Here is a 53,603-nt window from a genome sequence, read left to right as displayed (position 1 = left end):
CGGGGCGGCGCTCCGGCTATGAGCTGATCTCCTGCCCCGGCTCGCGCCGGATGGCGCCGCTGCTCACCACCCCGCCGAAGCTGTTCGGGGAGGAGGAGCCGCCGACGCCGGGGCAGCAGACGCTGTTCTAGCAGCGGACGGCTGTCGTTCCGCTGGGCGGGTCGCCGGTCCGCTGGGTGGCTGTCGTTCCGCTGGACGGCCGCCGGGCCGCTGCCCGGGGGAGCGGTTCGAAGGCTCGCTAGAGGATCCCGAGCCGGGTGGTGAGCATCGCGAGGACGACGACGAGCGCCCAGCCGAGCAGGTGCTCCATCAGACGGTCCCAGTCGTCGGAGGGGCCTCCGGTGCGGGAGCGGAGGCGGGTGCGGCGCGCCGCGGCGTCGGTCATGCGGGTGTCCTCTGTGCTCAGCGATGATCGTGATGAACGTGGTGAAAATGGTGAAAGTCGAGGAAACGGGTCATCACCGTTGCCCAGGGTGCGAGGAGAAGCCGCCTGGGGTAAAGGGGAAGTGGCCGAACTCACCCGAGGAGGTCCACGGTGACCAGCGTCATTCCCACGGGTCTCGGCGAGCGGGCCCGCGCCCTGGCCGGCGGCGAGGTGACCTCCCGTGCGCTGGTCGAGCGGGCGCTCGAGCGTATCGCCGAGACCCAGCCCACCCTGAACGCCTTCCGCCGGGTCCGGGCCGAGGCCGCCCTGCGCGAGGCCGCCGAGGCCGACCGGCGGCTGGCGGCGGGGGAGCGGCTGCCGCTGCTCGGGGTGCCGATCGCGGTCAAGGACGACACGGACGTGGCGGGTGAACCCACCGCCTTCGGCTGCTGCGGAGACTTCCCGGTCAAGGTGGCGGACGGCGAGGCGGTCCGGCGGCTGAGGGCGGCCGGGGCCGTGATCGTCGGCAAGACCAACACCCCCGAACTCGGCCAGTGGCCGTTCACCGAGGGGCCCGCCTTCGGCGACACCCGTAACCCCTGGAACCCGGAGCACACTCCCGGCGGCTCCTCCGGCGGCGCCGCGGCCGCCGTCGCCGCCGGTCTGGTCCCCGCCGCGCTCGGCTCCGACGGCGCGGGCTCGATCCGTATCCCCGCCGCCTGGACCCACCTCGTCGGCATCAAGCCACAGCGCGGCCGGATCTCCACCTGGCCGGACGTCGAGTCCTTCAACGGCATCACCTGCATCGGGCCGCTGGCCCGTACGGTCGCCGACGCGGCGCTGCTGCTGCACGTCGCGAGCGGCAACTGCGAGGGGGACCTGCACTGCCCGGAGCCGGTTGACGTGCTGTCCGCCGTGGAACGCGACCCGGGGCGGCTGCGGATCGCCCTCTCGTTCAAGACGGCCTTCACGGGGACGCCGAAGCGGCTGGACCCGGTCGTGCGGGACTCGGTCGTCCGGCTCGCCGAGCGGCTGGCGGCCCTCGGCCATGAGGTCGTGGCGGCCGAGCCGCGCTATGGGCTGGTGGGGCTCTCCTTTCTGCCGCGCGCCACGGCCGGGCTCATGGAATGGTCCGGCCGGGTCCCCGACCCGCTCCTGCTGGACGTCCGCACCCGTTCGGCCGCCCGCAACGGCCGCCTGCTGTGCGGCGCCGCGCTGCGGTGGGCGCGGGCGCACGAGGAGGCGCTGCAGCGCCGGGTCGGGGCGATCTTCGAGCGGTTCGATGTGGTCCTCTCCCCGACGACGGCCACGCCGCCGCCGCGGATCGGGGCCATGGCCCACCTCTCCAGCTGGCAGACCGACCGCGCGATGATCGCGGCCTGCCCGTACGCCTGGCCGTGGAACGTCCTGGGCTGGCCCGCGATGAGCGTGCCCGCCGGGTTCGCCGATCCCGAGCGCACCCTGCCGCTGGGTGCCCAGCTCCTCGGCCCGGCGGGCAGCGAGCCCGTGCTGATCTCGCTGGCGGCCCAGCTCGAGGCCGACCAGCGGTGGTACGAACACTGGCCCCAGGTGTCCCTCCCCGGCACACCGTGAGCCCGCCCGCACACGGTTCAGACATCCCGTTCGGAGGGAGCAGGGTGACCCTGTTCCCGGACGTCTTCCGTCCCGAACAGCGCCTGGAAGTGGATCGAGACCGGCCCGCGCCCGGCCGACAGCCGGAGCGGGCCGCGGCCGGCCGGCGGGCTCGGGGCCGTCAGCCGGGGCCGCCTCACGGGGCCAGGATGTCCAGCTCCCGCAGGGCCCCCACGGTGATCTCCCGCGTGTAGCGCTCCGCCGCCTCCGCGTCGCCCGCGCGGACCGCTTCGGCCACGCGGACGTGGAGGGTGACCGCCTCCGGGTCGGGGTCGCTGAACATGACGCGGTGCTGGGTGCGGCCGGTCAGGACCTCGGCGACGACGTCGCCGAGGCGGGCGAACATCTCGTTGCCCGACGCGCGCAGGATCACGCGGTGGAAGGCCACGTCGTGGACCAGGTACGCGGGCAGCTGCTGGCCGCGTGAGGTGGCGACCATGTTGAGCGCGTGCTCGGTGAGTTCGGCGCACTGCTCGGGGGTGGCGTGCTCGGCGGCCAGCGCGGCCGCGGCCGGTTCGATGGCGGAGCGCAGGGCGGTCAGGGAGCGCAGCTGGCGGGGGCGGTCGGGACCGGCCAGGCGCCAGCGGATGACCTGGGGGTCGAAGACGTCCCACTCCTCGGTGGGGCGCACCGTCACCCCGACCCGGCGACGGGACTCGACCAGGTGCATGGACTCCAGGACCCGCACCGCCTCCCGGACGACCGTGCGGGAGACGTCGTAGCGCCGCTCCAGTTCGTCCGTGCGGAGCACCGTGCCGGGCGGGTAGTCGCCCGCGGTGATCGCGGGGCCGAGCGATTCCAGGACGCGGTCGTGCAGCCCCCGGCCCCTGGGCCTCTGACCACGGCCCTCGGGCCCCTGTTCGTCCATGCGCTCAGCCTACGTGGCCACCCACCTCCCAAATAAGTATGACTTTTAAGTCACAGGCTCTTGAATACGTCGTATCTGTGGGGTTGAGTGTGCCCGGCGCCGAGGTCGAAGAAGACAGCGAGGTTTCAACGATGCACGCCCCCCAGGTTGTCGTGGTCATGGGAGTGTCCGGTACGGGCAAGACCACGGTCGGCCCCCTGCTGGCGGCGGAACTCGGCGTTCCGTACGCCGAGGCGGACGACTTCCACCCGCCGGCCAACATCGCCAAGATGTCGGCCGGGACCCCGCTGGACGACGACGACCGGCGCCCCTGGCTGGACGCCATCGGTGCCTGGGCGCACCACCACGCCGAGGGCGGCGGGGTGGTGAGCTGCTCCGCGCTCAAGCGGGCCTACCGCGACCGGCTGCGGTCCGCCGCGCCGGGCATCGTCTTCCTCCATCTGACCGGTGACCGCTCGCTGATCGCCGAGCGGATGAGGGAACGCAAGGGCCACTTCTTCTCCGAGAAGCTGCTCGACTCACAGATCGCCACGCTCGAACCCCTTCAGGAGGACGAGCGCGGCGTGGCCGTCGACGTCGCTCCCGAGCCGAAGATCATCACCGAGCGGGCCGCCCACGCGCTGCGGCGGCTCGAACACCAGTAACGCACGTTAGGAACCCGCCCGTGAGCAGACTCAGCGTCGAGATGCTGGCAGCGGACACCGCCGACCCGATCACGTCGGCCGGTCACGCACAGCTGGGCATAGCCGTCCTCGTCGGCATAGCCGTCCTCGTCCTCCTCATCACCAAGACCAAGCTGCACGCGTTCCTGTCGCTGACGATCGGCTCACTGGTGCTCGGCGCCGTCGCGGGAGCCCCGCTGGACAAGGTCATCACCAGCTTCTCCAGCGGGCTGGGGTCGACCGTCGCGGGCGTCGGTGTGCTGATCGCCCTCGGTGCGATCCTCGGCAAGCTGCTCGCCGACTCCGGGGGCGCCGACCAGATCGTCGACACGATCCTCGCCAAGGCGAGCGACCGGACGATGCCGTGGGCGATGGTGCTGATCGCGGGCATCATCGGGCTGCCGCTCTTCTTCGAGGTCGGCATGGTGCTGATGATCCCGGTGGTGCTGCTGGTCGCCAAGCGCGGCAACTATTCGCTGATGCGGATCGGCATCCCGGCACTCGCGGGCCTGTCCGTGATGCACGGACTGGTGCCGCCGCACCCCGGCCCGCTCGCCGCGATCGACGCGGTCCACGCCGACCTGGGGATCACCCTGGCGCTCGGCGTCCTCATCGCCGTGCCCACCGCCATCATCGCGGGCCCGGTCTTCTCCCGCGTCGCCGACCGCTGGGTGCGGGTCACCCCGCCGGACGGGCTGGTCCCCACGCGCCCGTCGGAGGAGCTGGAACGGCGCCCCGGATTCGGCGTCACCGTGGCCACCGTGCTGCTCCCGGTCGTGCTGATGCTCATCAAGGCGCTCGTCGACATCGTGGTGGACGACCCGGAGAACCACGTCCAGCGGGTCGCCGACGTCATCGGCGCCCCCCTGATCGCGCTGCTGGCGGCGGTGATCGTGGGCATGTTCACGCTGGGCCGCGCGGCGGGCTTCACCCGGGACCGCATCTCCTCCACCGTCGAGCACTCGCTCGCGCCGATCGCCGGGATGCTGCTGATCGTCGCCGCGGGCGGCGGGTTCAAGCAGACGCTGATCGACATCGGCGTGGGCAAGATGATCATGGACATCTCGGAGAGCTGGAACGTCTCCGCGCTGCTGCTCGCCTGGCTGATCGCGGTCGCCATCCGGCTCGCCACCGGCTCGGCGACCGTGGCCACCATCTCCGCCGCCGGGCTGATGACGCCGCTGGCCGCGGACATGTCCAGCACGCATGTGGCGCTGCTGGTGCTGGCCATCGGCGCCGGATCGCTCTTCTTCAGCCATGTCAACGACGCGGGGTTCTGGCTGGTCAAGGAGTACTTCGGGATGAGCGTGGGGCAGACGGTGCGGACCTGGTCCGTGATGGAGACGGTCATCTCCGTCGTCGCGCTCGCCTTCGTCCTGCTGCTGTCACTGGTGATCTAGCACCTTGTCGCATGCGAGGCGAGTAGAGGTGGAAGAGGTAGGGGTACGCACGCGATGACCACACATCCGCTCTTCGACATCGCGGGCCGCACCGCGCTGGTCACCGGCTCCAGCCGGGGCATCGGCCACGCCCTCGCCCGCGGGCTGGCGGAGGCCGGCTGCACGGTGGTGCTCAACGGCCGCGATCCGCGGGCCCTCGAGGAGGCCGCGAAGGCCGTCGCCGACTCCGGCGGCGCCGGAGCGGCGGTGCACACCGCCGCGTTCGACGTCACCGACGGCCCGGCCGTGGCCGCCGGGATCGCCGAGGTGGAGGAGCGGGTGGGGCCGCTCGACATCCTGGTCAACAACGCCGGGATGCAGAACCGGGCGCCGCTGCTGGAGTTCACCGACACCGCCTGGCAGCAGATCGTGGACACCAACCTCACCAGCGCCTTCCTGGTGGGCCGGGAGGCCGCCCGGCGGATGACCACCCGCGGCCACGGCAAGATCATCAACATCTGCTCGCTGCAGAGCGAGGTGGTCCGCCCCGGAATCGCCCCGTACGCGGCGACCAAGGGCGCGCTGAAGATGCTCACCAAGGGCATGTGCGCGGACTGGGGCCGGTACGGCATCCAGGTCAACGGGCTCGGCCCCGGCTACATCGAGACCGAGCTGACCCGGCCGCTGGTCGAGGACGAGGAGTTCAGCGCCTGGGTACGCGGACGGACCCCGGCCGGCCGCTGGGGCCGCACCGAGGACCTGGTCGGCGCGCTGCTCTATCTCGCGTCCCCCGCCTCGGACTTCGTCAGCGGACAGGTGCTGTACGTCGACGGCGGCATGACGAGCGTGCTGTGAGCCTTGCTGGGCTCCCTGCGCTGGCCCCTGCCGGGCCGCCTGCGTTGGCTCCTGCTGGGCTTTCTGCGTTGGCCCCTGCCGGGCTGCCTGCTTTGGCCCCTGCCGGGCCGCGGCTCTCTGCTGGGCCCTGGCCCGTTGCCGGGTTCCGGCCCTCTGCTGGGGTCCTTGCTGGGCCCACTGCTGGGTTCCGGCCCCCTGCTGGGGCCCTTGCGGGGTCCTGGCCCGTTGCCGGGGCCCTTGCCGGGCTCCCTGCGGGGACACCCCTGCTGGCCCCGGCCTTCTGCTGGGCCCTGACCCCCTACCGGGGTCCTTGCCGGGCCGCCCGCTGGCGGCCCCCTGCCGGGACCCCCGCTGTGAACCCTGTTGGGAATCTGTGGAAGTGATTGAGGAGGCTGGCCGGATGGTGCTGGGTTGTGTGATCCACGGGCAGGGCGACCTGCGGGTCGAGGAACTCCCCGAGCCCGAGCCGGGACCGGGCCGGGCCGTGGTCGCGGTCCGCTACGGCGGGATCTGCGGCTCGGACCTCCACTACCACCGCCACGGCGGGGTGGGTGACTTCCGGCTGCGGGAGCCCATGCTGCTGGGCCATGAGGTCGTCGGCACGGTCGTGGCCTACGGCGACGGCGCGACCGGGCCCGCGCTTGGCACCCCGGTCGCCGTCCACCCGGCCACCCCGTGCGGGGTGTGCCCCGAATGCGCCGACGGCCGCGCCAACGTCTGCCGGGACACCCGCTACCTGGGCAGCGCCGCACGCTTCCCGCATGTGCAGGGCGGGTTCGCCTCCCGTATCGCCGTCCCGGCGGTGCAGCTGCGGGCCCTGCCCGAGGGGCTGGAGCCGCGCCGGGCGGCGCTCGCCGAACCGCTGTCCGTGGCGCTGCACGCGGTGCGCCGGGCGGGCGATCTGGCGGGCCGTGACGTGCTGGTCACCGGCGCCGGCCCGATCGGCTGCCTGACCGTCGCGGCGGCCCGCGCGGCGGGCGCCGCGTCCATCACGGTCACCGATCTGCTGCCCCGGGCCCTGGAGTTCGCGGCGGCGGCCGGTGCGACGGCGTGCGTACGGGCCGACGACCCGGACGACCCGAACTGGCCCTCGGACGAGGTGGACGTCGCGATCGAGGCGTCGGGTGTGGCCGCCGGGCTCGACACCTGTCTGCGCCGGGTGCGGCGCGGCGGGGCGGTCGTCCAGCTTGGCATGTTGCCGCCGGGGCAGAGCCCGTTCGCCGGAAACCTGCTGGTCGCCCGGGAGATCGACCTGCGCGGCGCGTTCCGCTTCCACGCGGAGTTCGACGACGCGCTGCGGCTGCTGGCGGCCGAGCCGTCGTTCGACGCGCTGATCAGCGCGGTACGGCCGGTGCGGGAGGCGGCGGAGGCGTTCGGCCAGGCCGCCGACCGCAGCCAGTCGTGCAAGGTCCTGCTGGACTTCGCGTAGGCCCCGCCGGACTGTGCGCACGGTGCTGCCGGGTTCCGCCTGACGTCCCGCCGGGTTCCGCTCACGGTCCTGGCGGATTCCGCCTGACGTCTCGCCGGGCGTCGCCTGACGTTCCGCCGGACGCCGCTCAGCGGTGCCGTCCCGCCCCGCCCGCGCTCGGGGCGCTTCTGGGGCTGGGCGCCGGGCCGGGCGGGGCGTGCGCGTCGTCGCGGTGTGTACGGGGTGCATCGGGTCCGGGGCGGGGCGCGCCGGGTCCGCGTCGTGGCGGGTGTCGCTGGGCTGTGCCCCCGGGGCTGGGGCGGACGTCGCTCAGCCGGGTCGTCCCGCCCCGCCTGCGCCCGGGGTGCCCTTCAGTCTGGACGAACCGGCGGGCGGGGCGTGCGCGTCGTCGCGGTGTGTACGAGGTGCATCGGAGCCGGACCAGGGCGCGCCGGGCCCGGGTCAGGGCGCGCCCGGGTCAAGGTGCGCCGGGCCTGGTCCACGGCGGACGCCGCTCAGCCGCGCCAACCCGCCCCGCCCGCATCCGGGGCGCGCCTCGGCGGAGACGGGCGGGACCCGGCGCCCCCGCGATGTGCCCGGCACACGGCGGACCGTGGTGGCCGGGCGGCCGGAGACGGACAGCGCTCAGTGGGCGAGCGCGGAGGGCGTCCGCGTCCGTGCGGTGTCCGCGTCCGCCGCCCAGCAGACGTGGCCGTCCGGGCGGATCAGGAAGAGCGCGGGGCCGGGGCCGTAGCCGGTGGCCACGTGGCCGTCCGGGTCGAGGAGGTCGGGGTCCGGGCCGCCGACCCTGACGGTGCGCAGGCATCCGGCCGTGCCCAGCGCCGTGGCGAGGCCGCCGAAGTCGGCGTCCGGCGTGGGCGGTTCCGCGTCACCGATCACCAGCAGGGTGAACTGCGGCCCGCGCAGGACGTCGAAGAGCCGGACGGGCGTCCCGTCGGGCAGGGCGCACGGTGCGTCCGGGGCCCGGTCGCCGGCTCCCACCGGGCCCGGCCGGCCGCGGTCGTCCACGGCGAGCGGCCCGTCCCGGTAGGAGAGTTCCAGCTGGTGGACCTCCTCCGCGCGCCGTCCCCCCTTGACATCGCCCGCCCGGTGCGCCTGGTGGATGCGGGTGCTGATGCCGAGTACCCCCGCCGCGACCGGCAGCCGCTCGGCCTCGTAGCTGTCGAGCAGCGCCGGGTCCGCGCCGTGCCGCAGCACCTGCCCGAGCTTCCAGCCGAGGTTGTACGCGTCCTGCACGCTGGTGTTCAGGCCCTGGCCGCCCGCCGGGGAATGGATGTGCGCGGCGTCGCCGACCAGGAACACCCGGCCCGCGCGGAAGTGGTCCGCCATCGCGGCGCGCGGGGTGAACACCGAGGCCCACCGCACCTCGCGCACATCGGCGGCGGCGAGCGGGGTGCGGTCGGCGATCAGCTGCCGCACCCCCTCGGGGGAGGCGTCGGGAACGGCGTCCGGGTCGTCGTACTGCGCGAGGACCTGGAACTGGTCGGTCCCGGCGAGCGGGCACAGCGCGATGCCGCCGCCCGGCGCCTGCCACCACACGTGCCAGTGGTCGCGGTCCAGGCCCCGCTCCGCGCCGTCGATCACCACGTCCGCGACCACCGTTGGCGCCGGGTCGACCGTTTCGCCGGTCATGCCGATGCCGAGCGCCTTCCGGACGGTGCTGCGGCCGCCGTCGGCCGCCACGAGGTAGGCGGAGCGCGCGGTTCCGGCCGAGCCGTCGGCGTGGGCGAGGTGCGCCGTGACACCGTCCCCGTCCTGCTCCAGGCCGGTGAGCGCGGTGCCGAATTCGACGTGGCCGCCCAGCTCCGTCAGCCGCGCGTGCAGGATCTCCGCGGTCCGCCACTGCGGCAGCATCCACCCCTCGTGGTACGGCCGGTCCGGCGCCGGCTCGATCCGCTCCATCATCTCGAAGGCGCCGAGCCGCCGCTCGTCCTCCCACTTCATCATCGGCGGGTACGGCCCGCCCGCGTCCCGTATCGCCTCGCCGACGCCGAGGTCGTCGAAGACCTCCCGGCTACGGGGCTGGATGCCCTTGCCGCGCGCCCCCGGGAGCAGGCCCTCGCCGCGCTCGACGACCCGGGCCCGCACCCCGCGCCGGGCCAGGTCGACGGCGAGGGTGAGTCCGGCCGGACCGGCTCCGACGATCAGTACGTCCGCCACCGGCGCAGGTGTGCCCGAGGCGTCCTTAACGTTGTTAAGTTCCATGGCGAGAGGATGCGCTTAACGGCGTTAAATTGTCAAGGAGGCTTACCCGAGCAGGGAGAATGGCCGGATGGCGACGACACGACTCGACCGGACCCTCGTGGTGGACACCGCCCTGCGGCTGCTGAACGACGTGGGTCTCGAAGGGCTCACCCTGCGCCGCATCGCCAAGGAGCTGAACGTCCAGGCCCCCGCCCTGTACTGGCACTTCAAGAACAAGCAGGCGCTGCTCGACGAGATGAGCACCGCCATGTTCCGGCGCATGGTCGCGTCGCATGCCGATCTCGACGCCCTGACCTGGCAGGAGCGGCTCATCGAGGTCCAGCGCGGTCTGCGCCGGACGCTGCTCGGCTACCGCGACGGCGCGAAGGTCTTCAGCGGCAGCCGGTTCACCGGCACCGACCACGCCAGGTCGCAGGAGGGCCACTTGCGCGCCTTCGTCGCGGCGGGCTTCACCCCGAGCGCCGCCGCCCGCGCCACGTTCATCGCGTTCAGCTTCACGCTCGGCTTCGTGATCGAGGAGCAGTCGGTCGAGCCCAGGCCGGGCGAACGGACGTCCGGTTACGAGGTCGCCGAGCGTGAGGCACGCATGGCCGCCGAGGGGTATGCGCTGGCGGCGGCGGTGAGCGCGGACCTGTTCCAGGGCTACGAGGAGCGCTTCGAGGAGGGCCTGCGCGCCGTCGTGGCGGGCATCGAGGCGACCTTGGCCCCAAAGGCCGTGCGGTAGGGGGATCCCTGGTACTCCAGTCAGACATCACGCTGGGCGATCGAGGAGGGCCTTCCCGGCGGCCAAGAACGAGTGCGGTCTCGATCAGTACGAGGTCCGCCGTTATCCGGGCTGGTACCGGCACATCACCTTGGTGATGCTCGCTCACGCGTCCCTGGCTGTCGTCGCGGGACGCGGACACGACACCACCAGCACCATCCGGTTCACGGTGGCAGAGATCCGCAGACTTTTGGACGCTTTCCTGCCCCACCCGCGAGCCGGCCGTGATCCTGGCACCCACGCACTGAACTGGTCGGCCTGGCGCAGACAGCACCAGGCAACCGCCCGCTCGTCGGCCCACGACTGCGCCCACCTGCGCAACTCGGCGGTTGACTGTGCGTCCAGGCCGTAGGCGGCGAATTCGGCGTCGTCGATCCAGCCGATGCCGGTGAGCCGGGCCTGGAGGTCATCGAGGTCGAAGGTGTCGCGGGCATGGCGGCGGCCGAGTGTTTCCAGTTCGGCCTGGCTCCATCGTTCAGCCGCAGCCCGGACATCGATCAGATCGCGTGCGAGCCCGCGGTCGGTCGGCGCGCGCACCTTGGTGCCGACCAGTGAGGTTCACGCGACAGACGTCGTGTGGGGAGCCAGCTCGGTGAAGGCGCTTTCCCAGGTGTCGCGGATGTCGCGGCTGATCAAGGTGCGGAGGATGGGCCACATGCTGATCAGTAGGTCATGGTTGAGGTACTGCACCAGGTCGTCGCGCATGCCCTCGGCCAGGACAATCCGGTAGAAGCTCATCCTGAGGCGGGGCTGGTCGAGGTCGAACTGAGTGAGCCCGGACCATGCCATGTGCAGCGGCAGGCTGACAGTGCCTTGGGCTGGGCCACCAAGCTCCGAGAGCTCGGCCGGTAGCCGCCGCGCGAACTTGGTGCGGCGGGAGACGCTGGGCGTTGGTGCCATGACTTGATTATTCCGCAAGGAAGGGTCGCGGGGGCATGCCAGAGAGAAGGAGGCGTCGGCCGGGGTGCCCAGTGGCATGTAGGCAGAGGGGGAAGGTCTGACAACGAACAAGGCCCAGGTCGCTGACCTGGGCCTTCGTCGTGGAGCGAATGACGGGAATCGAACCCGCGCTCTGAGCTTGGGAATCACCGGGCCTGGCGGGCACCAAACCTGCTCCGACCTGCTGAAACGGGCTACCTGCCGTGGCAGGCCGGAGTTCCCGAACGCCCCTGGTTGACCGTGATTCACCGCCCGATCGGGCACGCATCGGGCACGGCTCCTCGTCCAGAGATCAGTGCCCTGCAAGTTCGATCAACGACCTTGGTAGCTGAGTTTTCCGGGATTGGCATGGTGCTACCAGTGTCGCAGATCCACTTGGGTGACCTGGGGCTGTGGCTGGCTACGACTGTCGTTACTGGGCGTCAACGGTCGGCACTGAGCAGCCTCGGACAGCCCAGGGACGGCCCAGCGTTCCGACACGCCGTTTACGCAGACGGAGATCCGGGCTCATGTCCATCCGTCGGCACGTCGTCGGCCAAGCGGAGGGCTTGTTGGGCGAGTCCGCAGCATTTGGATTGTCCGCACATGAATGAGATGCCGACCAATCCTTACCTTTTCCCAGCCCAGCCGAAAATCCTCACCTTCCCGAGGTAGAGGAAGATTCTCCAGTGCGTCCACAAGATCTCGCAATGAGCTTACAGGTAAGAGGCCTTCGACAAAACGCAGGCTAGTGGACGGGATAGTCGATTCCGTTCGCCGCGAATCCAAAAATCGCGCTGTCCCAACAAGCCATTTCCACTTAACATCTTGAAATTTAGGCCACCCAGGGGGAAATTTGACTTTGACGTCGTTTCCAATTCGCGTTCGAAGTCTCTCGATTTGCGCCCGGCCCTTGTCTATGGCATCTTCTTGCTTCCGGGCATCACTGAGGGTCCTGGCGTCAACAGGCCATTTAGCCTCGACAATCAGTCCTTGCATTTGACCTCTGTCGAGCACAACGATGTCGAGATCGCCCAACTTCTTATTTCCGGAATCGAAGATCTTCACCTCTTCAGCAACCTCGACACCTGGTATATCTCGCAAGCGTGTCGCCCATCGGCTACACAGATCACCAAGGGCGGTGCCCAGTTTTCCGGAGCTGGCAGGATCCGCTGACGCTGCTCGCAGAACCATTCGTTCCGTCAAAGTGTCATGCAGCAAGTGCCGAGTTACGATCAGCGTGTCGCTCCACTGAATGAGTGGCGCAGAAAGTGGGGACCTGCCGCTCTGGCCTCGATAGGTAAGCAAGTCTAAGAAAAGGTCGATCTTATCACTATCCGGGTTGTAGCGAGCGATCATCTGCGCAAGATCGCTTGGTTTGAAAGCCGGATTCGCCATGGTAAGACTTGGATACCGAGCGAACACTTCCCAGCCGACGTGTGCGATTCCCCACAAGGTTCCGAGCAGGGGGATCACCTCATCTAGGGTCATGCCGCCGATATTGGTAGATCTCGGCACCTCCCAATTTTGAGCCCGCAGATTGTTCTTCGCGTGTTGCACAAATAGGCCCACGACCCCTCTGGGGACTGCTGCCGAACCCCCAGACATCGAAGCGCGCATGGAATTAAGATAGGTAATTGCCGGACTGAGATCAGGGCCCACCTCGGGAGTCGGCTCCGCGTTAGTGTCGACCTCTTCCAGGAAGATGTCTAGGACTTCCATCCGCGGATCACTAAGGGGATCGATCCAAAGCCCTCGCTTCGTCTGCGAGATCTTGGCACGACCTGCCCTCCCTGCATTGAAGGCGATGTCAAGCGCCTTCCATTTTTCAGCTAGATCGACAGCAGCGACCGCGTCTTGCTCAGCTGGCTCCCGTCCTTCCTCGCTCTGATTGCCGTAACGAAAAGCCCACTCCACCAAGCGGGCTGCTACTGAGGCCCACTTGCCTCCGATCTCGCCATCCTCACCTGCAGGGCCGCCGGATTTGATCCGCTCGAACTTATCAGTGACTCGCCTTCTAGAGACCTCGAACAAGGCGACAGGGAGAGCCGATTTTCCATATTTCCAAATCGCTAGATTTGCCGGAGCTGAATTCGCGATTTCCCGGATCCGCTCGTACGGACTTTCCTGCATCATCCTGGCTCGGAACCTCCCAAAGACACGTCAGTCACCAACCGGAAAGCTTAGCTGCGCCCACAGGCCGGCGGAGCGACTTTGGCCAGGAGCTGCTTTGGCGCGAGTGATCATGGCCCCGTAAGCTTCGGCGCGTCGGGCAGTCTGTTGACCTGCCCGGTAAAGCACGACGTTGGGGCCATGATCTGCGAGGATCGCGCCAAAGTGGCTGGCTAAAGTCGTGGAGCCGGTCGCCTTAGCCACGACGTGTTCTGACCTCGGCTGGGCCGTCTCACCCTTACCCTGGCCTGGTCTTCGCCCCCTTGTGGGCGCGGACGGGCGACGGCGCGCGGCCCCGGTGACGAAGGCAAGGAGGGGCGCCGCCGCGCTGTGCGCGGCACCTCCGATCATGATCGGACTGCTTGCAGTTCAGGAGGCCGGGAGCAACGGCGAGCGGAGCGAGCCGACTTGAACCCGTAGAGAAAGTTGTCACTCACCGTTGGCGCTTGGCGCGTTCCTGCTCGGCGCTGCTGACGATGGTCTCGGCGCAGTTGAGCTGGCGTTGGAGCTTGTTAAGCACGCCGGTGGCCGACTCGATCAGGTGGTCCATGGTCGGAGGCGTGCTGGTCGGGCTGCCAGTGGGGACCCAAAAGGTCTTGTGGCTGTAGTCGCGGATGATCTCCTGGCAGATGCGGATGACCCAGTTCATCGCCACGGTGATCTCGTCGCGGTGTAGTTGATCGAGTTCCCAACTGCTGTTGTGCTCGGGCCGCGGCGTCATCGGGGGCCTCGCGGTGACGAGGTTCGGCGGTCACGTTGCAGCTCTGTTGACTGCCGGTGATTCTCGGCTGGGAGGGGCACAAGAGGCTGCATCCGTGTCATAAGTGCTTCCGGAGCCACTTCGAACTCGGCCCAGCACCGCTTGCCTGTGGGCGTGAGCTCCACGCCGTACCGAGCGGCGAGAGCGGTCACAATGAGGAGTCCTCGGCCGTTCTCGTCGACCGCGTCAGGAAGGCTCAGCTGCGGGAGCTCGCGGCTGGCGTCGCATACGTCGATCCGTACGAGGCCGTCGCTCAGGTGGACGTCCACTAAGACGGGCTCCTGCCCCGTGTGCTTCACGGCATTGGTGATCAGCTCGCTGGTTGCCAGTTCGATTGAGCCGAGTTCGTCGCTTTCGGGCGGTAGTCCCCAGCGCCGTAACTTCTCGGAGATACGCTTCCGCGCGTCTGAGACGGCGTCGGCCGTGCTGGGAATCATGAAGCTGAACTGGTGGGTTTCCATGAGCGCCTCCGGAGCGAGTGGGGCCATTCCACGTAACCGCTCCGGGACTGTCAGCGGTCCACACTCCTGCCGTTGGTGCATGGCTTATGCAGAACCCGCATGAAGGCGAATCTCCGCTCACCTAAGCTCGGTTGAACGGGCACTATCGGGAGCGGCAGGAGGGGGCCGTAGCGGAGATGGCCGATGCACAGGGGCAGGCGAGACGAGTTGGGCGGATCATCCGTCAAGCTCGGCTGTCGCAGAAGCGCTCACAGGCACAGGTTGCCGCGGTCCTCGGTTATCACCAGTCGAAGGTGAGCCGGCTGGAGAACGGGAGGGGCACCGAGGACACCCGTGTGTTACGGGAGGTGGCCAGGGCATTGGACATTCCACCGCATGAGCTCGGGCTTGCCGCCGTCCCGGCTCCTCATGCCCCGGACTATGAGACAGAGGACATGCACCGCCGAACCTTTCTCGTCACGAGCATCGCCTCCCTCGCGACCCCGCCGACGACCACCTCAGTCGCTTACCAGGACCTTGTCCGTGCCCTGCTGCCCGGTCCGCCGGCCGCCGCCACGCCGGACGAGGCGAGTATCGCGGAACTGGGCGGACGGGTAGCCGACATCCGCCGGCTGTTCTACACATGCGAGTACGCAGAATTGGGACGGACGCTGCCTCCGCTGCTCGCCGCCCTGAGGCGGGCAGCGGAGGATTCCCCCGATGCCCAGACCATCACCGGTCTGCTGGCCACGGCCTACCAAACCTCGGTGAGCCTGCTGCTCAAGCTCGGCGATATCGGCCATGCGTGGATGGCCGTCGGCCGCGCCATGGCAGAAGGGGAACGATGCGGTGACCCGGTCGTCCTGGCGTCCAGCGTCCGCGTTCACGCGCACGTCCTCGCCCGCGAGAAGCACACCACTCAAGCCGTGACGCTGGTTCGCCACACCGCGGAGCAGCTCATGGGTTCCTACGATCGTCGCCGGCCGAGATACCTTGCGGCCCTGGGGCTGATGCTGCTGCGCGGCGTCACGGCGGCGAGTACCGCCGGGGACCGCGCGGCCACGCAGGACTTCCTCACCGAGGCGAAGAGCATCGCCCGCTACGTGTCCCTCGATCGTCCCGACACGTGGGCCAACTTCAGTTCCACCAACGTCGAGCTGCACGCCGTCAGCGCCGCCGTCTCCCTCGGCGACGCGGGCGTGGCCCTGGAAACGGCCCGACCGCTCATGCGCCGGCCGATCCCCGTCCCCGAACGGCGCGCTGCCCTGTGGGTCGACGCCGCTCGTGCGTACAGTCAACAAGGCAGGCTCGCTGACGGGTACCGGGCTCTGCGCGTGGCCGAAGGCTGCGCGGCCCAGGACATCCGACGGCCGGCCGTACGCGAACTGGTGGCTGACATGGCGGCCCGTGACCACCGCCGAGCCGTACCCGAGCTGCATCACTTCGGCCGACAACTGGGAGTGCCCGAATGAGCGAGCGGAGCAAGCCGTTCCTGTACGTGGTCGTCTGTGCGGCCGGGATCGCCGACGACGTCGGCAAGCTGATCACCGCGGCGCAGGAGCGGGACTGGGACGTCGGCGTCGTCGCCACCCCGCAGGGTCTGGGCTTCATCGATGCCCAAGCTGTCGAGGCCCAGACCGGCTATCCGATCCGCTCCGCCTGGCGCTCGCCGGGCGATCCGCGTCCCCTCCCGCCGCCGGACGCCATCGCCGTCGCCCCGGCGACCTTCAACACAATCAACAAGTGGGCCGCCGGGATCTCGGACACTCTGGCCGTGGGCATCCTGTGCGAGGCGTACGGCCTCGGCGTCCCCACCGTCGCCCTGCCTTATCTGAACGCCGCCCAGGCCGCCCATCCCGCTTACCAGCAGAGCCTGGAGCGCCTTCGGGGCATGGGCGTGCTGGTCGCCGATTACGAGCCGCACCAGCCAAAGTCCGGTGGCGGCCGCGATACCTTCCGCTGGGAACAGGCGCTGGAACTGCTGAATCGAAGCTGCGATGAGCGAGGGCCGGAGCTTTGAGAGTAAGCGTGGAGCGGGTGACGGGAATCGAACCCGCCCTCTGAGCTTGGGAATCGCGGGGCGGCGGGTCAGATCATTGCGCTGAAATGCGGAAGCGGCCGCAGGGGCGATCGTGGGGGCGACGGATGGTCGCCCGTGTTGACCGTGGTGCACCGCTCGTTCCGGCACGGATCCGGCACGCCGGTAGCTCCGTCACTCGTAAACGACTGCCGCACTCAGCGCACGGGCGAAGAGTTTCCAGTCACCGTCCGCCGACATCTCCTTGGGGTTCTCCCATTGATCGCCTCTTGTGAGGAGATCGTCGCGCAGGCTGCGTATATGGCTCACCAGGGCTTCTCTGCTGTCAACTCGGTGCGCCGGGTGGTCCGGAAGCTTCTGCGTGGCGGCACCCTACTGACGTGCTGAAGTCGCTGTGCCGGTGTAGGCCCGACATTCTCGGTTTGAGAACCACCGGTCCTGTGGCGAGTGCTCATGCCGGCTGTCACGGCAGGAGCGTGAGCGCCGGTACATGGAGGGGTTTGACGGCGCGGAAGTGTCGGTGATCCAGTGTGGCGACACTGGATGCCTTGAGGCGCTCGGCCAGCGCGATCACCGATGCGTCGGCGACACCCAGAGGAAATCCGCGGTACTGCTGCATGAGTTCTGCCATGCGGGAGAGATCTGCCCTCTCCGTGGGTACCTGGATGAGGTCCTCCGCGGCCACGGCTTCGATGAGATTGATCTCCGCATCGGGGCTCACGTACTTGGCTAGCAGGTAGCAGGCTTCTGTGAGCACATACGGCGTGATCAGCAATTCGCCGTCGTGGGACTCCAGTAACTCGGCACAACTCTTGTGGTCCGGGTCGTTCCGGTTCAGTAGGGCGACGATCGGGCCAGTGTCAACGATCAGCATCGGCCTCGCCGAGTTCCTCGCGAGTAATGTCCTTGGCACGGGCTCCAAGGTCGTCCGACGGCCCGTCGAAGCTTCGTAGGACACGGAAACGGCTCGGTGGGGGTGTCTTCACAAGGCGAAGGGCGTGTCGACGCAGCTCTTCGACCTGCTCGGGCTCAAGTCGCTCGATGATGTCGTACAGATCGCTGTAGTCATGGGCTGCGGTCATCGCGGCTCTCCCTCTCGGCCGTCTCTGCTGTCACGATAGCCCTCGACCACGCCGTCCGCTGAAGCTTCGCACAGGGCACACGACGGGCACCGAGGCCTGGAGAGGGCCAGACAACAAACAAGCCCCGAACCCGCGCTGCGAGCTTGGGAATCACGTGGTGATCAGGACTGAGTGGGGCGCTGACCAGCGCAAACAAGCGCTGGCGGCAATCTGGAGTGCCGCCCACAGCACCCGACATTGACCGCTGTTCACCGCTCCATCGGGCACGGTCGACACGGGAAGCCGGGCTTTCACGCCGAGGGGGAAAGAAGCGGCTCACATACACCATGATGGTACATGTGTTACTCTAGGTACATGTCCATGAAGCGCACCAATGTCTACGCCGACCCGGAAGACCTCGCCATCATCAAGGAGGCGGCCAGGCGTCGCGGCATCAGTGAGGCCGAGATCATCCGGCAGGGCATCCATCTTGCCGCCATGGCCAATCGCGTATGGGATGAGCCGTTGTTCTCTCGCACTTTCGCCGGCCCTGGGCGCACTCTTGCCAAGGGTGAGGTGCGTGATGTCGTCGCTGATGCTGCCCAGCGCGAAACCGGTTCAGGAACTGCTGCGTGATCGTCGTCATCGCTGACACCTCCGGCCTGCTGGCAGCGCTCGATTCCGCGCATCCGGAGCACCAAGCGGCGCAAGAAGCGATCATGGCTGCCGGTCTGCTCGTCATGTCGCCCTTGCTGCTCGCTGAACTCGACCACGTGGCCACCCGCGAACTGGGCCGCGAGGCCGCGGTGAGCGCGATCGACGACATCCGGGGCTGGATGCGCCGCGGCCGGGTCTCCGTACCCGAAATCACCGAAGGACACCTCGGCATCGCTCAGACCGTCCGCTCCCGCTACCTGGCGCTCGACCTTGATCTCACCGACGCGGTGAACGTCGCCCTGGCGGCCGACTACGACACCGACGCGATCCTCACCCTGGACCGCCGGGACTTCCGTGCTGTACGTCCCCTCGGCCATCACAAGGCGTTTCGCGTCCTGCCTGACGATCTACCCCTCTGAAGTCCCACCGCACTCCGGAAGACCTCGAAGGCCGGTTCGCTCCGTGTGGATGGTGCGGCGGTCCGATGCGTCAGCCTCCGGGCGGCGCCGCGTCTACTGGCGTCCGTCGTGCAAGACCCGCGCCTGGGGGGAGCGTCGAAGGCGTGCAGGGGCGTGAGGGTCGGGTGTGCGGCGGGCGGCTGGCCGCGCCGCTGCGGGCATCGAGGTCCTCGGCATCTTCGCAACACGCGGTTGGGCCGACAGCGCTGAGTCGCTGATCTCGGCGATGTCGCGCAGTGCGGGGCATTCGGCCGCATTCCATCTGCGCTACTCCTGTTCCTGCTCCTGCTCATGCCGCGAAGGCGGTCACCCCATGGGACGCTCAGCGTGCGAGCCGGCGGGCGATGCCCAGGGCGCCGAAGTCGATGGTGGCGCCCGCGAGGCGGGCGCGGATGAGGACGCCGACGGTGCGGACGGTGATCATCGCCAGGACCATGAGGACGAACGCGGTGCCGTAGGTGGCGGCCGGGACGTGATGCTGCATGGAGAACGAGCCCAGGGCGTGGGTGAACCAGTGGGTAGAGCCGTAGGCGAAGCCCATGCGTAGTGCCATCGCGGCCGTCCACAGCGCGGCGTAGGGCCAGCCCGCGACGGTGACCAGGCGGGAGTCGGTCGGGTCGCGGCGGACCTCGATCAGGGCGATCGAGGCGAGACCGAAGAGCAGGCCGAGCACGAGTCCGGACGTCTCGATCAGATGGGCCGTGTTTCCGGACGGTATGTCCTTGAGGTACTTGAAGCCGACACCCGCGACGATCGCGACGGGCAGCAGCAGCCGCCTGGCGTCCGGGCGCCGGGTGCCGAGTTGCGTGGCGAGAATCGCGATGAACACGCCGGTGTAGAGCAGGTAGTCGCTGAGGCTCATGGTGTCTTCTCTCGTGGGGTCCGGGCTTGCCGCCCATCTACATCTCTCAAGATGCTTCGGAAAGATAGATCTGTCAAGATGTATCTGCTCAGATGGATACTGGAAGATGTATCTTGGAGAGATGGAGATGAGTGAGCTGTACCAACTCGGCCGCCGCCTGGCAGAGATCGCCCTCGAAGGCATGGGCGCGCACGAACTCAACATCGCCCCCGGCGAGTTCCTGGTCCTCCAGGACCTCTTCCTGCACCCTCGCAGTGCCGTAGGCGACATCGCCAAGCGCACCGGCCTCGCTCAAAGCCGCGTCTCCACCAGCGTGCGGTCCCTGGCCGGCCGGAACTGGGTCACCACCGCCGCCGACCCCGCCGACGGCCGTAAAACCCTGGTCGACCTCACCGAGGCCATCCGCACCGCCAGCGAACAGCGCCGCGCCGCACACGCCGACAACGCCCTGACCAACGCCCTGGCCGAGGTGGACGACAAGGAACGAGACACCCTCCTCTCCGCACTCGCCCGCCTCCATCAACTCCTCGTCATGGACCATCCACCGCGCCGGTTCCCTGGCACGGCCGCACTCCCAACCGGCCGGTAGTCCCAGAAAAGTCGACCGCTCCGCCGCGCAGGCGACCGACGACCACCACCGCCTCGCCCCCGTCTGGGCCGGCAGCGGCTGTACCGGCAGCCGCAACGAGCGCTGCTGGCCGCGCTCGCCCTGGTCTTGGCGCCCGTCACACGCAGCGACGGCCAAGAAGGGGTTCGGCACCGGCCCCGCCCCCTCCGTCCCCGGCCAGGAGGAGGGGGCGGGCCCTCGCCGCCGCGTCAGTGCGCCGCGGCGCACAATGAGCGGATGACGAGGAACGACACGAGCGACGCACCACCGGACGCGGCCACCACCCACGCCTGGACCGCCCTCGGCGGTGATCCGGCGCTGCTGGAGAGGGTGGCGTACCGCCCGGTGAGCGGCGGGCTGCCCGCCCGGCTGCCGGTGGCGGAGCTGGCCCGCGCCACCGTGGGCGTGTGCTCGCTGGCCGCCGCCGAACTGGGCGCGCGGCGCTCCGGCGGGGCGGTTCCGGCGGTACGGGTCGACGAGGGCGCCGTCGCCACGGCGTTCGTCAGCGAACGGCATCTGCGGATCGACGGCCGCAAGCCCACCAACTTCGCCCCGCTGTCCGGCTTCTGGCGCGCGGCCGACGGCTGGATCCGCACCCACGCCAACTACCCGCACCACCGCGCCCGGCTGCTCACCGCCCTCGGCCTGCCCGCCCACAGCGGGCCGGACGACCTCGCGGCGGCGCTCGCGGGTCGCCCTGCCCGCGCGGTCCAGGAGACCGTCTACGCGGCGGGCGGACTGGCCGTGGCCGTGGCGCGGCCCGGCGAGAGCGAGATCCCGCTGGCCGGGCTGCCGTTGATCGAGTCCCGGCGGATCGGCGAGGGCGCCGCGCGCCCGCTCCCGGAGACGCCACTGCCCGCTCATGGGCCCATGAGCGGGCCCACGAGCGGCGTGCTGCCCACGAGCGGCGTGCTGCCCGCGAGCGGCGTGCTGCCCGCGAGCGGGGTGCGGGTCCTCGACCTGACCCGGGTCATCGCCGGACCGGTGGCCACCCGCACCCTGGCCCTGCTGGGCGCGGACGTCCTGCGCGTGGACTCCCCACGGCTGCCGGAGGACCCCGACGCGCACGCGGACACCGGGTTCGGCAAGCGTTCCACCGCCCTCGACCTCGCCGCCCCCGAGGGCCGCCGTACCGTCGAGGCGCTGCTCGCCGACGCGGATGTGGTCATCACCGGCTACCGCCCCGGTGCGCTGGACCGCTTCGGCCTCGCCCCGGATGCCCTGCTGGAGCGCCACCCCGGGCTGATCGTCGCGCAGCTGTGCGCCTGGGGCTGGTCCGGGCCGTGGGCCGGGCGGCGCGGGTTCGACAGCCTGGTCCAGGCGGCGACCGGGATCGCGGCGATCGAGGCGGACGCCGATCCCGACGCCGGTGGCCGCCCCGGTGTGCTGCCCGCCCAGGCGCTCGACCACGGCACCGGCTATCTGCTGGCGGCGGCGGTGCTGCGGGCGCTGACCGAACGCCAGGAGACCGGCGGCGGGCGCCATCTGCGGTTCTCCCTCGCGGGCACCGCGTCCTGGCTCATGCGGGGCATCGCCCCGGCCCCGTTGGGGCGCCGCGCGGACGGCCCTGCCCACGACCCGGCGCCCTGGCTGGCCGAGACCGCCTCCGACCTGGGAAAGCTGCGCTATGCCCGCTCTCCGGTCGGCTTCCCTGTCGGCTCCCCGGACGGTCCGCCGGTCTGGTCCCGGCCCCCGGGCCGCTTGGGCGCCGACGAGCCGCGCTGGCTCTGACCCCGGCCCCGGCCCTCCGAGAGACCCCTGAACACCCAGCTGGTGTGACGGGCCGGGCTCCCCGCGTCGTGCGGGGAGCCCGTGGATGGGCGACCGGGACTCTCGGAGCCGGACGAGCAGGATTCCCCGAGCCGGACGGTCGGGCGGGCGGGACTCTCGGAGTCGGACGGTCGGGCGGGCGGGACTCTCGGAGTCGGCCGGTCGGGCGGCCGGGACTCTGCGAGCCGGACAAGCAGGATTCCTCGAGCCGGACGGACGGGCGAGCGGGATTCCCCGAGCCGGACGCCGCGAGTGGCGCCCTTACCGCCGGACCGTGGTCAGCGAGCGCTTGATCACCGGGGTGAGCCGCTGTTCGACGAAGCGGTAGAGCACCCAGGCGAGGCCCAGCATCAGCAGCACGGTCAGGGCGAATGTCCCGTAGGAGGGGATGCCCAGCTTCCGGTGGAGCACCCCCACGACCACCCAGCCCAGATGCTCATGGACCAGGTAGAACGGGTAGGTCAGCGCGCCCGCCAGGGTCAGCCAGCGCCAGTTCGCCCAGTTGAGCTTGCCGAGCGCGATCAGCGTGACCGCCACGTAGCCGAAGGCGACGATGGCGATGATGGCGGTGGCCGAGCGGTAGGAGAAGGCGTTGATGTTCGCCGGGTGCCACAGCTCGCCGATCGCGTAGTGCTGGCCGATCAGGAAGCTGATCCCGACGATGCCCCAGGCCAGGGCGTCGTGGCCGAAGCGGTGGAGCAGGTAGATGCCCATGCCGCCGATGAAGTACGAGGCGTACTCCGGCATCAGGACGACGTCCAGCAGCGGCAGGTTCGCCGCCTCGGCGAACGCCGCGCCCAGCGTCCAGACGGCGCAGAACAGCACCACCCGGTGCCGACTGGCGCCCGGGAGCACCACGAACAGCGCGAAGAGGGCGTAGAAGCGCAACTCCGCCCACAGGGTCCAGCACACGCCCAGCACCCGGTGCGCGCCGAGCGGCTGCTGGAGCATGGTCAGGTTGACCAGCGCGTCGCTGGGCGAGACCGCCTTGTAGGCGACCCAGGGGAGCGCGAAGACGGCGGTGACCAGGACGATCGCGACCCAGTAGGCGGGGTAGAGGCGGGAGATCCGGGAGGCGAAGAAGGCGCGCAGCGGCCGTCCCCACCCACTCATGCAGATGACGAAGCCGCTGATGACGAAGAAGATCTGGACGCCGAGACAGCCGTACGCGAAGTAGCCGGAGAGGGTGGGGAACTGCTCGCGCGGCGAGGAGCCCCACGCCTGGCTGATCTCACCGTCGCGGCCGCCGTAGTGGTACGCGGCCACCATCAGCGCGGCGAGCAGACGCAGCCCGTCCAGCGCCCGCAGCCGCACCGGATGGCCGCCGCCGCGTGCGGCCGCCTTCGCCGTCCGCTCGGCGGACTTCTCCAGGGCGTCGTCCGGAGCGCGCGGCGGCGCGGGCGCGGGAGCCGACGCCGCTGCGGCGGGCATCGGCCCCGCCTCGGCGGGTATCGGTCCCCCCTCGGGGGCTATCGGCCCCGCCGCGGGATGTATCGGTCCCGCCTCGGTGGGCATCGACCCCGCCGCGGGAGATATCGGCCCCGCCTCGGCTGGCATCGACCCCGCCGCGGGTGGCATCGGCCCCACCCCCGCGGGCATCGGCCCCACCCCCGCCGGCATCGGCCCCGCCGCGGACGGTATCGGCCCCGCCTCGGGGGCGGGCGGCGCGCTCATCCGGTGACCGTCCGTTTCAGCGCGGCCCGCTTCAGGGCGCGGGCCCGGCGGGCCACCCGGCGCACCGTCTCGTTGCGCGGGATGAAGGCCAGTTGCGACGGCACCGCGCCGGGCAGGGCGAGCGCGGTCAGCCGGCGCTTCTTGAAGTAGCGCCAGGTCCGGGTGTCCAGGTGGGCGGCCAGATAGCGTTCGGCGGCGGGCCGCAGATCCGGGTAGATCTTCGCCTGCATGCAGAAGCCGACCGCGGTGACCAGCCCGCCGAGCCGCTGGCCCGCCCGCTCGTCGACCGGCTGGGCGGCGGCCACCGCCTTGTGGTCCTCCAGGTCGGGCAGGAGCGCGTCCACCACCGTCACCGGGACGCGGTTGCTGTTCTGGTACGGGGTGAGCCGCTCCAGCAGCACGTCGGTGCCGATCCGGGCCACCGGCAGCCCGTAGAAGACGTTCGCGGTGAGCAGCGCGGTGGAGAAGCAGCCGATGACCAGGGCCGGACGCATCCGCTGGTACAGCACCTCGGCGAGGACCGGGGTGTCCATGACGGTCAGCTCCGCGCCCAGCTCCGCGGCCTTCTTCTCCAGCATCCGCGACCAGCGGGCCGGGGCGGTGGGGTGCGGTTTGAACACGACGGTGCGGTGGCCCAGCGCCACGGCGCCGCGCAACATCCGCACGTGCAGCTCTTCCTCCTCCTGCGGAGTGAGGATGTCCAGCGCGGACAGGTACTGCCCCAGCATCAGCGCCGGACCGCCCCCGACGGCGATCCGCTCGCCGGCGGAGGCGACGGCGCGCGGGGCGGCGTCGGCGACCTCGGCGAGCACCTTGGTGAACACCTCGGTCGGCAGGATCTCCGGGGCCACGCCGAACTCGGTGAGCAGCAGCGGCCGCAGTCCGGGCACCAGGTCGAGGTGGAGCAGCCGGCGGATCCGGGTGCCGATCAGCGGGTCCAGCTTGTTGCGCGTCGGGCCGTAGCTCATCAGCCCGTCCGCGTAGACGTCGATGGGCGCGCCCTGGAAGACGCCCGCGACCGCCAGCGCCGGGTTGACCTGGATGGACTCCAGGACCAGTTCGACATGGTCGTCGCCCAGGTTCCACAGCAGCCTGAGGTGGCGCTCCCACAGCGGGGCGTCGTCCGGGCGCGGCGCCCAGCCGCCGGGGTGGAACGGCGAGATCGTCTCGTTCCAGGACAGCACCCGGTCGAAGCGGGTGCGCAGCCGCTCGAAGCCGGGCATCTCGTCCACCGGCGGGGTGGTCTCCGGCGTCGCGGCGTTGTTGCTGATCAGCAGCAGCCGGCGGTCGGCCGGGCCGACGCTGCCCGCGTCGATGGCGGCCGCGAGGGTCGCCGCCCCGTAGAGGGTCGAGGAGAGGAAGATCTGGGTGCGCCCCCGCTCCGCCAGGGGCTTGTAGGCGGACATCAGGCCGCCACCTCCGCCCCGGCGGGCCGGCGCTTGACTCGCCGCAGCCGTGCGGCGCGCTCGTAGTCCATGGAATCCAGTGCGTCCTTCAATACGTCTTGGGGCATGCGTTTCATCGCCGCCGCCGACATGGAACGGAGTTTGCGGGCCACTTGTGGTTCGAATCTCTCGATATTGCCCAGGTGGTGGGAAATGATCGCGCAATACGTACGGACGGCCTTCGGCAGCAGCGCGTCGGCGTCGCGGTCCCGCGCGGTTTCCTCGATGACCTGGTCGAATGCGCGAATGAAGTCCAGCTGTCGGACATCGCCGATCTGGGTGAGCGAGGAGGCGACCCCGCGCCGGTAGAACACCCCGTGCATGCCGAGCACGGCGAAAGTGCGCGCCTCGCGGTGCAGCCGCCAGATCCAGGGCCGGTCCTCGGCGGTGCGCAGCCCGTCGGTGAAGTGCAGCAGACCGTCGTCGAGCAGCCGGCGGTGGTACATGCCCGCCCACGCGAAGGCGTAGTCCACGGAGGTGGAGCGGTCGGCCGGGAGGATCGCGTCCCGCGGGTTCATGACGACGTCGCGCCGGCCGTGCGGCACCCGGTGGATCGAGCGGGCGCGGGCGGTGCACTGGACGTGGTCGACGCGGACGAAGTCGCACCCCAAGTCCTCGATGGCGGCGAGCAGTTGCTCGTAGTAGCCGGGCGCGAGCCAGTCGTCGCCGTCGAGGAAGGTGAGGTACTCCCCGGTGGCCCTGTCCAGCCCGGTGTTCCGGGCGGTGGCCAGCCCGCCGTTCTTCTCGTGCCGTACCCGGACGGCCCCCGGAAGATCGCGTTCGGCCCGCTCCAGGATCTCCGGCGTCCCGTCGGTGGCGCAGTCGTCGACGAGAATGAATTCGAAGTCCTCACGCGCGTTCGCGCGCAGACTTCTGAGCGTGTCGGGGGCATAGGTCTGCACGTTGTAGAACGGCACGATGACGGAGAGCTTAACCACGCGGGTGACGCTAGGTGTCCGGTTGGCATTCGTCTTGACCTGGGGCGTACATAAAGGTGAACGAAGAACGTCGGAACGGTTAACCCGCCGCCCCGGCCGGCCGATTCGCCAACCGTCGACGTGCTGTTAACCCTTTGTTGCACCGGCGTTGGGCCGTGAATCGCAGACGCTTCCTAGCGTCTGCGACGTGTCCTCACCTACCCATCCCCCTGTGCGAGTCGCCGTGCTCGCCGACTCCGACACCCGGTGGAAATGGGGCGCGCTCACCGCGCATCGCCTCGTACCGGACCGGTCGGGTTCCGCCTCGGGCCGTCGTCTGGACGGCTTCCTGCTGCGCGGTCGCGCCACTCCGACCGCCCGGCAGCTCACCGAGGTCGGGGTGCGCGCCGACGCGCTGCGCGAGGTCACCGGCGTCGAATTCGTACGGGCCGTGGACCGTGAGCGCTACGACGTGATCGTGCTCTCCCTGGTCGGCGGCGCCGTCCAGGCGATGCTGCACGGACTGCGCCACGCCTGGCGGGGCGCCGCCCGCCGGCCCGTGGTCGTCACCGGCTACGTCGGTGTCGTCTACGAGAAGCTGGCCGACGGTCTGCTGCTGCGCCACGGCGCCGATGTGGTGCTGGCCAACTCCCGCCACGACGCCGAGCGCTTCCGCGACGTCTACACAGGCGTCGGCGCCGACGCGGACAGCGTCGTCGAATGCGCGCTGCCCTTCCTCGGCGGCGCCCGCTACGACGAGAAGGCCCGGCTGGGCCGGAAGCACCCCGGCGGCACGGTCGTCTTCGCCGTCCAGCCGTCCGTCCCGGACAACCGCGCCGACCGCACCTATCTGCTGCGCCGGGCCGTGGACCACGCCCGCCGCCACCCGGACCGCGAGGTCGTGGTCAAGCTGCGCTCCAAGCCGGGCGAGCACACCACGCACATCGAGGAGCTTCCCTACCAGAAGCTGATCGCCCGGTTCGGCGACGAGGTGCCCGCCAACGTCCGGCTCGCCTACGGGAACATGGGCGAGGTCCTGGACACCGCGGATCTGCTGGTCACGGTCAGCTCCACGGCCGCCCTGGAGTCGCTGCACCGCTCCATACCGACCGCCGTCCTCACCGACCTGGGGGTGCGGGAGGCGCTCGGCAACCACCACTTCCTCGGCTCCGGCTGCCTGGCCTCCTGGGACCAGCTGGACGCCGGACATCTGCCCGAGCCGAACGCCGAATGGCTCGCCCGCCAGGGCGTCGCCGCCGACGGGCCGTACGAGACCTGGTTCGACGCCGCGCGGGAGCGGGTCGCCGAGCTGGTCGCCGCGCCCGCCCTGCCGCCGCTCGCCCCCTTCTACACCCCGGCCACCGCGCCCGGCTATCTGCCCGGCCGGCTCGCCCGGTACGGCTTCGCACCGGACGGCTCGCCCCGCCCCGGAGCCGCCGCCGAGGACCAGGCGCGGGCCGGGACGTTGCGCCGGGTGGTGCGCCACACGATGCGGGAAGCGGCCCGCGGCGCCTACCGCCACGGCGTCCAGCGCGTGGCCCCGGTCATCCGGCGGATGGGGGAGCTGTGAGCAGTCAGACGTCCGAAACCCCCGAAGGAGCCGCCATGCCCGCCCCGACCCCGTGCGTGCTCGCCGTGATCCCCGCCCGCGGCGGGTCCAAGGGCGTCCCCGCCAAGAACCTCGCCCCGGTCGGGGGCGTGCCGCTGGTCGCCCGCGCCGTCACGGAGTGCCGGGCGAGCCGGCTGGTGACCGACGTGGTCGTCTCCACCGACGACCCCGGTATCGCCGCCGCCGCACGCGGTGCGGGCGCCGTGGTCGTCCAGCGGCCCACCGACATCGCGGGTGACACCGCCACCAGCGAGGCCGCGGTGATCCACGCCATGGACGCGTACGAGACCTCGCAGGGCGTCACCGTGGACGTGGTGCTCCTGGTGCAGTGCACCAGCCCCTTCATCATCCGCGAGGACATCGACGGGGTGGCCGCGGCGGTCGCCGAGCGGGGCGCCGACACCGCCCTGACCGTGGCCCCCTTCCACGGCTTCGTCTGGCGCGAGGGCGAGCGGCCCGGGGCGGACGGCGGCGACGGGGTCAACCACGACAAGTCCTGCCGTCCGCGCCGCCAGGACCGCCCCCAGGACTACCTGGAGACCGGCGCCGCCTACGCGATGGACGCCCGTGGTTTCCGCGAGGCCGGGCACCGCTTCTTCGGCCGCACCGACCTGGTGCGCACCGACCCGGCCCGGGTGCTGGAGATCGACGATCCGCACGATCTGGCCCGCGCCCGCGCGCTCGCCCCGCTGCTGGACGCCGAGCGGCCGGGCGCCCTCGTCCCCTTCACTCCCGGCCGCCTCCCCACCCGCGACGACATCGACGCGGTGGTCCTGGACTTCGACGGCACCCAGACCGACGACAGGGTGCTGATCGACTCCGAAGGACGCGAACTCGTGGCCGTGCACCGCGGCGACGGGCTCGGGATCGCCGCCCTGCGCCGCGCGGAGCTGGCGCTGCTGATCCTGTCCACGGAAAAGAACCCGGTCGTCGCCGCACGGGCCCGCAAGCTCCAGGTCCCCGTGCTCCACGGCATCGACCGAAAAGATCTCGCACTGAAGCAGTGGTGCGAGGAGCAGGGCATCGCGCCGGAGCGCGTGCTCTACGTCGGCAACGACGTCAACGACCTCCCGTGCTTCGGCCTCGTCGGCTGGCCCGTGGCGGTCGCGGGTGCGCACGACGTCGTGCGCGGCGCCGCACGTGCGGTCACCTCCACCCCCGGAGGCGACGGCGCGATCCGCGAGATCGCCTCGTGGATTCTCGGAAAGGAACTGTCTTAAGTGAGCTCCACCTCTCGCCTCCGCACCCTCGGTGACAAGATCGCCGGGCCCGGCCACCCGGTCTACATCACCGGTGAGATCGGCATCAACCACAACGGCGACCTGGAGAACGCGTTTCGGCTGATCGACGTCGCCGCCGAGGCCGGCTGTGACGCGGTCAAGTTCCAGAAGCGAACCCCGGAGATCTGCACCCCCCGCGACCAGTGGGACATCGAGCGCGACACCCCCTGGGGCCGGATGACCTACATCGACTACCGCCACCGCGTGGAGTTCGGCGAGGACGAGTACCGCGCCATCTCCGAGCACTGCCAAAAGCGCGGTATCGACTGGTTCGCCTCCCCGTGGGACACCGAGGCCGTCGCCTTCCTGGAGAAGTTCGACGTCCCGGCCCACAAGGTGGCCTCCGCCTCGCTGACCGACGACGAGCTGCTGCGCGCCCTGCGGGCGACCGGCCGCACGATCATCCTGTCGACCGGCATGTCCACCCCCAGGCAGATCCGCCACGCGGTGGAGGTGCTGGGCAGCGACAACATCCTGCTGTGCCACGCCACCTCGACGTACCCGGCCAAGGCCGAGGAGCTCAACCTGCGCGTGATCAACACGCTGCAGGCCGAGTACCCCAACGTGCCGATCGGCTACTCCGGCCACGAGACCGGTCTGCAGACCACCCTGGCCGCCGTCGCGCTGGGTGCCGCGTTCGTCGAGCGCCACATCACCCTGGACCGCGCCATGTGGGGCTCGGACCAGGCCGCCTCCGTCGAGCCGCAGGGCCTCCAGCGGCTGGTGCGCGACATCCGCATCATCGAGGAGTCGCTCGGTGACGGCGTCAAGAAGGTCTACGAGAGCGAGCTGGGCCCCATGAAGAAGCTGCGCCGGGTCGCCGGCGTGGTCGCCGAGGCCGAGGCCGAGGCCGGGGCCGCCGACCGCGAGCCGGTCGCGGTCTGAGGCACTCTGCCGTGAATCCACCGGCCGGTGAGCCCGGCCCTCGCCCGGAAGCGGCGGGCACCCCTGGCCCCTCGGGGGCCGCCCGCCGCTTCCGGGCCCTGCCCTTGGACGGTGCGATGGTCCCCGCTGACTCTGCCGCGGTCTCTTCCGCGATCTGTTCCGTGGCTTCTTCCGAGACTTCTTCCGCGACCTGTTCCGCGTCTTCAGCGTCCTCGTCCGCGACGCTCGCCTTCGTCGAGAGCCCGGTCCAGCTGCTGAACGTACTGGAGTGGGCGTACGCCGACGCCCGGCGCGCCGAGGCGCAGTGCGCAGAGGTTCAGCGTGCCGACGCCGGGCGTGCCGAGGTTCAGCGCACCGAGGTACAGCGTGCCGACGCCGGGGGTGCCGACACCCGCCACGTCGATGGCCCGCGTGCCGACGCGGGGCGCGCCGACGGCCAGTGCCCCGACGGGCAGCGTCCCGACGCCGGGCGTGCCGACGCCCGGCACGCCGATGGCTCGCGTGCCGACGCGGGGCGTGCCGAGGTACAGCGTCCCGATGGCTCGCGTGCCGACGCGGCGCACGTCGATGACCCGCGTGCCGACGGCCCGGAGCCCGCGGCGCTCCCGGACCTCACCGTGGTGGTGCTCTCCCCGCACGATCCGATGACCCGCGGCCAGCTGCGCCGGATGGCCGAGCTGGCGCGGGACGAGGGCTTCAGCGTGCGCTGGGAGGAGGCGCGCGGCGGGGCCGGAGCGCCGATCAAGACCATTGGCGGGCTGCGCGGGCCGCTGCGCCGGGCCGAGCGGATCGTGATAGGCGATCCGTTCTCCCGCTACGTCCAGCTGCTGCTGACCCTCACCCGCGCCCGGGACCTGATCGTGGTGGACGACGGCACGGCCACCATGGAGTTCATCTCCCAGCTGGCCAAGGGGGAGCCCCTGGTGCGCTGGCACCGGCGGGGCAGCCGAGGGGCGCGCGACATGGTGTTCGCTCCGGTCTCGGCCACCGCGCGCCGTCGGCTCACCCCGGACGACGGCCGCCGGGTCGAGGTGTTCAGCTCGATGCCGGTCGAGCCGCCTCCCGGGGTCACCATCACCGCCAACGACTTCGCCTGGACCCGGGCCCGGTTCGGTCCGCCCCGGCTCACCGGTGGCACCGATCTGGTGGGAACCTCGCTGGTCGAGACCGGTGTGGTGGACCTGGAGCGCTATCTGGAGGCGGTCGGCTCGCTGGCCCGCGCCCATGGCGCCACCCGCTACTTCGCCCATCGCCGGGAGAGCGCGGAGAAGCTCAGCCGGGTCGCGGGCGAGGTGGGGCTGGAGATCGTACGGCCCGATCTGCCGCTGGAGCTGATAGCCCGCCGCGGCCCCATCGGCCACACGATCGTGAGCTTCCCCTCGACCGTCGTCCACACCCTGCCGCTCGCGCTCGTGGGCACCGGCGTCCAGGTCGCGGTCTGCGATGTGGACCCCGCGTGGCTGACCAGCGACGCATCTCCGAGGGCCCAGGGTTTTCTGTCCGGGGTCACCGGGACGGCCCGCGATGTGCGACGGCTGGGCCCGGCGCCGTCGAGGGCCCCGGAGGCACCGAGGGACGCCGCCCCGCCGACGAGCCCGGGCCCGCCCGCGGCACCGGTCGCGGCGTCCTGAGCCCGTCGCGGGGACGCGGTGAGACGGTGCGTACGCCACGGGGAACCCGTCGCGGTGGCGGCGCGTACGCCGCGTGATACCCGCGTACGTCGCGTAGCACCCGCGTACGTCGGTTCGTCGCGTACGCCGCGTCCTGAGACCGTCGCCCGGACGGCCGTGTGGCGCTTCTCACCGCATTCGTCCGAGAAGCACCCTGTTATACCCCCTGACTAGGGGGATCATGCACCGGGCGGGGTACTTTCGCGTCCCCGAACCGATGGAATTTTTGTTGATCGACATTCGGCGGGCCCACCTGGCGTTCTACGCTTCTTTAGGTGAAGCAATTGATGTCCCTCGATGCGACCGATGTCACACCCGCCACCGCGCCGGCTCTGCCCGGTACGCTCCCCGACGAGCTGCGTGCCGAACTCATCGCCTTCCGGCGCGACTTGCACATGCACCCCGAGCTGGGCAACTGCGAGTTCCGGACCACCGCCGCGATCAAGGCGCGGCTGGAGCAGGCGGGCCTCGAGCCCCGGGTGCTGCCCACCGGCACCGGCCTCATCTGTGACATCGGCCCGCGCGATGGCGTAGCGCCCCTGCTGGCGCTGCGCGCGGACATCGACGGGCTGCCCATTCCCGACACCAAGACGGTGGACTACCGCTCGACCGTCGCCGACCGCGCCCACGCCTGCGGCCATGACGTGCACACCACGGTGGTGCTCGGCGCCGGTCTGGTCCTGGCCGAGCTGGCCCGCGAGGGGCGGCTGGCGCGTCCGGTGCGGCTGCTGTTCCAGCCCGCCGAGGAGGTGCTGCCCGGCGGCGCCACCGACGCGGTCGAGGCGGGGGTGCTGGACGGCGTCGGCCGGATCCTGGCGCTGCACTGCGACCCCAAGGTCGAGGTCGGCCGGATCGGGCTGCGCACCGGGCCGATCACCTCGGCCTGCGACCGGCTGGAGATCTCCCTGGACGGGCCGGGCGGCCACACCGCGCGCCCCCATCTGACCACCGACCTGGTCACCGCCGCCGCCAAGGTGATCACCGAGGTGCCCGCGCTGCTGGCCCGCCGGGTCGATGCCCGCTCGGGCCTGGCCGTCACCTGGGGCCGGGTTGAGTCGGGCCACGCCTGCAACGTGATCCCGCAGCACGCCGAGCTGTCCGCCACGGTCCGCTGCCTGGACCTGCCCGCCTGGCGGGAGGCCCCGGACCTGGTCCACGCGGCGGTCGACGAGATCGCCACCCTGCACCGCGCCAAGTCGGAGATCAACTACATCCGCGGGGTCCCGCCGGTGGTCAACGAGGCGAGCTCCGCCGAGCTGTTGCGGGACGCGATGATCGCCCGCCGTGGTGCCCAGGCCGTGGAGGACACCGAACAGTCCCTGGGCGGCGAGGACTTCTCCTGGTACCTGGAGCGGGTGCCCGGTGCGATGGCCCGGCTGGGGGTCCGCAAGGTCGGCGACACCACCCGCCGCGACCTGCACGCGGGCGATTTCGACGTGGACGAGGGCGCGATCGCGGTGGGTGTGGAGCTGTTCACGGCCGCCGTGCTGCTGGACCGGAACGCGTGACCCCGGCGGCCGGGTGGCCCGCCCGCCGCCCGGCCCCGGCATCGCCGGGGATCGCCGGGAACGCCGAGCCTCAGCCTGCCGCCGAACCGGCCCGGTGGCCCAACGGGCACGGGATCGTCGGGCGGATGCGGTTCGTGCTGCATGCGACGACCTGAAGCGAGGCGAATCCGGTGCCACGCAGGTACCAGCCGCCTACGACATCGCCGCCCCAGCTGAGCCGGTCGTCCGCTGCCGTGAGCCGCTCGGTCTGCCGGACTGTGTCCTTGTCGTGGTCGCTCAGGAATGACGGGCTCAGGTCGCTGATCTGGTCTCGGTACCAGGCGGAGGCTTTGTCCGGCGCCTCGAAGGTGGCTTTGATCATTCTGGCGGGGCGGAGCAGCCAGTGCGGCACTTCCAGCGGGGGTACGTCGCTCGCCATGAAGGCGGGGCCGGCCGCCGCGATCCGCTGCCACTCCTGGGGCGGGATGTCCTGTACGACGAGGTGCGGTGGCCGCCGGGCGGACTCGTCGTCGTAGGTGCGGCGCTCTCCGGTCCAGCGGTAGCAGTGCCAGTGAGCCGGCATGGGCGGGGGCGGAGCGATCATCGGCGGTACCTCCTGGTGGCGGGGGCGGCCCGCGCTTCCGGGCGCGGGCCGCCGTTTACCCGGGGCGCTTGACGTCGGCTACGTGGCGTACTGGCGCCCGTCGTCGGAGTCGCCGGGCGTCCCACCACTCGGTGACGGGGCGTCCGTGTCCGGCATGGTGTCGCCGTCGTCCGGGTCCTGGCGGACGACGACATGCTGTAATCGCATGGGGCCTCCTGAGTTCACTCGCGCAGGGGTGTCCTCGCGCGGTTGCGCGGTGCTCGTCCCGGTCACTGGCCTGCAAGCGGGAGATCGGGGCGAGCTGTGCTGGACGGGACTCCGGCCCGGCGGCGCAGTCCGGTGCGGAGTCCCTTCATCCCTGCCTTGTCGGCCTTGTCGGTAGCCGTGCCTGGCTGTGCCGACCGGCAGGGTGTCGGGGAGGGCGGGCCGCCGGCGCCGTCGTCCCGTCCGGGCCCGGAGCACCAGCAGCCCACCCGGTCCTCGCCGGGCTTTCGTTGTGCCCGCGTCGATACTAAGAGTGAGATGTGCGGCACAGCCAGCAATGTGCATGAATGTGCACGCAGGCTTTCATCGTGGAGTAAGGCTTATTCGCAACCTTGACGAGACCGCACCGCCGGGCGACTTTGGTGCACATCGGCGCACGACGACGGCACGGGAGACGAACATGCCCTTACAGTTCATCGGGATCGACCCCGATACCGGCAAGAACGGATCACCCACGGCCTGGGTGGACCCGGAGAGCGCGGACATCGTGATCCAGAGCTATACCGCCGACGACGCCACCCGCACCCAGTGCGTCCAGACGCCGGCGCCGGGGCACGCGCCTGGTATTCCCGAGCACGAAACGGTCATCCGTATCCCGGCTCGCCTGATCCCGGTTCTGAGGGAGGCATGCGATGTCGCAGAACGCGCTCAGCTTTGACGAACTGTTCCAGGCCGCACGGCATTCAGCAGTGCACCTTGAGATGCGCGACCAGTACGCCGTCGGTGATGAAGCCGACGACTTCAACACCTGGCTGGCCACCGGGCGTCGGGACGTCGACCCTGCCTCCGAGTACTGGGCGCCGTGGACCGACATGATCTCCCGCGCGGTCGCTCGCGGCGTCGTGGTGCGCCGAGCACGCATCGTGTCCGAGCCGGTCACCGACTACATCCGCTACGAGCATGCCGGGACCGTTGTGAACGTCGCCGCAGGCGAGCAGGTGCGGTGGCTTCCCCGTCGCCGGGCCGTCGATCTGATGCTTCCGGGCGCGGACCTGTGGCTCTTCGACGGAACGCAGGTGCTGTTCAACCACTTCACCGGAGACGGCAACTGGGCCGACCCGGACATGGAGTTGCGGACCGAGCCGGTCATCGTCAAACAGTGCTCGGAGGCGTTCGACGCGGTGTGGGACCGCGCGATCCCTCACGACCAGTACGAGATCCACTGAGAGGAAGTGCCACGGCCAGCTCATGACCATCTCACCGTCGTCCTCAGCCCAAGCCGCCCGCGAGAACGTGGCGCGCCAGCTGTGCGAACTGAGGAGGAATGCCGGACTGACGGTCACTGAGCTGGCCTCCCGGTGCGGCTGGCACCATTCCAAGACATCCCGGATCGAGAACGCCCGCACCCCGCCCTCACCAACGGACATCCGCCTGTGGTGCCGCGCAGCCGACGCTCTCGACCAGGCTCCGTACCTGATCGCGGCCTCGCAGCACGCCCAGTCCCTGTACCGGGAATGGCGGCGCCGCGTGCGCACCGGTCTGGCCAAGCTCCAGGACAGCTACATTCAGCTGTACCGGTCCACGGAACTGCTGCGCGTCTACTCGCCGGTCCTGGTCCCCGGCCTGTTGCAGACGGAGGGCTACGCGAGAGCGCTGCTGTCGATGAACGCCCGGTTCCTTGAGGTCCCCGACGACGGTGCGGAGGCTGCGGCGGCCCGCCTGGAGCGTTCGCAGGTCATCCACGAGCCGGGACACCGTTACGTGTTCCTCATCGAGGAGGCCGTGCTCTATTACCAGCTCGGCAACGCGGAAGCGATGGCTGCCCAACTGGGCTACTTGCTGACCGCGGGGGCCCTGCCGCAGGTGTCGTTCGGCATCATCCCGGCTGGGACGCGCGAGCGGGTTCTGTGGCCGCAGGAGACATTCGACGTGCACGACGACACGCTGGTGTCCGTGGAGTTGCTCTCCGCCGAGGTGAACGTCACCCAGCCTTCGGAGATCGCTATGTACCTGAAGGCGTTCGAGCAATTGCGCGGCATGGCCGTGTACGGGGCGGAGGCGCGGGCGTTGATCCTGAAGGCCATCGAGGCCCTGCACTGACTCCGGGCGCGGTGGGCTCTTTCGCATGGTCAGCCCCGGGCAGATATCTCCGGCCAGATCACCCGAGGGCAAGATCTCTCCGGTCAGATCACCCGAGAGGGGACTCCCGTGCGCTCGGTGTAGGCCACGACGTCGGCCGTGCCGCCGTATCCGCGAGCCGCTCCCGGGCCGGGCGAGGGGCTTTCGTCACGCCCGGCGGGATGCCCCGTCCGGCCAGACGACATCCACGGGGATGCCTGCCTCGCGCGCCTGGTGTACCACGTCCGCCGTCCCGCCGCCCTTGCCCGTGGGCGGCCGGCCGTCCCACACGGCCACCAGCCGATCGGCACGCTCCAGCAGCACGGTGTTCGCCGCCTCGTACGCTTGACGGTTCGCCGTGGCGTGCGGCATCACCAGCACCTCGTCCGCTGCCGCCACGAGCCGGTCGAAGGTTTCGGCATGCTCTGGCTTCACCTTCGCCTGCCGGTAGTCCTCCGAAGGGATCACTACGGCCAGGCGCCCGCCCGCGGCGAGGACCGCGTCAGCGAAGAGGCTGTCGCTGCCTTTCGCGATGCACGACACCCCGACCAGGCTGGAGGGCTCGTAGGCGGCAACGATCTTGTCCAGCTCTTCTCGTACCAGCGGCACCGATGCGTTGGTGATGTCCATGTGCCCGGTCACAGCGATCGTCGTCATCGCGCCTTCCCCGTCATGCGGTCAGCAGGCTCCGGATGCTACCGCGCACGTCGGCCACGGCCCGGGGTACGCCGTCTCCCACTGTGTAGGGGTACAGCTGTGCCAGCTGTACCCGCACGCGACCGGAGCGAAGGCGGGACGCGACGTCGACAGGTGGGCCTTGGGCCTGGGCAAGGGGCTTTCGTCAGGGCCCTGTGTGGGTACCGCTCAGCGCTGCGGGCGTGCGATCAGCCTGACGTCTGGGCCGGAACGTGCCACGTCCACCAGCTCGCATCGGAGGATGTCGTCGATCGTTCCGATGCTGCCGCCCTCCAATCCGCTCTTTCCGCGGCCGAGGAGCGCGGGCGCGATGTAGGCGATGATGCGGTCCACCAGCCCGGCCGACACGAACGACGCGGCGAGAGTGGGGCCGCCCTCGAGGAACATCCCCCGCACGCCGCGCAGGTGCAGCTCGCGAAGGAGAGCCTCCACGTCCAGGCCGACCTTCGCACGGGGCAGCCGTACGACGGTGGCCACGCCCTCCAGGTGGGACGCGTCGGCGTCGTCGGCGACAGCGATCATGGTGGGTGCGGCATCATCGAGCACACGGGCATCAGCCGGGGTCCGGGCGTTGGTGTCGACGATCACGCGCCACGGCTGCTCATCAACCGGCACGGCCACCTTCAGCTTGGGGTCGTCCTTCACCGAGCGCACGGCAAGGTGCGGGTTATCGGCCCGCTGGGTGCCGGAACCGACGACAGTTGCCTGGCAGGCTGCCCGTAGCGCGTGCACTTCGGCGCGGGACTCGGCGCTGGTGATCCACTGGCTGGTGCTGTCCGCCGCGGCGATCCGGCCGTCCAGCGTGGCCGCGTACTTGTAGACGACGAACGGCCGCCCATCGATCGTGTGCCACTCGTCCGTGCCTATCAGCTCGCTGACGTGCATGGCTCCTCCAAACGGACCTTGATTCCGGGCAGCGTAGTCACATGACAGCGACCGCTTCCGTCAGTTCTCGCACCATCGCTGTACGTCGCCACGGTGCCAAGCCGGTGATGACTCGCTCCCGGCGGAGGGGCCATCGCGTGGTCAGTCGCGGGTAGAGCCCTCCGGCCAGATCACCCGAAAGCGGACTCCCGTACGCTCCGCGTAGGCCACGACATCGGCCGTCCCGCCGTACCCGCGAGCCGGCTGCCCGTCCCAGACGGCGACCAGCTCATCCACCAGCCCCACCAGAATCTCGCTTCCGGCCATGTGCGCCTGGGAGTCCGACTCCACCATGCCCGTGCGGTGGACGTCGGCGGCCTGCTGGATGAGACGGTCATAGCTCTGGTGGTGCTCCTCGGGCAGGCCGTCGCGGTAGTTCTCCGCAGGGACCACCACCTCAAGGCGACCACCGGCCTCCAGCACCAGCTCAGCGAACCAGGCGTCCGGGCCGTCGGCAATGCACGAGACCCCGACCAGATCGGGTCCGTGGCGCGCGACTTCCTCTTGAAGGGCTCGGCGGACCAACCGCTCCGTTTTCGGGGGAAGACCGCGGTGGCCGGTGATGCCGAGGCGCATGGGCCGCTCCTTCTCGTGATCACAGATAGATGCCATGGAGGCGGTCGTCGAACTCGCGGACAGCTCTGGGGGGAGTCGTCGAAGTGTAGGACCGCCGGAGTCCTCGGGCACGTTCGATGATCCGACCTGACCGATATCGTGCGCCCGTCTCAAGTGCCCGCCCAGCGAGGGCGAACGCCCCATCCAGCCGACCGGTCGCCAGTTGCGCGGTGGCCAAGTCCAGCATGAGCAGCGCACGCTGCTTTTCGTGGCTCGACGTGAGGGCCGCCGCCGCTGCGTCCTGCGAGGCGGTCACCCATGGAACGAGGCCGAGCCGTGCGCCGCAGGTGAGCCGGGTTGCCGCGACCTTGGCATGGGTGAAGGTGAAGACCCATGGCCACGGTGGCGGCTGCTCCTCCTGGAGGGCATCAGCGCTGCGGGTGGCCTGGTCGAGCGCGGCTTCCGCAGCGGGACGATCCCCTGCGGCCGCGTGCGCGAGCGCCTCGATCGTGCCAAGCCATGCGGTGGCGATGGCCGGTCCTGCGTCACCGAGCTGACGATGAGCTTTGCGGACGAGGGCAAGCCCCTGGGCGGTGTTCCCGGCGTCTGTCTCGAAGCCGGCCAGGCTGCCGAGTTGGTAGGCGGTGAGCAGTCGGTCACCGGAGGTACGCGCGGCCTTGATGGCCGCGCCGTACCAGGTACGGGCAGATCCGATGTCGTTCATGTCCCAGGCCAGCCAACCGGCTAGGGATGCTGCTTCACTGCCCGCTGCGGCCAAGCGGGCTCGCTGCTCGGGCGCTTCGGCATCGCCGGTGACGGTCTGGATGAGCCGCAGGTGGGCCAGGACCGGCTCGGAGAGCTGCCGGGAGGGGGTGGTTCCGTCCAGTCGGCGGAAGGCTGTGGTGGCCACGCGGAGCGTCGCGGCCTGGCCAGGGTCCGCAGGTTTGGGATGACGAGCTGCCAGGGTCGGCGTGGCGATCGCCGCCGCGGTGCCTGCCAGGAAGTTGCGCCGGTGCACGTCGTGCTGTCCATTCTCGGCGCCATGCGCCGCTGTGTGGTCGGCGAGGCCAACCAGACGCGGGGGAATGTGCAAGTGCGTGGCGGCTCTCGCCAGAATGGCCATGTCGTATGAGGCTGCGCCGCGTCCCTCGAGACGAGAGACAGCGGACTGGCTGATCCCACAGGCGTCGCCGAGTTGGCTCTGGGAGACACCGGCGTCGCGGCGGACCAGGCTGACGACCCGCCCGTAGTCACCTTGGCGGGCGGCGTCCCGAATCGCTTGTGAAGACCAGTTCATTCCTACTCCCCTTGATACCTGGGTCTCTCCGGCTACTGGCCACGGGTATGCGCTGGCTGCATACGCGTATGCGCCTGGCGGGTCAGCACTGGTCGATACAGCATGACGCACGGTTTCGTCTCCTCACCAACCGTAATCGGGAAGGGGATGTATGAGTTCCGAAGCCCCGCTGTGGACACCGCCGAACACCGAGGACATCGAGGCGTTACCGGTGGGCGAATGGTGGGACGCCGTGTCCGCGCCCGTCCCCGTCGCGGACCGCGCCCTGGAACTGCTCGGCGACCGGTCCGGCGCTGTCATCCAGGACGACACATACGGCAAGTGCTACTGGCTGATCGGCATCGACACCGCCCGCAGCTGGTGCCTGCGCCAGGTCCGCGTCCTCACCGCGCTCACCGACGAAGGCACCCTCCTCGGCGTACCGCCCGCCTCCTGGGGAGCTGAGCACCGGACGCGCTGGCGGATTCCCCTGGGACGGGGCCGGTATCTGACCGATACCCATCACCTGGCTCGCGCCTTGCGTCAGGCTGTCGCCGAGGTCCTCGGGCCGCCGCCGGACGGCCGTCAGCTCTGCTATCGCTGCCAACTGCCCACCGACGAACCGGTCGTCGTCGCCATCGAACACAGCGGCAGCGTCGCCGGCGCGACCATCTACGCCTGCCCCTCGCATGCCCGGACCTACCCGCGCGACGCCGTCGCCGAGGCCGGCGCCATGCGCCGCGCGCTCGGCCGGGGCAGGATCCGATGACGGCCCCCGAGCAGATCGCTGAGCAGACTGCCGAGCAGGCCGTGGACCCGTTCGCCGACGAGGCGTGGCGTGCGGCCATCGAGCATGCCGCAGGCTGCCTGGGCTGCCGGACGCCCGGCGCCGGGTGCGAGACGGGGGAGCGGCTGCTCCGCGCCTATGAGGAGGCCACGCGCCAGGCCAGGCCGGGGGATGACACGGAATGAGGCACCCTCGGCAGTCGCCCGCCGCCCGCCGCCCGCGTCGGGCCGCTCCCTGCCCGGCCGCCCGCACGGGCCTGCCGCTCACCGCGGTCCTCGCGGTCCCGGTCCCCGGGCTCCCGGTCCTCGTGGACCGCCTCCGCGTCGCAGGCAACCCCGGACCCATGGGCCGGGGTGGGTCGTCGGAGTCCCGGGCCCCGTACCGGACGACGGCCCCAGCGGCACAACTCCCTGCACCCTGGCCCGCCGCGCCTTGACCCTCCCCGCACCCTGACCCTCCCCGCACCCTCTCCTGCGGTCGGCGGCCAGGCACGGCCGCCGACCGCAGGACAGGGGATCCGGCCCCGGTACGGGGCTCGCGGGCCGGAGTCCCGCGACGAGAAGCCCCCGCCCCGGCCGCCGCCCGTTGTCGGTGAGGACGGACCGGCCGGGGCGGGCCTGTACACCGGCGCTCCGGCGCCCGTACCCAAGAGGTGGAACGATGACTGTCGAGAGCAAGCACAAGGGCGATCCCGCCCCGATCAAGCCGTGGACGCCCCCGCCGCCGCCCCCGCCGGACGGCACACCGCCCCCGAGGCAGAAGTGAGGCCCCATGACCGAGGACTGGCGGCCACGTTACGCCGCGCTGCTGGATGCCCTCGCCGCGTCCGGCGAACTCCCCGACGCATGGCGCCCGGCCTTCGACGCCGTCCCACGCCACCACTTCATCCCCGGCGACATCTGGGAGCAGCGGGCCACCTGCGTTCCCGTCACGACGGACGCGGCCTGGTGGGACCTTGTCCACCGGGACGTGCCGATCGTGACGCAGGTGGACGACGGGCGGAGCGACGGCCCGGGAATCGCGACCTCGTCCAACTCCATGCCCACGATGGTGGCGCGCATGCTCACCGCGCTCGACGTCGCCGACGGGCAGCGCGTGCTGGAGATCGGCACCGGCAGCGGCTGGAACGCGGCGCTGCTCGCCGCGCGCCTGGGGAGCGGCAACGTCACCACCGTTGAGATCGATCCGGTCCTGGCGGAAAGGGCCGCGAAGGTCATCAAGGAGGCCGGATACAGCCCCGACGTCGTATGGGGCGACGGCGCTCGGGGATGGGCGTCCGGGGCGCCGTACGACCGGGTCATCGCGACCTGTTCGGTGCGCCGCATCCCCTACGCATGGGTACGGCAGACCAGGCCGGGCGGGCGCATTGTCGCCCCGCTGGCGGGGGACTTCTGGTCCGGGGCGCTGGTACGGCTCGACGTGGGCGGCGACGGGGTGGCCTCCGGCCGGTTCGTCGGCGGTGCCCGGTTCATGCCGATGCGCTCGGAGCGCCCTGGTCCGGACGCCCCGGTGGACAGCGGGACCGGGCGGCGCGGCAGCCCCGGCGCGCTTGCCGTCGGCACCATGGCCGGGCTCGGCTTCGCCCTCTACGCGGGCGCGAAACTGCCGGGCGTGGTCATGGCCGACGGAACGCCGGACGGCGGGTACCGGCTCTGGCTTCACGACCGAAAGGGGTCGGCGGCCACGGTCACCCAGGACGAGGTGTGGAGTTACGGCCCACGCCAGTTGTGGGAGGAGGTCACTGCCGTGCACGGCGCGTATGTGCAGGACGGCAGTCCGGACCCCGGCGATTTCGGGTTGACCGTGTTCCCCGGCGGACAGCGGCTCTGGCTCCGCTCGCCTGACACCCCCCTCGGCTGGCGGACGAAGCCCCCGGTCCGGTGTCGTCCCGGCCCCGCCTGCGCGCCACCGCCATGGCGCACGGGCGGGGCCGTACGTCCGGTGGCAGGGGAGGAGTGCCGGGCCGCCCGGCACTCCTCCCCGCCACCGGAACCCGCCACCGGAACCCGCCACCGGAACCCGCCACCGGAACCCGCCACCGGAACCCGTCACCGGAACCCGTCACCGGAACCCGTCACCGGAACCCGTCACCGGAACCCGTCACCGGAACCCGTCACCGGAACCCGTCACCGGAACCCGTCACCGGAACCCGTCACCGGAACCCGTCACCGGAACCCGTCACCGGAACCCGTCACCGGAACCCGTCACCGGAACCCGTCACCGGAACCCGTCACCGGAACCCGTCACCGGAACCCGCCACCGGAACCTGACCCCACGGGGCCCATACAGGGACGTACCGGACGCAATCGCGGCCGTTTCGCCTACCCGAAACATTGTGGAGACCTGGCGGACACGTGAGGTTCGCGACGATCCGATAACGGCTTCCGAGGGGCCCTTTATCTGACATCTACGCGCGTTACGATGCGGCGGAGCCAGCGCCGCAAAGGGCGCTCCGAGAACATTCAGAGGGGACCCTCGTGCGCCGGGTATCCACGATAGCTGTCGCGGGCATTGCCACCGCGGCTCTCGCATTCTCCGTCACCGCGTGTGGCAGCAGTTCCGAAGAGGGAAGCAAGGACGCCGGCGTCGGTCTGGCCTATGACGTCGGCGGCCGTGGCGACCACTCCTTCAACGACTCCGCCGCCAAGGGCTACGACAAGGCCCTGAAGGACTTCGACGTCAAGGGCAAGGAGCTGACGGCGAAGGACGGCGACACCGACGCCGACCGCTACGACAAGCTGGCCAGCCTGGCCGAGGCGGGCTACAACCCCGTCATCGGCGTCGGCTACGCGTGGACCCCCTCGCTCACCAAGGCCGCCAAGAAGTACAAGGACACCGACTTCGCCATCATCGACTCGGTCGTCGACGCCAAGAACGTGGCCAGCCTGGTCTCCGCCGAGCACGAGGGCTCCTACCTCGCCGGGGTGGCCGCGGGGCTGAAGACCAAGTCGGACAAGGTCGGCTTCATCGGCGGCACCGACAGCGCGCTGATCAAGAAGTTCGCGGGCGGCTTCCAGCAGGGTCTGAAGGACACCAATCCCAAGGCGTCCCTCGACGTCCAGTGGGTGCAGGTCGGTTCGGCCAAGGGCTTCGGCATGCCCGACCGCGGCAAGGACATCGCCGAGGGCATGCTGTCCAACAAGGTCGATGTGATCTTCTCCGCGGCCGGCGGCTCCGGCGCGGGCGCCATCGAGGCGACCGCCGGGAAGAAGGGCACCTGGTCGATCGGCGTGGACGGCGACCAGTACTACGACAAGGGCCTGTCCCAGTACAAGAACTCGATCCTGACCTCCATGGTCAAGAACGTGGACGGCTCGGTCTACGACTTCATCAAGAGCGTCGTCAAGGACAAGAAGGCCGAGAGCGGCGTCCAGTCCTACGACCTCAAGCGCGGCGGTGTCTCCCTCTCGTACTCCGGCGGGTTCATCGACGACATCAAGCCGAAGATCGAGGCGGCCAAGAAGAAGATCATCGACGGCCAGATCAAGGTCAACGACACCTACAAGGACTGACCCGCGCGCCACGGACCCGCACGGCGCCCCGGGCGTCCCCCGGGTCCGTGGCCGCACCCCGGCCGGTCCGGCCCCGGCCCGCCCCACCCCCGTCGCCCCTCAGGAGTGCGCCATCAAAGCCGCCAGCCCCCCCAAGGGCGCTCCCGCCGGTGCCGTCACCGACGTCGCCGTAGAACTCCGCGGAATCACCAAGCGGTTCCCCGGAGTCGTCGCCAACCACGACATCGACATCACCGTGCGCCGCGGCACCGTGCACGCCCTCGTGGGCGAGAACGGCGCGGGCAAGTCGACCCTGATGAAGATCCTCTACGGGATGCAGCGCCCGGACGAGGGCACCATCGCGCTCGACGGCGAGTCGGTGGAACTGCACTCCCCGGCGGACGCCATATCCCGTGGCGTGGGCATGGTGCACCAGCACTTCATGCTCGCCGACAACTTCACCGTGCTGGAGAACGTGGTTCTCGGCGCGGAGAAGCTGCACGGCATCAGCGGCCGGGCACGCGCCCGGATCAAGGAGATCTCCGACGCCTACGGGCTGGGCGTCCGCCCCGACGTCCTCGTCGAGGACCTGGGCGTGGCCGACCGCCAGCGCGTGGAGATCCTCAAGGTGCTCTACCGCGGCGCCCGTACGCTCATCCTCGACGAGCCGACCGCCGTCCTCGTCCCGCAGGAGGTCGACGCGCTCTTCGACAACCTCCGCGAGCTCAAGGCCGAGGGCCTGACGGTGCTGTTCATCTCGCACAAGCTGGGCGAGGTGCTGTCGGTGGCCGATGACATCACCGTCATCCGCCGCGGCACCACGGTCGCCTCCGTCGTGCCGTCCGAGACCAGCCCCCGGCAGCTGGCCGAGCTGATGGTCGGCAGCGAGCTGCCCTCGCCGGAGACCCGCGAATCCACCGTCACCGACACCGAGATGCTCGTCGTCGACGCGCTGCGGCTGACCGCCACGGATGTGGACGGGGTGGAGCGGGCCGTGCTCGACGACATCGGCCTCACCATCCGCAAGGGCGAAGTTCTCGGCATCGCCGGGGTGGAGGGCAACGGCCAGGCCGAACTGGTCGAGGCCATCATGGGCATGCGCGACCCGGACGCCGGCACCATCACCCTCGACGGCGCCGACATCTCCCACGCGCCCACCCGCACGCGGCGCGAGGACGGCATCGGCTACATCCCCGAGGACCGCCACCGGCACGGACTGCTGCTGGAGGCGCCGCTGTGGGAGAACCGCATCCTCGGCCACGTCACCGAGGAGCCCAACAGCAGGAGCGGACTGCTCAACCCGGCCGCCGCCCGGCGGGACACCGAGCGGATCGTCACCGAGTACGACGTCCGCACCCCCGGGATCGAGGTCACCGCGGCCTCGCTGTCCGGCGGCAACCAGCAGAAGCTGATCGTCGGCCGGGAGATGAGCCACCACCCCAAGCTGCTGATCGCCGCACACCCCACCCGCGGTGTGGACGTGGGCGCACAGGCGCAGATCTGGGACCAGATCCGCGCCGCGCGCCGGGAGGGCCTGGCCGTGCTGCTGATCTCGGCCGACCTGGACGAGCTGATCGGCCTGTCCGACACCCTGCGGGTGATGTACCGCGGCCGGCTGGTCGCCGACGCCGACCCCGCCACCATCACCCCGGAGGAGCTGGGCTCGGCGATGACCGGCGCGGCCTCCGGCCATCTGGAGCACCCGGCGGAGGCCGGGAGCGAGGCCGCGACCGGGGCAGGGGCCGCGACCGGGGGAGAGGACCGATGAAGAAGCTGGACAAGGAGCGGGTGCTGCTCGCGGTCGCGGCCCCGGTGCTGGCGCTCGCCGCCGCGTTCGTGGTGACCGCGCTGGTGCTGCTGGCGACCGGCAAGGAGCCGTTCAACGCCTTCGGCATCATGTTCGACTACGGCATGAAGTCCGACAGCCAGGTCTACATCCTCAACAAGGCGACGACGTACTACCTGGCGGGGCTCGCGGTGGCCGTCGGCTTCCGGATGAACCTCTTCAACATCGGCGTCGACGGCCAGTACCGGCTCGCCGCCTTCTTCGCCGCCGTCGTCGGCGGGGCGCTGAAGCTGCCGGGCCTGGTGCAGATCCCGCTGATCATCCTGGTCGGCATGCTCGTCGGCGCGATGTGGGCGTCCATCGCCGGTCTGCTGAAGGTCTACCGGGGCGTCAGCGAGGTGATCAGCACCATCATGCTGAACTCCCTCGCGGGCATCCTCATCAGCTATCTGCTGGTGGACGGCCGGCTGGCCGACCTCGACAAGCAGACCAACATCGTGGCCACCGACCCGCTGCCGTCCTCCAGCCACTTCTTCACCATCCCGGCGGGCGCGGGCCTCGACCCCATCTGGGGCTTCATCGTCGTCGCGGCGCTCGCGGGCGCGGGCTTCTGGTTCCTGCTCGGGCGCACCCGGTTCGGCTTCGACCTGCGCGCGGTGGGCCGCTCCGAATCCGCCGCCCAGGCCAGCGGCGTCAACGTCCGGCGCATGGTGCTCACCAGCATGGTGCTCTCGGGCGCGATGGCCGGTCTGGTCGGCATGCCGACCCTGCTCAACGACACCCACCAGTTCACCTCCGACTTCCCCACCGGCATCGGCTTCACCGGTATCGCCATCGCGCTGCTGGGCCGCAACAACCCGGTCGGCATCGCGCTGGCCGCCGTGCTGTGGGGCTTCCTGGAGCGCGGCGCCAACCGCCTGGAGTTCGAGGGCTACGACAAGGAGATCGTCGGCGTGATGCAGGGCGTGATCGTCCTGTGCGTCGTCATCGCGTACGAACTGGTGCGCCGCTACGGGCTCAAGCGCCAGCAGCAGAGGGTCGGCGCGGAGCTCGCCGCCCAGGCCAGCGCCAGTAAGGGCACGGACAAGACGGAGGTGCCGGCATGAGTGCCACGGTGACCACCACCACGAGCACGAGCACGCCGGGCAAGGGGAACGGGCCCGCCTCCCGGATGTCCCTGGGCAAGGTGCTGCTGATCGTCGCCGGGGCGCTGATCGCGCTGTCGGTGCTGCGCGCCCTCGTCGACGCCGCCCAGCAGGCGGACTTCGACCGGGTCACCTCCTCCGGGCAGATCGGCGCCGCGCTCTCCATGGCCGTGCCGATCGGGCTCGCGGGCCTCGGCGGGCTGTGGGCCGAACGGGCCGGTGTGGTCAACATCGGCCTCGAGGGCATGATGATCCTCGGCACCTTCTTCGGCGCCTGGGCGGGCTACCAGACCAACCCCTGGGTGGGGGTGCTCGCGGGCGTCCTCGGCGGCGCGGCCGGCGGTCTGGTGCACGCGGTCGCCACCGTCACCTTCGGCGTGGACCACATCATCTCCGGTGTGGCGATCAACATCCTCGCCCTCGGCGCCACCACCTACCTGGCCAAGCGGTGGTTCGAACCGCTGGGCGACATCGGCGGCTCCCCGAAGAACTCCCCGCAGGTCGACCCCATCCAGACGTTCACCGTCCCCGGGCTCTCCGACTGGCTCGCGGACCTGGAGAACCACCACTGGTTCCTGGTCTCGGACATCGCGGGCGTCATCGGCGGTCTGGTCACCGACATCTCGGCGCTGACCATCGTCTCCGTCCTCCTCGTCGTGGGCAGCTTCTTCGCCCTGTGGCGGACCTCGTTCGGACTGCGGCTGCGGTCCTGCGGCGAGAACCCGACGGCGGCCGAGTCCCTCGGCGTCAACGTCTACCTCTACAAGTACGCGGCCGTGGTGATCTCCGGCGCGCTGGCCGGGCTCGGCGGGGTCTTCCTGGCCCTGGTCCGCTCGCACATCTACAACGAGGGCCAGACCGGCGGCCGCGGCTACATCGGCCTGGCCGCCATGCTCTTCGGCAACTGGCGGCCGGGCGGGCTCGCGATGGGCGCCGGGCTGTTCGGCTACTCCGACGCCCTCCAGCTGCGCAACGGCGGCGCGACCGTCCACGCCCTGCTGCTCCTGGTCGCCCTCGGCCTCGCCGTGCTGGCGGGCTGGCGGATTGTCCGCAAGAGTTATCTCGCGGGCGCGGTCTCCGGCGCCGCGGCCGTCGCGCTGCTGCTGTGGTACGCCCTGACCGACACCGTGCCGAACGACCTGGTCAGCGCCACGCCGTACATCGTGACCCTGCTGGTCATGGGGCTCGCCTCACAGCGGCTGCGGATGCCCAAGGCGAACAACAAGCCCTACCGGAAGGGACAGGGCACATGAGCACTTCCGTCGCGGCGGCCCCCGACTGGGGGGCCTTGCGCGCACAGGCCAGGGACGCCATGTCCCGGGCCTACGCCCCCTACTCCGGCTTCCCGGTGGGCGCCGCCGCGCTCGTCGACGACGGCCGCACGGTCAGCGGCTGCAACGTGGAGAACGCCGCGTACGGTGTCGCGCTGTGCGCCGAATGCGGTCTGGTCTCCTCCCTCATCGCCTCCGGTGGCGGCCGCCTCACCGCCTTCACCTGCTGCGACCGCGAGGGCGCCGTGCTGATGCCCTGCGGCCGCTGCCGTCAGCTGCTGTGGGAGCACGGCGGCCCGGAGCTCCAGATGGACACCACCACGGGCATCCGCCCGCTGGCCGAACTCCTCCCGGACGCCTTCGGCCCCGCCGATCTGCGCCGCGCCGCCCGCCACGGCTGACCGGTGCGCCCGCCCGGCCGGTCCGGGCGGGCGCACCGCTCCCGGCCCGGCCCCGGTGGGTCCGCCCGGACCGGTCCCGGTGGGTCCGGGCCGCTCCGGGAGCACCGGGCCCCACCGCCCCGCCCCCGGCCCGGCCGGCGCCAGGCCGTGCCGGACCGGCCCCCGCCCCACTCCGGGCAGGATCGACACCGGGCCCCCTCCGGGGCCCCTGCCCCACCACACGAAAGGCCCCGTACAGCCGCCATGGACGCCATCTCCGTCATCCGCGCCAAGCGCGACGGCAGCCGCCTGACCGACGCCCAGATCGACTGGATCATCGACGCCTACACGCGTGGCGAGGTGGCGGACGAGCAGATGTCCGCGCTCGCGATGGCGATCTTCCTCAACGGCATGGACCGGGCCGAGATCGCCCGCTGGACCGCCGCGATGATCGCGTCCGGTGAGCGGATGGACTTCTCCTCCCTGCCGCGTCCGACCGCCGACAAGCACTCCACCGGCGGCGTCGGCGACAAGATCACCCTGCCGCTCGCCCCCCTCGTGGCCGCCTGCGGCGCCGCCGTACCGCAGCTCTCCGGCCGGGGCCTCGGCCACACCGGCGGCACCCTCGACAAGCTGGAGGCCATCCCCGGCTGGCGTGCCCGGCTGTCCAACGAGGACATGCTGGCCGTCCTCGGCGACGTGGGCTCGGTCATCTGCGCGGCGGGCGAGGGGCTGGCCCCGGCCGACAAGAAGCTGTACGCGCTGCGGGATGTCACCGGGACGGTCGAGTCGATCCCGCTCATCGCCTCCTCGATCATGTCCAAGAAGATCGCCGAGGGCACCGGCTCCCTGGTCCTGGACGTCAAGGTGGGCTCCGGCGCCTTCATGAAGGACCTCGACTCCGCCCGCGAGCTGGCCGCCACGATGGTCGGCCTCGGCACCGACCACGGCGTCCGTACGACCGCCTTGCTCACCGACATGTCCACCCCGCTCGGTCTGACCGCGGGCAACGCCCTCGAGGTCCGCGAGTCCGTGGAGGTCCTGGCGGGCGGCGGCCCGGCCGATGTCGTCGAGCTCACCCTCGCCCTGGCCCGCGAGATGCTCGACGCCGCCGGGCTGCCGGACGCCGACCCCGCCAAGGCCCTGGCCGACGGCACGGCGATGGACCACTGGCGCCGCATGATCGCCGCCCAGGGCGGCGACCCGGACGCCCCGCTCCCCACCGCCCGCGAACACCACGTCGTCACGGCCACCGCCGACGGCGTCCTCACCCGCCTCGACGCCTATGCGGTCGGCCTCGCCGCCTGGCGCCTGGGCGCGGGCCGCGCCCGCAAGGAGGACCCGGTGCAGGCGGGCGCGGGCGTGGAGCTCCACGCCAAACCCGGCGACCACGTCACGGCGGGCCAGCCCCTCCTCACCCTCCACACCGACACCCCGTCGGCCTTCGCCTACGCCCTGGAGGCCCTGGACGACGCGGTCGCCTACGCCCCCCGGACCACCGAGTTCACCCCGGCTCCGATCGTCCTGGACCGCATCGCCCGGGCGTAAACTGCTCAGCTGTACTGGGCCGCGTCGTTCAACGGGGGAACGTGTGTCAGACCTCAATGTGGACGGGCATGAGCTCCGGGCGTCCGGGCACATGGCCGATCGCGTCAATTCCGACGACCTGCACGAGAAGATGACCGCCGCCGTCTCCAAGACCTCGGACGCGGCGGACGAGCTGACGGGCTGGTCGGTGTCCCAGGAGCTGGCGAACGTGGCCGACACCTGGGAAAAGGCACTCAACGGCCTGCGCAAGCGCCTTGACGCGGAGGCTGCCGCACTGCGCGGCTGTGCGACGAACCACGAGTGGAACGATGTCCTGACCGGCCGGGACTTCGAGGGCATCACCGGGTTCAACGACTTCGTCTGACAGGGATCGACGAGCCAGGGGAGGGACGATGCCCGCGGGGTTCAGGAGACTGTACAAGCAGAGCTTCACCGATATCGAAAAGGCCGCCAAGGCGTGGCAGCGGCTGTCGGAGAAGGCCAGGGACGGGCTCAGCCAGCACCGTAAGCAGGTCACGGGGCCGCTGCACAAGCAGGGCTGGAAGGGCGAAGCCGCGGACAGCGGGTTCTACTTCATGGAGAACATCGAACTGAGGCTCTCCATCGTCCAGATAGAGGCGCAGGCGATCGCCAGGGTGCTCGACACCACCAAGTTCCGCATGGAACAGGCCCAGACGAAGCTGCGCAACGCGGTGAAGACCGCCGAGGACAACCACTACCGCGTTGACGACGACGGCTGGGTGAGCGCTCCGGCGAGCACGGACTCGATCCCGACGAACGATCCGGACGGGCAGGCCACGCTGAACGTGGAATCCAGCATGCTCGGCGAATACCGGCAATGGATACAGCAGGCCCTGGACGACGCCCGGACGGCCAGTGACGAGGGGAAACGAGCCCTTTCCAGACTGCTCGGCGACATCCTGCGGGACACCAATCCGGCGGCCATGGCCGAGACCGTCAGGGACATCAGGGCATCGATGGGCGACCTCGGGATTCAGGATCCGCAGGTGCCGGACGACCCCAAGGAGGCCAAGGAGTGGTGGGACGCGCTGTCGCGTGAGGAACGCGAGGAAATGATCGCGCTGTACCCCGACATCATCGGCCGCACCGACGGACTGCCCGCCTCCGTCCGCAACGAGGCCAACCACCTCTCCCTCGACCAGCAGCTCGATATCGCGCAGAACGACAACACAGTCGACAAAAGCCATTCCACGGACGACTACAACCAGGCCCTGAACAACTTGCAGAAGCTCAAGGACCGCCTGGACCAGAGCGACGGCGCGCCCAGCGGCAAGGAGCTGTACCTCCTCAAGTTCGACGGGTTCGGCGACGGCAAGGCCGTCATCGCGATGGGGAACCCCGACACCGCCTCCCATACGGCGGTCCTGGTACCGGGCACGGACACCACCATGGACAGCGTGCCGGGGCAGGTCGAGCGCATCTCCCGGCTGCAGAACGAAGCGTTGAAGAGGTCGAACGGAGAGTCCGTGTCGACCATCTTCTGGCTGGACTACGACGCACCGGAGAAGAATCTGAGCGTCGCCTCCGACGACCGGGCCCAGGATGCCGCCGACGACCTTCGTCAGTTCACCGGAGGAGTCCGGGCCGCCCAGGGGGACAACCGCAGCCACCTGACCGTCATCGGCCACAGTTACGGATCGACGACGGTGGGAGCCGCGGCGGCCGGTGGGAAGGGCATCGGAGCCGATGACGTCATCTTCGTCGGAAGCCCCGGCACCACCGTCGCCAACGCCGGTGACCTGAACATGGACCGCTCGCACGTATGGGCGGGCGCCTCACACAACGACCCCATCGTCAACTGGGCGTCCGGACTGACGCTCGGAACCAATCCCGCAGAGCATGTGTACGGGGCCAATGTCATCGAGGTGGGTGACGGCGGTCACAGCAGTTACTTCCACGACAAAACTCCGGGGCTGTACAACCAGGCGCGCATCATCGTCGGGCAGCAGCCCACATCCGCGGAGCCCTGGGGACCGGAGTACGACCCCATCATGGAAGTGGTGCCCGGCCTGTGAAACGAATTCTGACCCGGATGACGGCGGTCGCGACGGCCGCGCTGTTCCTCGGAGGCTGCATGTCCGACAAAGGCGATGACCCCAACGCTCCGCTACCCCGTATGAGCAGGGAGGATGCCCAAAAATGGGCCCGGCACTTCACCGGTTCGATGGCCCGGACGGCACGGGCGCCGATCAGTGAGAAATCCGTGCGGCCGGACTTCACCAATTGTGTGGGGAAACATGACGAGGTGGTGGACGACGGACGGTTCATCCTCGACTATTCGGCTCGTTCGCCGCTTCCCGAAGCGGAACACGCAGGGGCGGTCAAGCGCATCCGTGAGGAGTTGGAGAAGCGGGGCTATGCCATCGACACCTACCAGGAGATGAAGGACGCCGCCCAGGTCGTTCTCAGAGCTAGCAGCCCGAAGGATGACTTCTCCATCTCCGTGGAGGCGTACGGAGAGCAGAACAGCATCCTGTACGAGGTCAGCACCCCGTGCCTGCTGCCCCCGGGCGTCAAGCAGAAGGAGATCTAGGGAACGCGGCGCCTGACTCGGTCGTCCTGAGGCGGTGTGGCGCCCCTTCGCGCCGCGCCCCCTACGAACAGGACAACCTCTGTGAAAACCATGGGCACCCGCACATCCCGCCGCGCCCTGCTCTCCTTCGGCGCCGGTGCGGCGCTCACCGCCGTACTGCCGACCGTGGCGTACGCCTCGGCGCGGGGCGTACCGGCCCGGATGCGCGAACTCGAGCGGGAGTACGACGCCCGGCTCGGGGTCTTCGCTCTCGACACCGGCACCGGGAGGACCGTGGCCCACCGCGCCGATGAGCTGTTCCCGGTCTGCTCGGTCTCCAAGACCCTCGCGGTCGGGGCCGTCCTCCGGGACCTGGACCGGGACGGGGAGTACCTCGCCCGGCGCGTCCGCTACACCGAGGACGACGTCAAGACGGCCGGTCACATCCCGGTCACGGGTGCGCCCGAGAACATCGCGAACGGGCTGACCGTCGAGGAGCTGTGCGCCGCGGCCGTCTCGTGCAGCGACAACGGCGCGATGAACCTCCTGATGCGCGGGCTCGGCGGCCCCGCCGCGGTCACCCGCTTCTGCCGTTCCCTCGGGGACCCCACGACCCGGCTCGACCGCTGGGAGCCCGACCTGAACTCGGCCGAGCCCGGACGGGTGACCGACACCACCAGCCCGCGGGCCATCGGGCAGACCTACGCCCGGCTGGCCGTGGGCCGTGCCCTCGACGCCGGGGACCGCAAGCGGCTGGCGGGCTGGCTGGTGGCCAACACCACCGGCGACGCCCGCATCCGGGCCGGTGTCCCGGCCGGCTGGACCGTGGGCGACAAGACCGGGACCGGCCGCTACGGCACCACCAACGACGTGGGCATCGCCTGGCCCCAGGACCGGGCACCGATCGCGCTGGCCTTCCTCTCCACGAGGCAGGAGCAGGACGCGAAGGCCGTCGACGGCCTGATCGCCGAAGCCACGGCCCTGGCGGTCACGGCCCTCGGCTGACCCGGGACCGGCCCCACCGGCGCGAGCCGCCGAGGAGACGGGCGAGGGCGGGGCGGAGGGGCGGGGTCCTGGACGGTTACGCATCGGCGTGGCACCGGTGCCCGTCCCCGCGGCCCCGCCCCCGGTCAACCGGCGCCGTGCGCCCGGCCCCGGGCGACGCCCCGGAGGCCCCGCCCCCGGGCGACGCGCCGGAGGCCCCGCCCCCGGCTCCCACCACGGACAGCAGGCGCGCCCGGGAGCGCCCCCGCACCCTAGGCCAGCAACTGCCCCCGCCGGCTGAGCAGGAACTTCTTGAAGGCCGCCACCGGAGGTGTGTCGGGGGGACCGTCCAGCCAGGCGACGCCGATCTCACGGACGGCGCGCGGGGCGGTGACGGTCAGCTCAGCCACCCCAGGGCGGGGGAACGGCGGGGG

General features: G+C 70.6%; 53 protein-coding genes and 3 pseudogenes. 35 read left to right on the top strand and 21 right to left on the bottom strand.

What is annotated here, in order from left to right; all coding sequences use genetic code 11:
- Positions 1–238 precede the first annotated feature (238 nt).
- Complete coding sequence (locus tag AXW62_RS42465) at positions 239–385, bottom strand: SCO1431 family membrane protein (RefSeq protein ID WP_107308575.1); 147 nt, start codon at positions 383–385, stop codon at positions 239–241.
- A 150-nt stretch (positions 386–535) separates the two neighbouring features.
- Here AXW62_RS42465 and AXW62_RS05075 point away from each other — a divergent pair, with 150 nt between their 5' ends.
- Positions 536–1,957, top strand: a complete 1,422-nt coding sequence (locus AXW62_RS05075) for an amidase (RefSeq protein ID WP_060943425.1) — start codon at positions 536–538, stop codon at positions 1,955–1,957.
- 175 nt (positions 1,958–2,132) lie between these two features.
- Here the strand turns inward: AXW62_RS05075 and AXW62_RS05070 are convergent, their stop codons facing one another.
- Positions 2,133–2,864 (bottom strand): FadR/GntR family transcriptional regulator, encoded by a 732-nt coding sequence (locus AXW62_RS05070; RefSeq protein ID WP_060943424.1) that lies wholly within the window; start codon positions 2,862–2,864, stop codon positions 2,133–2,135.
- A gap of 131 nt (positions 2,865–2,995) precedes the next feature.
- Here AXW62_RS05070 and AXW62_RS05065 point away from each other — a divergent pair, with 131 nt between their 5' ends.
- The 4 genes from AXW62_RS05065 to AXW62_RS05050 all read left to right on the top strand — a co-directional run bounded on the left by AXW62_RS05065 (position 2,996) and on the right by AXW62_RS05050 (position 7,189).
- Complete coding sequence (locus AXW62_RS05065; RefSeq protein WP_060943423.1) at positions 2,996–3,508, top strand: gluconokinase; 513 nt, start codon at positions 2,996–2,998, stop codon at positions 3,506–3,508.
- 20 nt (positions 3,509–3,528) lie between these two features.
- Positions 3,529–4,926: a GntT/GntP/DsdX family permease gene (locus AXW62_RS05060; protein WP_060943422.1), complete on the top strand. Its 1,398-nt coding sequence runs from the start codon at positions 3,529–3,531 to the stop codon at positions 4,924–4,926.
- 54 nt (positions 4,927–4,980) lie between these two features.
- A complete protein-coding gene (locus AXW62_RS05055) occupies positions 4,981–5,760 on the top strand; it encodes an SDR family oxidoreductase (RefSeq protein ID WP_060943421.1) in 780 nt (259 codons plus the stop codon).
- Positions 5,761–6,160: 400 nt separating this feature from the next.
- On the top strand, positions 6,161–7,189 hold the full coding sequence (locus AXW62_RS05050; RefSeq protein WP_060943420.1) for an L-idonate 5-dehydrogenase: 1,029 nt from the start codon (positions 6,161–6,163) through the stop codon (positions 7,187–7,189).
- Between the two features lie 624 nt (positions 7,190–7,813).
- Here the strand turns inward: AXW62_RS05050 and AXW62_RS05045 are convergent.
- Positions 7,814–9,394, bottom strand: a complete 1,581-nt coding sequence (locus tag AXW62_RS05045) for an FAD-dependent monooxygenase (protein ID WP_060943419.1) — start codon at positions 9,392–9,394, stop codon at positions 7,814–7,816.
- A gap of 67 nt (positions 9,395–9,461) precedes the next feature.
- Between AXW62_RS05045 and AXW62_RS05040 the strand changes: the two genes are divergently transcribed.
- Positions 9,462–10,118 (top strand): TetR/AcrR family transcriptional regulator C-terminal domain-containing protein, encoded by a 657-nt coding sequence (locus tag AXW62_RS05040; RefSeq protein WP_060943418.1) that lies wholly within the window; start codon positions 9,462–9,464, stop codon positions 10,116–10,118.
- 30 nt (positions 10,119–10,148) lie between these two features.
- A pseudogene (locus tag AXW62_RS45480) lies at positions 10,149–10,509 on the top strand (hypothetical protein); the annotation flags it as partial.
- Here AXW62_RS45480 and AXW62_RS05035 read toward each other — a convergent pair.
- From AXW62_RS05035 to AXW62_RS05020, 5 genes and pseudogenes are all read right to left on the bottom strand, one after another.
- Positions 10,440–10,709, bottom strand: a pseudogene (locus AXW62_RS05035) (hypothetical protein); the annotation flags it as partial. The pseudogenes AXW62_RS45480 and AXW62_RS05035 sit on opposite strands and share 70 nt — an antisense overlap.
- Positions 10,710–10,715: 6 nt before the next feature.
- Positions 10,716–11,057, bottom strand: coding sequence for a hypothetical protein (locus AXW62_RS05030; protein WP_060943417.1), 342 nt, complete (start codon positions 11,055–11,057; stop codon positions 10,716–10,718).
- Between the two features lie 546 nt (positions 11,058–11,603).
- Positions 11,604–13,211: a hypothetical protein gene (locus AXW62_RS43765; RefSeq protein ID WP_159060814.1), complete on the bottom strand. Its 1,608-nt coding sequence runs from the start codon at positions 13,209–13,211 to the stop codon at positions 11,604–11,606.
- Between the two features lie 469 nt (positions 13,212–13,680).
- Positions 13,681–13,968: a hypothetical protein gene (locus AXW62_RS05025; protein ID WP_060943416.1), complete on the bottom strand. Its 288-nt coding sequence runs from the start codon at positions 13,966–13,968 to the stop codon at positions 13,681–13,683.
- Positions 13,965–14,468, bottom strand: a complete 504-nt coding sequence (locus AXW62_RS05020; protein ID WP_159060813.1) for an ATP-binding protein — start codon at positions 14,466–14,468, stop codon at positions 13,965–13,967. Before AXW62_RS05020 ends, AXW62_RS05025 begins: the two co-directional genes overlap by 4 nt.
- 176 nt (positions 14,469–14,644) lie before the next feature.
- Here AXW62_RS05020 and AXW62_RS05015 point away from each other — a divergent pair, with 176 nt between their 5' ends.
- A complete protein-coding gene (locus AXW62_RS05015; protein WP_079115480.1) occupies positions 14,645–15,919 on the top strand; it encodes a helix-turn-helix domain-containing protein in 1,275 nt (424 codons plus the stop codon).
- The gene (locus AXW62_RS05010; RefSeq protein ID WP_060943414.1) at positions 15,916–16,467 is read left to right on the top strand and encodes a flavoprotein; all 552 of its coding nucleotides are present in this window, start codon (positions 15,916–15,918) and stop codon (positions 16,465–16,467) included. The genes AXW62_RS05015 and AXW62_RS05010 overlap by 4 nt, the downstream gene beginning before the upstream one ends.
- Positions 16,468–16,948: 481 nt before the next feature.
- Here AXW62_RS05010 and AXW62_RS05005 read toward each other — a convergent pair whose 3' ends face one another.
- Together AXW62_RS05005 and AXW62_RS40465 are read right to left on the bottom strand one after the other, a co-directional pair.
- On the bottom strand, positions 16,949–17,359 hold the full coding sequence (locus tag AXW62_RS05005) for a type II toxin-antitoxin system VapC family toxin (protein ID WP_060943413.1): 411 nt from the start codon (positions 17,357–17,359) through the stop codon (positions 16,949–16,951).
- Complete coding sequence (locus AXW62_RS40465; RefSeq protein WP_078962309.1) at positions 17,346–17,567, bottom strand: hypothetical protein; 222 nt, start codon at positions 17,565–17,567, stop codon at positions 17,346–17,348. The genes AXW62_RS05005 and AXW62_RS40465 overlap by 14 nt, the downstream gene beginning before the upstream one ends.
- A gap of 354 nt (positions 17,568–17,921) precedes the next feature.
- On the opposite strand from AXW62_RS40465, the gene AXW62_RS05000 reads away from it, so the two are divergent.
- Both AXW62_RS05000 and AXW62_RS04995 read left to right on the top strand, forming a co-directional pair.
- Positions 17,922–18,182, top strand: coding sequence for a ribbon-helix-helix domain-containing protein (locus tag AXW62_RS05000; protein WP_060943429.1), 261 nt, complete (start codon positions 17,922–17,924; stop codon positions 18,180–18,182).
- Entirely contained in the window at positions 18,179–18,622 is a 444-nt protein-coding gene (locus tag AXW62_RS04995; protein ID WP_060943412.1) for a PIN domain-containing protein, read from the top strand. Before AXW62_RS05000 ends, AXW62_RS04995 begins: the two co-directional genes overlap by 4 nt.
- Before the next feature lie 361 nt (positions 18,623–18,983).
- On the opposite strand, the gene AXW62_RS04990 is transcribed toward AXW62_RS04995, so the two are convergent.
- Complete coding sequence (locus AXW62_RS04990; protein ID WP_060943411.1) at positions 18,984–19,523, bottom strand: hypothetical protein; 540 nt, start codon at positions 19,521–19,523, stop codon at positions 18,984–18,986.
- A 121-nt stretch (positions 19,524–19,644) separates the two neighbouring features.
- Between AXW62_RS04990 and AXW62_RS04985 the strand changes: the two genes are divergently transcribed.
- Positions 19,645–20,112 carry a MarR family winged helix-turn-helix transcriptional regulator gene (locus AXW62_RS04985; protein ID WP_060943410.1) on the top strand — a complete coding sequence of 156 codons (468 nt, stop codon included), beginning with the start codon at positions 19,645–19,647 and terminating at the stop codon, positions 20,110–20,112.
- A gap of 255 nt (positions 20,113–20,367) precedes the next feature.
- Entirely contained in the window at positions 20,368–21,861 is a 1,494-nt protein-coding gene (locus tag AXW62_RS04980; protein ID WP_060943409.1) for a CoA transferase, read from the top strand.
- Between the two features lie 300 nt (positions 21,862–22,161).
- Here AXW62_RS04980 and AXW62_RS04975 read toward each other — a convergent pair whose 3' ends face one another.
- Positions 22,162–23,331: an acyltransferase family protein gene (locus AXW62_RS04975; protein ID WP_079105553.1), complete on the bottom strand. Its 1,170-nt coding sequence runs from the start codon at positions 23,329–23,331 to the stop codon at positions 22,162–22,164.
- Positions 23,332–23,407: 76 nt separating this feature from the next.
- Between AXW62_RS04975 and AXW62_RS43760 the strand changes: the two genes are divergently transcribed.
- Positions 23,408–23,581, top strand: coding sequence for a hypothetical protein (locus AXW62_RS43760; protein ID WP_159060812.1), 174 nt, complete (start codon positions 23,408–23,410; stop codon positions 23,579–23,581).
- Here AXW62_RS43760 and AXW62_RS04970 read toward each other — a convergent pair.
- A complete protein-coding gene (locus AXW62_RS04970; RefSeq protein ID WP_060943408.1) occupies positions 23,571–24,980 on the bottom strand; it encodes a polysialyltransferase family glycosyltransferase in 1,410 nt (469 codons plus the stop codon). The genes AXW62_RS43760 and AXW62_RS04970 overlap by 11 nt on opposite strands.
- Complete coding sequence (locus AXW62_RS04965; RefSeq protein ID WP_060943407.1) at positions 24,980–25,957, bottom strand: glycosyltransferase family 2 protein; 978 nt, start codon at positions 25,955–25,957, stop codon at positions 24,980–24,982. The genes AXW62_RS04970 and AXW62_RS04965 overlap by 1 nt, the downstream gene beginning before the upstream one ends.
- Before the next feature lie 223 nt (positions 25,958–26,180).
- On the opposite strand from AXW62_RS04965, the gene AXW62_RS04960 reads away from it, so the two are divergent.
- From AXW62_RS04960 to AXW62_RS04940, 5 genes are all read left to right on the top strand, one after another.
- The gene (locus AXW62_RS04960) at positions 26,181–27,506 is read left to right on the top strand and encodes a DUF6716 putative glycosyltransferase (RefSeq protein ID WP_174556353.1); all 1,326 of its coding nucleotides are present in this window, start codon (positions 26,181–26,183) and stop codon (positions 27,504–27,506) included.
- Between the two features lie 35 nt (positions 27,507–27,541).
- Entirely contained in the window at positions 27,542–28,765 is a 1,224-nt protein-coding gene (locus AXW62_RS04955; protein ID WP_060943405.1) for an acylneuraminate cytidylyltransferase, read from the top strand.
- The gene (locus AXW62_RS04950; protein WP_030840701.1) at positions 28,766–29,710 is read left to right on the top strand and encodes an N-acetylneuraminate synthase family protein; all 945 of its coding nucleotides are present in this window, start codon (positions 28,766–28,768) and stop codon (positions 29,708–29,710) included.
- Positions 29,711–29,871: 161 nt separating this feature from the next.
- The gene (locus AXW62_RS04945; protein ID WP_060943404.1) at positions 29,872–31,341 is read left to right on the top strand and encodes a hypothetical protein; all 1,470 of its coding nucleotides are present in this window, start codon (positions 29,872–29,874) and stop codon (positions 31,339–31,341) included.
- Between the two features lie 326 nt (positions 31,342–31,667).
- Positions 31,668–32,888 carry an amidohydrolase gene (locus tag AXW62_RS04940; protein WP_060943403.1) on the top strand — a complete coding sequence of 407 codons (1,221 nt, stop codon included), beginning with the start codon at positions 31,668–31,670 and terminating at the stop codon, positions 32,886–32,888.
- 70 nt (positions 32,889–32,958) lie between these two features.
- Here AXW62_RS04940 and AXW62_RS04935 read toward each other — a convergent pair whose 3' ends face one another.
- Both AXW62_RS04935 and AXW62_RS46600 read right to left on the bottom strand, forming a co-directional pair.
- Complete coding sequence (locus AXW62_RS04935) at positions 32,959–33,471, bottom strand: hypothetical protein (RefSeq protein ID WP_060943402.1); 513 nt, start codon at positions 33,469–33,471, stop codon at positions 32,959–32,961.
- A 78-nt stretch (positions 33,472–33,549) separates the two neighbouring features.
- Positions 33,550–33,678 (bottom strand): hypothetical protein, encoded by a 129-nt coding sequence (locus tag AXW62_RS46600; RefSeq protein ID WP_280142943.1) that lies wholly within the window; start codon positions 33,676–33,678, stop codon positions 33,550–33,552.
- 457 nt (positions 33,679–34,135) lie between these two features.
- On the opposite strand from AXW62_RS46600, the gene AXW62_RS04930 reads away from it, so the two are divergent.
- Genes AXW62_RS04930 through AXW62_RS04920 form a run of 3 tightly spaced genes read left to right on the top strand, consistent with a single transcriptional unit; the run spans position 34,136 to position 35,775 of the window.
- Positions 34,136–34,393 (top strand): hypothetical protein, encoded by a 258-nt coding sequence (locus tag AXW62_RS04930; RefSeq protein ID WP_030840687.1) that lies wholly within the window; start codon positions 34,136–34,138, stop codon positions 34,391–34,393.
- Positions 34,368–34,901 carry a DUF6879 family protein gene (locus tag AXW62_RS04925; protein ID WP_060943401.1) on the top strand — a complete coding sequence of 178 codons (534 nt, stop codon included), beginning with the start codon at positions 34,368–34,370 and terminating at the stop codon, positions 34,899–34,901. The genes AXW62_RS04930 and AXW62_RS04925 overlap by 26 nt, the downstream gene beginning before the upstream one ends.
- Before the next feature lie 22 nt (positions 34,902–34,923).
- The gene (locus AXW62_RS04920) at positions 34,924–35,775 is read left to right on the top strand and encodes a helix-turn-helix domain-containing protein (protein WP_060943400.1); all 852 of its coding nucleotides are present in this window, start codon (positions 34,924–34,926) and stop codon (positions 35,773–35,775) included.
- A gap of 186 nt (positions 35,776–35,961) precedes the next feature.
- Here the strand turns inward: AXW62_RS04920 and AXW62_RS04915 are convergent, their stop codons facing one another.
- From AXW62_RS04915 to AXW62_RS04900, 4 genes are all read right to left on the bottom strand, one after another.
- Positions 35,962–36,450, bottom strand: a complete 489-nt coding sequence (locus AXW62_RS04915; protein WP_060943399.1) for a hypothetical protein — start codon at positions 36,448–36,450, stop codon at positions 35,962–35,964.
- Positions 36,451–36,657: 207 nt separating this feature from the next.
- Positions 36,658–37,374: a RibD family protein gene (locus AXW62_RS04910; protein WP_060943398.1), complete on the bottom strand. Its 717-nt coding sequence runs from the start codon at positions 37,372–37,374 to the stop codon at positions 36,658–36,660.
- A gap of 141 nt (positions 37,375–37,515) precedes the next feature.
- The gene (locus AXW62_RS04905; RefSeq protein WP_060943397.1) at positions 37,516–37,989 is read right to left on the bottom strand and encodes a hypothetical protein; all 474 of its coding nucleotides are present in this window, start codon (positions 37,987–37,989) and stop codon (positions 37,516–37,518) included.
- Positions 37,990–38,008: 19 nt separating this feature from the next.
- Positions 38,009–39,265 carry a helix-turn-helix domain-containing protein gene (locus tag AXW62_RS04900; protein ID WP_107308576.1) on the bottom strand — a complete coding sequence of 419 codons (1,257 nt, stop codon included), beginning with the start codon at positions 39,263–39,265 and terminating at the stop codon, positions 38,009–38,011.
- Between the two features lie 151 nt (positions 39,266–39,416).
- Between AXW62_RS04900 and AXW62_RS04895 the strand changes: the two genes are divergently transcribed.
- The 13 genes from AXW62_RS04895 to bla all read left to right on the top strand — a co-directional run bounded on the left by AXW62_RS04895 (position 39,417) and on the right by bla (position 53,190).
- Complete coding sequence (locus AXW62_RS04895; RefSeq protein WP_060943396.1) at positions 39,417–40,013, top strand: hypothetical protein; 597 nt, start codon at positions 39,417–39,419, stop codon at positions 40,011–40,013.
- Positions 40,010–40,216, top strand: a complete 207-nt coding sequence (locus AXW62_RS04890) for a hypothetical protein (RefSeq protein WP_060943395.1) — start codon at positions 40,010–40,012, stop codon at positions 40,214–40,216. The genes AXW62_RS04895 and AXW62_RS04890 overlap by 4 nt, the downstream gene beginning before the upstream one ends.
- A gap of 586 nt (positions 40,217–40,802) precedes the next feature.
- Positions 40,803–42,389 (top strand): methyltransferase domain-containing protein, encoded by a 1,587-nt coding sequence (locus AXW62_RS04885; RefSeq protein WP_252368502.1) that lies wholly within the window; start codon positions 40,803–40,805, stop codon positions 42,387–42,389.
- A 119-nt stretch (positions 42,390–42,508) separates the two neighbouring features.
- Positions 42,509–43,543: a BMP family lipoprotein gene (locus tag AXW62_RS04880; RefSeq protein WP_060943394.1), complete on the top strand. Its 1,035-nt coding sequence runs from the start codon at positions 42,509–42,511 to the stop codon at positions 43,541–43,543.
- 112 nt (positions 43,544–43,655) lie between these two features.
- Positions 43,656–45,290, top strand: a complete 1,635-nt coding sequence (locus AXW62_RS04875) for an ABC transporter ATP-binding protein (protein ID WP_079115479.1) — start codon at positions 43,656–43,658, stop codon at positions 45,288–45,290.
- A complete protein-coding gene (locus AXW62_RS04870) occupies positions 45,287–46,414 on the top strand; it encodes an ABC transporter permease (RefSeq protein ID WP_030840650.1) in 1,128 nt (375 codons plus the stop codon). Before AXW62_RS04875 ends, AXW62_RS04870 begins: the two co-directional genes overlap by 4 nt.
- The gene (locus tag AXW62_RS04865; protein WP_060943393.1) at positions 46,411–47,706 is read left to right on the top strand and encodes an ABC transporter permease; all 1,296 of its coding nucleotides are present in this window, start codon (positions 46,411–46,413) and stop codon (positions 47,704–47,706) included. Before AXW62_RS04870 ends, AXW62_RS04865 begins: the two co-directional genes overlap by 4 nt.
- Positions 47,703–48,125 (top strand): cytidine deaminase, encoded by a 423-nt coding sequence (locus AXW62_RS04860; RefSeq protein WP_030840644.1) that lies wholly within the window; start codon positions 47,703–47,705, stop codon positions 48,123–48,125. The genes AXW62_RS04865 and AXW62_RS04860 overlap by 4 nt, the downstream gene beginning before the upstream one ends.
- Positions 48,126–48,368: 243 nt before the next feature.
- Positions 48,369–49,652: a thymidine phosphorylase gene (locus AXW62_RS04855; protein WP_060943392.1), complete on the top strand. Its 1,284-nt coding sequence runs from the start codon at positions 48,369–48,371 to the stop codon at positions 49,650–49,652.
- A 43-nt stretch (positions 49,653–49,695) separates the two neighbouring features.
- Positions 49,696–50,016 carry a hypothetical protein gene (locus AXW62_RS04850; RefSeq protein ID WP_159060811.1) on the top strand — a complete coding sequence of 107 codons (321 nt, stop codon included), beginning with the start codon at positions 49,696–49,698 and terminating at the stop codon, positions 50,014–50,016.
- Positions 50,017–50,044: 28 nt separating this feature from the next.
- Entirely contained in the window at positions 50,045–51,688 is a 1,644-nt protein-coding gene (locus AXW62_RS04845) for an alpha/beta hydrolase (protein WP_060943390.1), read from the top strand.
- Positions 51,689–51,789: 101 nt separating this feature from the next.
- Positions 51,790–52,206, top strand: coding sequence for a hypothetical protein (locus AXW62_RS04840; protein ID WP_244502872.1), 417 nt, complete (start codon positions 51,790–51,792; stop codon positions 52,204–52,206).
- A 90-nt stretch (positions 52,207–52,296) separates the two neighbouring features.
- A complete protein-coding gene (gene bla / locus AXW62_RS04835; protein WP_060943388.1) occupies positions 52,297–53,190 on the top strand; it encodes a class A beta-lactamase in 894 nt (297 codons plus the stop codon).
- A 251-nt stretch (positions 53,191–53,441) separates the two neighbouring features.
- Here the strand turns inward: bla and AXW62_RS45475 are convergent.
- Positions 53,442–53,603: pseudogene (locus AXW62_RS45475) on the bottom strand (LysR family transcriptional regulator); the annotation flags it as partial.

Origin of the sequence: Streptomyces hygroscopicus subsp. hygroscopicus (genome assembly GCF_001553455.1) — a bacterium.
Taxonomy (GTDB): Bacteria; Actinomycetota; Actinomycetes; order Streptomycetales; family Streptomycetaceae; genus Streptomyces; species Streptomyces hygroscopicus.
The sequence above is the reverse complement of the archived record's forward strand: the minus strand, read 5'-3'. Positions and strand labels throughout refer to the sequence as shown.

Bases quoted from the DNA above. Each gene is read 5' to 3' on its own strand.
- AXW62_RS04845 (WP_060943390.1), top strand. From the start codon at position 50,045: ATGCCCGCGGGGTTCAGGAGACTGTACAAGCAGAGCTTCACCGATATC.
- AXW62_RS05020 (WP_159060813.1), bottom strand. From the start codon at position 14,468: ATGGAAACCCACCAGTTCAGCTTCATGATTCCCAGCACGGCCGACGCC.
- AXW62_RS04905 (WP_060943397.1), bottom strand. From the start codon at position 37,989: ATGCGCCTCGGCATCACCGGCCACCGCGGTCTTCCCCCGAAAACGGAG.
- AXW62_RS04865 (WP_060943393.1), top strand. From the start codon at position 46,411: ATGAGTGCCACGGTGACCACCACCACGAGCACGAGCACGCCGGGCAAG.
- bla (WP_060943388.1), top strand. From the start codon at position 52,297: ATGGGCACCCGCACATCCCGCCGCGCCCTGCTCTCCTTCGGCGCCGGT.
- AXW62_RS04895 (WP_060943396.1), top strand. From the start codon at position 39,417: ATGAGTTCCGAAGCCCCGCTGTGGACACCGCCGAACACCGAGGACATC.
- AXW62_RS42465 (WP_107308575.1), bottom strand. From the start codon at position 385: ATGACCGACGCCGCGGCGCGCCGCACCCGCCTCCGCTCCCGCACCGGA.
- AXW62_RS05010 (WP_060943414.1), top strand. From the start codon at position 15,916: ATGAGCGAGCGGAGCAAGCCGTTCCTGTACGTGGTCGTCTGTGCGGCC.
- AXW62_RS04900 (WP_107308576.1), bottom strand. From the start codon at position 39,265: ATGAACTGGTCTTCACAAGCGATTCGGGACGCCGCCCGCCAAGGTGAC.
- AXW62_RS04890 (WP_060943395.1), top strand. From the start codon at position 40,010: ATGACGGCCCCCGAGCAGATCGCTGAGCAGACTGCCGAGCAGGCCGTG.
- AXW62_RS46600 (WP_280142943.1), bottom strand. From the start codon at position 33,678: ATGCGATTACAGCATGTCGTCGTCCGCCAGGACCCGGACGACGGCGAC.
- AXW62_RS04970 (WP_060943408.1), bottom strand. From the start codon at position 24,980: ATGTCCGCCTACAAGCCCCTGGCGGAGCGGGGGCGCACCCAGATCTTC.
- AXW62_RS04985 (WP_060943410.1), top strand. From the start codon at position 19,645: ATGGAGATGAGTGAGCTGTACCAACTCGGCCGCCGCCTGGCAGAGATC.
- AXW62_RS05050 (WP_060943420.1), top strand. From the start codon at position 6,161: ATGGTGCTGGGTTGTGTGATCCACGGGCAGGGCGACCTGCGGGTCGAG.
- AXW62_RS05045 (WP_060943419.1), bottom strand. From the start codon at position 9,394: ATGGAACTTAACAACGTTAAGGACGCCTCGGGCACACCTGCGCCGGTG.
- AXW62_RS40465 (WP_078962309.1), bottom strand. From the start codon at position 17,567: ATGACCGCAGCCCATGACTACAGCGATCTGTACGACATCATCGAGCGA.
- AXW62_RS04870 (WP_030840650.1), top strand. From the start codon at position 45,287: ATGAAGAAGCTGGACAAGGAGCGGGTGCTGCTCGCGGTCGCGGCCCCG.
- AXW62_RS05025 (WP_060943416.1), bottom strand. From the start codon at position 13,968: ATGACGCCGCGGCCCGAGCACAACAGCAGTTGGGAACTCGATCAACTA.
- AXW62_RS04935 (WP_060943402.1), bottom strand. From the start codon at position 33,471: ATGATCGCTCCGCCCCCGCCCATGCCGGCTCACTGGCACTGCTACCGC.
- AXW62_RS04915 (WP_060943399.1), bottom strand. From the start codon at position 36,450: ATGACGACGATCGCTGTGACCGGGCACATGGACATCACCAACGCATCG.
- AXW62_RS05000 (WP_060943429.1), top strand. From the start codon at position 17,922: ATGTCCATGAAGCGCACCAATGTCTACGCCGACCCGGAAGACCTCGCC.
- AXW62_RS04980 (WP_060943409.1), top strand. From the start codon at position 20,368: ATGACGAGGAACGACACGAGCGACGCACCACCGGACGCGGCCACCACC.
- AXW62_RS04860 (WP_030840644.1), top strand. From the start codon at position 47,703: ATGAGCACTTCCGTCGCGGCGGCCCCCGACTGGGGGGCCTTGCGCGCA.
- AXW62_RS05040 (WP_060943418.1), top strand. From the start codon at position 9,462: ATGGCGACGACACGACTCGACCGGACCCTCGTGGTGGACACCGCCCTG.
- AXW62_RS05055 (WP_060943421.1), top strand. From the start codon at position 4,981: ATGACCACACATCCGCTCTTCGACATCGCGGGCCGCACCGCGCTGGTC.
- AXW62_RS05065 (WP_060943423.1), top strand. From the start codon at position 2,996: ATGCACGCCCCCCAGGTTGTCGTGGTCATGGGAGTGTCCGGTACGGGC.
- AXW62_RS04885 (WP_252368502.1), top strand. From the start codon at position 40,803: ATGACCGAGGACTGGCGGCCACGTTACGCCGCGCTGCTGGATGCCCTC.
- AXW62_RS04925 (WP_060943401.1), top strand. From the start codon at position 34,368: ATGTCGCAGAACGCGCTCAGCTTTGACGAACTGTTCCAGGCCGCACGG.
- AXW62_RS04940 (WP_060943403.1), top strand. From the start codon at position 31,668: ATGTCCCTCGATGCGACCGATGTCACACCCGCCACCGCGCCGGCTCTG.
- AXW62_RS04955 (WP_060943405.1), top strand. From the start codon at position 27,542: ATGCCCGCCCCGACCCCGTGCGTGCTCGCCGTGATCCCCGCCCGCGGC.
- AXW62_RS05070 (WP_060943424.1), bottom strand. From the start codon at position 2,864: ATGGACGAACAGGGGCCCGAGGGCCGTGGTCAGAGGCCCAGGGGCCGG.
- AXW62_RS04855 (WP_060943392.1), top strand. From the start codon at position 48,369: ATGGACGCCATCTCCGTCATCCGCGCCAAGCGCGACGGCAGCCGCCTG.
- AXW62_RS05015 (WP_079115480.1), top strand. From the start codon at position 14,645: ATGGCCGATGCACAGGGGCAGGCGAGACGAGTTGGGCGGATCATCCGT.
- AXW62_RS04930 (WP_030840687.1), top strand. From the start codon at position 34,136: ATGCCCTTACAGTTCATCGGGATCGACCCCGATACCGGCAAGAACGGA.
- AXW62_RS05005 (WP_060943413.1), bottom strand. From the start codon at position 17,359: ATGCTGATCGTTGACACTGGCCCGATCGTCGCCCTACTGAACCGGAAC.
- AXW62_RS04910 (WP_060943398.1), bottom strand. From the start codon at position 37,374: ATGCACGTCAGCGAGCTGATAGGCACGGACGAGTGGCACACGATCGAT.
- AXW62_RS04840 (WP_244502872.1), top strand. From the start codon at position 51,790: ATGAGCAGGGAGGATGCCCAAAAATGGGCCCGGCACTTCACCGGTTCG.
- AXW62_RS04990 (WP_060943411.1), bottom strand. From the start codon at position 19,523: ATGAGCCTCAGCGACTACCTGCTCTACACCGGCGTGTTCATCGCGATT.
- AXW62_RS04975 (WP_079105553.1), bottom strand. From the start codon at position 23,331: ATGCCCGCCGCAGCGGCGTCGGCTCCCGCGCCCGCGCCGCCGCGCGCT.
- AXW62_RS43765 (WP_159060814.1), bottom strand. From the start codon at position 13,211: ATGATGCAGGAAAGTCCGTACGAGCGGATCCGGGAAATCGCGAATTCA.
- AXW62_RS04920 (WP_060943400.1), top strand. From the start codon at position 34,924: ATGACCATCTCACCGTCGTCCTCAGCCCAAGCCGCCCGCGAGAACGTG.
- AXW62_RS05030 (WP_060943417.1), bottom strand. From the start codon at position 11,057: ATGGCACCAACGCCCAGCGTCTCCCGCCGCACCAAGTTCGCGCGGCGG.